The organism is Micromonospora sp. NPDC000121, assembly GCF_042899165.1.
Classification (GTDB): Bacteria; Actinomycetota; Actinomycetes; order Mycobacteriales; family Micromonosporaceae; genus Micromonospora.
In genome coordinates, this window is the sequence record NZ_JBIAZP010000003.1 from 115,344 (window position 1) to 173,014 (window position 57,671).

47 protein-coding genes and 2 pseudogenes (2 of these 49 cut by a window edge) are annotated in these 57,671 nt (G+C 72.2%); 26 read left to right on the plus strand and 23 right to left on the minus strand.

The features are described from left to right. Nucleotides 1–373, minus strand: the 5' end (the start) of a protein-coding gene (locus ACFY23_RS11095; RefSeq protein ID WP_350819743.1) for a hypothetical protein. Its footprint begins 848 nt before the window's first position; 373 of the gene's 1,221 nt are visible here — the first part of the coding sequence; its start codon is at nt 371–373; its stop codon lies off the left edge, out of view. An 81-nt stretch (nt 374–454) separates the two neighbouring features. On the opposite strand from ACFY23_RS11095, the gene ACFY23_RS11100 reads away from it, so the two are divergent. Genes ACFY23_RS11100 through ACFY23_RS11115 form a run of 4 tightly spaced genes read left to right on the plus strand, consistent with a single transcriptional unit; the run spans nt 455 to nt 3,985 of the window. Beyond that, nucleotides 455–1,627: a DegT/DnrJ/EryC1/StrS family aminotransferase gene (locus ACFY23_RS11100; RefSeq protein WP_350687233.1), complete on the plus strand. Its 1,173-nt coding sequence runs from the start codon at nt 455–457 to the stop codon at nt 1,625–1,627. Further along, nucleotides 1,624–2,520 carry a dihydrodipicolinate synthase family protein gene (locus ACFY23_RS11105; protein ID WP_350687235.1) on the plus strand — a complete coding sequence of 299 codons (897 nt, stop codon included), beginning with the start codon at nt 1,624–1,626 and terminating at the stop codon, nt 2,518–2,520. Before ACFY23_RS11100 ends, ACFY23_RS11105 begins: the two co-directional genes overlap by 4 nt. After that, complete coding sequence (locus ACFY23_RS11110; RefSeq protein ID WP_350819741.1) at nt 2,517–3,257, plus strand: hypothetical protein; 741 nt, start codon at nt 2,517–2,519, stop codon at nt 3,255–3,257. Before ACFY23_RS11105 ends, ACFY23_RS11110 begins: the two co-directional genes overlap by 4 nt. Continuing rightward, complete coding sequence (locus ACFY23_RS11115; protein WP_350684399.1) at nt 3,254–3,985, plus strand: amidohydrolase family protein; 732 nt, start codon at nt 3,254–3,256, stop codon at nt 3,983–3,985. The genes ACFY23_RS11110 and ACFY23_RS11115 overlap by 4 nt, the downstream gene beginning before the upstream one ends. A 42-nt stretch (nt 3,986–4,027) precedes the next feature. On the opposite strand, the gene ACFY23_RS11120 is transcribed toward ACFY23_RS11115, so the two are convergent. The 3 genes from ACFY23_RS11120 to ACFY23_RS11130 form a co-directional block, all read right to left on the minus strand. After that, nucleotides 4,028–6,232: an ATP-dependent RecD-like DNA helicase gene (locus ACFY23_RS11120; protein ID WP_350684400.1), complete on the minus strand. Its 2,205-nt coding sequence runs from the start codon at nt 6,230–6,232 to the stop codon at nt 4,028–4,030. Between the two features lie 100 nt (nt 6,233–6,332). Next, nucleotides 6,333–7,406 carry a CapA family protein gene (locus ACFY23_RS11125; protein ID WP_350684401.1) on the minus strand — a complete coding sequence of 358 codons (1,074 nt, stop codon included), beginning with the start codon at nt 7,404–7,406 and terminating at the stop codon, nt 6,333–6,335. A 139-nt stretch (nt 7,407–7,545) separates the two neighbouring features. Continuing rightward, the gene (locus ACFY23_RS11130) at nt 7,546–8,523 is read right to left on the minus strand and encodes a S41 family peptidase (RefSeq protein ID WP_350684402.1); all 978 of its coding nucleotides are present in this window, start codon (nt 8,521–8,523) and stop codon (nt 7,546–7,548) included. 86 nt (nt 8,524–8,609) lie between these two features. Here ACFY23_RS11130 and ACFY23_RS11135 point away from each other — a divergent pair, with 86 nt between their 5' ends. Then, nucleotides 8,610–9,032 (plus strand): HEAT repeat domain-containing protein, encoded by a 423-nt coding sequence (locus tag ACFY23_RS11135; protein ID WP_350819740.1) that lies wholly within the window; start codon nt 8,610–8,612, stop codon nt 9,030–9,032. A 39-nt stretch (nt 9,033–9,071) separates the two neighbouring features. Beyond that, nucleotides 9,072–9,740 carry a hypothetical protein gene (locus ACFY23_RS11140; protein ID WP_350684404.1) on the plus strand — a complete coding sequence of 223 codons (669 nt, stop codon included), beginning with the start codon at nt 9,072–9,074 and terminating at the stop codon, nt 9,738–9,740. Between the two features lie 172 nt (nt 9,741–9,912). Here the strand turns inward: ACFY23_RS11140 and ACFY23_RS11145 are convergent, their stop codons facing one another. After that, a complete protein-coding gene (locus tag ACFY23_RS11145; RefSeq protein ID WP_350684405.1) occupies nt 9,913–11,046 on the minus strand; it encodes a citrate synthase in 1,134 nt (377 codons plus the stop codon). Nucleotides 11,047–11,114: 68 nt separating this feature from the next. On the opposite strand from ACFY23_RS11145, the gene ACFY23_RS11150 reads away from it, so the two are divergent. Next, nucleotides 11,115–12,314, plus strand: a complete 1,200-nt coding sequence (locus ACFY23_RS11150; protein ID WP_350684406.1) for a citrate synthase — start codon at nt 11,115–11,117, stop codon at nt 12,312–12,314. A 161-nt stretch (nt 12,315–12,475) separates the two neighbouring features. Here the strand turns inward: ACFY23_RS11150 and ACFY23_RS11155 are convergent, their stop codons facing one another. Next, on the minus strand, nt 12,476–12,886 hold the full coding sequence (locus tag ACFY23_RS11155; protein WP_350684407.1) for a hypothetical protein: 411 nt from the start codon (nt 12,884–12,886) through the stop codon (nt 12,476–12,478). 98 nt (nt 12,887–12,984) lie between these two features. Between ACFY23_RS11155 and ACFY23_RS11160 the strand changes: the two genes are divergently transcribed. Continuing rightward, nucleotides 12,985–15,672 carry an AAA family ATPase gene (locus tag ACFY23_RS11160; protein ID WP_350684408.1) on the plus strand — a complete coding sequence of 896 codons (2,688 nt, stop codon included), beginning with the start codon at nt 12,985–12,987 and terminating at the stop codon, nt 15,670–15,672. A gap of 139 nt (nt 15,673–15,811) precedes the next feature. Here ACFY23_RS11160 and ACFY23_RS11165 read toward each other — a convergent pair whose 3' ends face one another. The 4 genes from ACFY23_RS11165 to ACFY23_RS11180 form a co-directional block, all read right to left on the minus strand. Next, nucleotides 15,812–16,645 carry a hypothetical protein gene (locus ACFY23_RS11165; RefSeq protein ID WP_350684409.1) on the minus strand — a complete coding sequence of 278 codons (834 nt, stop codon included), beginning with the start codon at nt 16,643–16,645 and terminating at the stop codon, nt 15,812–15,814. A 145-nt stretch (nt 16,646–16,790) separates the two neighbouring features. Beyond that, on the minus strand, nt 16,791–17,960 hold the full coding sequence (locus ACFY23_RS11170) for an acetylxylan esterase (RefSeq protein ID WP_350684410.1): 1,170 nt from the start codon (nt 17,958–17,960) through the stop codon (nt 16,791–16,793). A 65-nt stretch (nt 17,961–18,025) separates the two neighbouring features. Beyond that, the gene (locus ACFY23_RS11175) at nt 18,026–19,846 is read right to left on the minus strand and encodes a hypothetical protein (protein ID WP_350684411.1); all 1,821 of its coding nucleotides are present in this window, start codon (nt 19,844–19,846) and stop codon (nt 18,026–18,028) included. Nucleotides 19,847–20,257: 411 nt separating this feature from the next. After that, nucleotides 20,258–21,466, minus strand: a complete 1,209-nt coding sequence (locus ACFY23_RS11180; protein ID WP_350684412.1) for an SGNH/GDSL hydrolase family protein — start codon at nt 21,464–21,466, stop codon at nt 20,258–20,260. A 531-nt stretch (nt 21,467–21,997) separates the two neighbouring features. Here ACFY23_RS11180 and ACFY23_RS11185 point away from each other — a divergent pair. Further along, entirely contained in the window at nt 21,998–25,516 is a 3,519-nt protein-coding gene (locus ACFY23_RS11185) for a S8 family serine peptidase (protein WP_387038396.1), read from the plus strand. Nucleotides 25,517–25,638: 122 nt separating this feature from the next. On the opposite strand, the gene ACFY23_RS11190 is transcribed toward ACFY23_RS11185, so the two are convergent. The 3 genes from ACFY23_RS11190 to ACFY23_RS11200 all read right to left on the minus strand — a co-directional run bounded on the left by ACFY23_RS11190 (nt 25,639) and on the right by ACFY23_RS11200 (nt 29,017). Next, nucleotides 25,639–26,382 (minus strand): N-acetyltransferase, encoded by a 744-nt coding sequence (locus ACFY23_RS11190; RefSeq protein WP_350678906.1) that lies wholly within the window; start codon nt 26,380–26,382, stop codon nt 25,639–25,641. Nucleotides 26,383–26,391: 9 nt separating this feature from the next. Then, the gene (locus ACFY23_RS11195; protein ID WP_350819446.1) at nt 26,392–27,057 is read right to left on the minus strand and encodes a DUF998 domain-containing protein; all 666 of its coding nucleotides are present in this window, start codon (nt 27,055–27,057) and stop codon (nt 26,392–26,394) included. A 136-nt stretch (nt 27,058–27,193) separates the two neighbouring features. After that, nucleotides 27,194–29,017, minus strand: coding sequence for an AMP-dependent synthetase/ligase (locus ACFY23_RS11200; RefSeq protein WP_350678910.1), 1,824 nt, complete (start codon nt 29,015–29,017; stop codon nt 27,194–27,196). 574 nt (nt 29,018–29,591) lie between these two features. On the opposite strand from ACFY23_RS11200, the gene ACFY23_RS11205 reads away from it, so the two are divergent. Beyond that, nucleotides 29,592–30,035 (plus strand): hypothetical protein, encoded by a 444-nt coding sequence (locus tag ACFY23_RS11205; RefSeq protein WP_350678912.1) that lies wholly within the window; start codon nt 29,592–29,594, stop codon nt 30,033–30,035. Between the two features lie 97 nt (nt 30,036–30,132). On the opposite strand, the gene ACFY23_RS11210 is transcribed toward ACFY23_RS11205, so the two are convergent. Next, nucleotides 30,133–30,741: an SUKH-4 family immunity protein gene (locus ACFY23_RS11210; RefSeq protein ID WP_350678914.1), complete on the minus strand. Its 609-nt coding sequence runs from the start codon at nt 30,739–30,741 to the stop codon at nt 30,133–30,135. Between the two features lie 426 nt (nt 30,742–31,167). On the opposite strand from ACFY23_RS11210, the gene ACFY23_RS11215 reads away from it, so the two are divergent. Beyond that, nucleotides 31,168–32,415, plus strand: a complete 1,248-nt coding sequence (locus tag ACFY23_RS11215; protein ID WP_350678916.1) for a M14 family zinc carboxypeptidase — start codon at nt 31,168–31,170, stop codon at nt 32,413–32,415. Here ACFY23_RS11215 and ACFY23_RS11220 read toward each other — a convergent pair. The 5 genes and pseudogenes from ACFY23_RS11220 to ACFY23_RS11240 form a co-directional block, all read right to left on the minus strand. Then, nucleotides 32,317–33,297: a hypothetical protein gene (locus ACFY23_RS11220; RefSeq protein WP_350678918.1), complete on the minus strand. Its 981-nt coding sequence runs from the start codon at nt 33,295–33,297 to the stop codon at nt 32,317–32,319. The genes ACFY23_RS11215 and ACFY23_RS11220 overlap by 99 nt on opposite strands. A gap of 18 nt (nt 33,298–33,315) precedes the next feature. After that, a complete protein-coding gene (locus tag ACFY23_RS11225; RefSeq protein WP_350678920.1) occupies nt 33,316–33,951 on the minus strand; it encodes a hypothetical protein in 636 nt (211 codons plus the stop codon). A gap of 154 nt (nt 33,952–34,105) precedes the next feature. Next, nucleotides 34,106–35,368: an FAD-dependent oxidoreductase gene (locus tag ACFY23_RS11230; protein WP_350678922.1), complete on the minus strand. Its 1,263-nt coding sequence runs from the start codon at nt 35,366–35,368 to the stop codon at nt 34,106–34,108. 150 nt (nt 35,369–35,518) lie between these two features. Further along, nucleotides 35,519–35,944, minus strand: a pseudogene (locus ACFY23_RS11235) (RNA-guided endonuclease InsQ/TnpB family protein). Beyond that, a pseudogene (locus ACFY23_RS11240) lies at nt 35,923–36,039 on the minus strand (hypothetical protein); the annotation flags it as partial. The pseudogenes ACFY23_RS11240 and ACFY23_RS11235, both read right to left, overlap by 22 nt. Nucleotides 36,040–36,054: 15 nt before the next feature. On the opposite strand from ACFY23_RS11240, the gene ACFY23_RS11245 reads away from it, so the two are divergent. From ACFY23_RS11245 to ACFY23_RS11270, 6 genes are all read left to right on the plus strand, one after another. Next, complete coding sequence (locus tag ACFY23_RS11245) at nt 36,055–37,632, plus strand: helix-turn-helix domain-containing protein (protein ID WP_350678924.1); 1,578 nt, start codon at nt 36,055–36,057, stop codon at nt 37,630–37,632. A 364-nt stretch (nt 37,633–37,996) separates the two neighbouring features. Further along, nucleotides 37,997–39,580 (plus strand): DHA2 family efflux MFS transporter permease subunit, encoded by a 1,584-nt coding sequence (locus ACFY23_RS11250; RefSeq protein WP_350678926.1) that lies wholly within the window; start codon nt 37,997–37,999, stop codon nt 39,578–39,580. Nucleotides 39,581–39,643: 63 nt separating this feature from the next. Continuing rightward, nucleotides 39,644–39,958 (plus strand): GNAT family N-acetyltransferase, encoded by a 315-nt coding sequence (locus ACFY23_RS11255; protein ID WP_350678928.1) that lies wholly within the window; start codon nt 39,644–39,646, stop codon nt 39,956–39,958. A gap of 212 nt (nt 39,959–40,170) precedes the next feature. Then, complete coding sequence (locus ACFY23_RS11260) at nt 40,171–41,268, plus strand: PQQ-dependent sugar dehydrogenase (RefSeq protein WP_350678930.1); 1,098 nt, start codon at nt 40,171–40,173, stop codon at nt 41,266–41,268. Nucleotides 41,269–41,471: 203 nt separating this feature from the next. After that, nucleotides 41,472–42,848: an FAD-dependent monooxygenase gene (locus ACFY23_RS11265; protein ID WP_350678932.1), complete on the plus strand. Its 1,377-nt coding sequence runs from the start codon at nt 41,472–41,474 to the stop codon at nt 42,846–42,848. A gap of 281 nt (nt 42,849–43,129) precedes the next feature. Then, nucleotides 43,130–44,374 (plus strand): PQQ-binding-like beta-propeller repeat protein, encoded by a 1,245-nt coding sequence (locus ACFY23_RS11270; protein ID WP_350678934.1) that lies wholly within the window; start codon nt 43,130–43,132, stop codon nt 44,372–44,374. A 245-nt stretch (nt 44,375–44,619) separates the two neighbouring features. On the opposite strand, the gene ACFY23_RS11275 is transcribed toward ACFY23_RS11270, so the two are convergent. Beyond that, a complete protein-coding gene (locus tag ACFY23_RS11275; protein WP_350678936.1) occupies nt 44,620–46,101 on the minus strand; it encodes an SMI1/KNR4 family protein in 1,482 nt (493 codons plus the stop codon). 420 nt (nt 46,102–46,521) lie between these two features. Here ACFY23_RS11275 and ACFY23_RS11280 point away from each other — a divergent pair, with 420 nt between their 5' ends. Beyond that, on the plus strand, nt 46,522–47,745 hold the full coding sequence (locus ACFY23_RS11280; protein WP_387038483.1) for a multidrug effflux MFS transporter: 1,224 nt from the start codon (nt 46,522–46,524) through the stop codon (nt 47,743–47,745). Between the two features lie 52 nt (nt 47,746–47,797). Here ACFY23_RS11280 and ACFY23_RS11285 read toward each other — a convergent pair whose 3' ends face one another. Both ACFY23_RS11285 and ACFY23_RS11290 read right to left on the minus strand, forming a co-directional pair. Beyond that, nucleotides 47,798–48,007 carry a hypothetical protein gene (locus ACFY23_RS11285; RefSeq protein WP_350678940.1) on the minus strand — a complete coding sequence of 70 codons (210 nt, stop codon included), beginning with the start codon at nt 48,005–48,007 and terminating at the stop codon, nt 47,798–47,800. Between the two features lie 31 nt (nt 48,008–48,038). After that, entirely contained in the window at nt 48,039–48,884 is an 846-nt protein-coding gene (locus tag ACFY23_RS11290; protein WP_350678942.1) for an amidohydrolase family protein, read from the minus strand. 113 nt (nt 48,885–48,997) lie between these two features. Here ACFY23_RS11290 and ACFY23_RS11295 point away from each other — a divergent pair, with 113 nt between their 5' ends. Genes ACFY23_RS11295 through ACFY23_RS11320 form a run of 6 tightly spaced genes read left to right on the plus strand, consistent with a single transcriptional unit; the run spans nt 48,998 to nt 54,775 of the window. Continuing rightward, the gene (locus ACFY23_RS11295) at nt 48,998–50,218 is read left to right on the plus strand and encodes a M20 family metallopeptidase (protein WP_350678944.1); all 1,221 of its coding nucleotides are present in this window, start codon (nt 48,998–49,000) and stop codon (nt 50,216–50,218) included. Then, nucleotides 50,215–51,216, plus strand: coding sequence for a Gfo/Idh/MocA family oxidoreductase (locus ACFY23_RS11300; protein WP_350678946.1), 1,002 nt, complete (start codon nt 50,215–50,217; stop codon nt 51,214–51,216). Before ACFY23_RS11295 ends, ACFY23_RS11300 begins: the two co-directional genes overlap by 4 nt. A 15-nt stretch (nt 51,217–51,231) precedes the next feature. Continuing rightward, entirely contained in the window at nt 51,232–52,527 is a 1,296-nt protein-coding gene (locus ACFY23_RS11305; protein WP_350678948.1) for an extracellular solute-binding protein, read from the plus strand. 60 nt (nt 52,528–52,587) lie between these two features. Then, complete coding sequence (locus tag ACFY23_RS11310; protein WP_350678950.1) at nt 52,588–53,547, plus strand: sugar ABC transporter permease; 960 nt, start codon at nt 52,588–52,590, stop codon at nt 53,545–53,547. Continuing rightward, entirely contained in the window at nt 53,544–54,377 is an 834-nt protein-coding gene (locus tag ACFY23_RS11315; RefSeq protein WP_350678952.1) for a carbohydrate ABC transporter permease, read from the plus strand. The genes ACFY23_RS11310 and ACFY23_RS11315 overlap by 4 nt, the downstream gene beginning before the upstream one ends. A gap of 8 nt (nt 54,378–54,385) precedes the next feature. Beyond that, on the plus strand, nt 54,386–54,775 hold the full coding sequence (locus ACFY23_RS11320; RefSeq protein ID WP_350678954.1) for an L-rhamnose mutarotase: 390 nt from the start codon (nt 54,386–54,388) through the stop codon (nt 54,773–54,775). A 62-nt stretch (nt 54,776–54,837) separates the two neighbouring features. Here the strand turns inward: ACFY23_RS11320 and ACFY23_RS11325 are convergent, their stop codons facing one another. Continuing rightward, nucleotides 54,838–55,968, minus strand: a complete 1,131-nt coding sequence (locus ACFY23_RS11325; protein ID WP_350678956.1) for a mandelate racemase/muconate lactonizing enzyme family protein — start codon at nt 55,966–55,968, stop codon at nt 54,838–54,840. Nucleotides 55,969–56,098: 130 nt separating this feature from the next. On the opposite strand from ACFY23_RS11325, the gene ACFY23_RS11330 reads away from it, so the two are divergent. Both ACFY23_RS11330 and ACFY23_RS11335 read left to right on the plus strand, forming a co-directional pair. Then, the gene (locus tag ACFY23_RS11330) at nt 56,099–57,034 is read left to right on the plus strand and encodes a thiamine pyrophosphate-dependent dehydrogenase E1 component subunit alpha (protein ID WP_350679006.1); all 936 of its coding nucleotides are present in this window, start codon (nt 56,099–56,101) and stop codon (nt 57,032–57,034) included. Continuing rightward, nucleotides 57,027–57,671, plus strand: the 5' portion of a protein-coding gene (locus ACFY23_RS11335) for a transketolase C-terminal domain-containing protein (protein WP_350678958.1). The gene runs 336 nt beyond the window's last position; 645 of the gene's 981 nt are visible here — the first part of the coding sequence; the start codon lies at nt 57,027–57,029; its stop codon lies off the right edge, out of view. The genes ACFY23_RS11330 and ACFY23_RS11335 overlap by 8 nt, the downstream gene beginning before the upstream one ends.

The following is a 57,671-nucleotide window of genomic DNA, read 5'->3' on the forward strand; positions in this document are numbered from 1 at the left end:
GGTCCACCGGCAGGTCGGCCTCGCCGAAGGTGCCGGCGACGTCGGCGCCGGTGACGGTGTCGATCGACATGCGGGTGACGTCGCGGCCGTCGCGCAGCAGCCGCACGGCGGCCTGGAGCAGGGTCGCGCCCGTGTAGTCGACGAAGACCGCCGGCCGGTGCAGCAGGTTCGCCTCCCGGGCGAGGGTGTACGGCACGACGCCGGTGAACAGCCACGCCTCGACCTGGCCGGCGTGCGCCTCCACGATCGCCGGTGCCTGCGACTCGTGGTCGTAGTGCAGCCGCCTGGCGGTGACGCCGGGCTGCTCCTCGCAGGTGGCGGCCACGTCGTCGACCAGGTCGTGCGGACCGACGACCCCGATCTCAATGGTCACCGCTGCCTCCTGTCAGGGTTGCATTGTTCGCGACACAACATTACGGTCAGGTCCGGTATTACTAAAGCCCTTGGAGGGTGCGTGTCGTTCCCCAGCATGGCCGACGCCAGCGGCCGGACGATCGGTGCGGAGGAGCTGGCCGCCGTCAATCGGGTGCTCCAGTCCGGCATGCTCAGCTCGGTCTGGGGCACGGAGGTCCGCGCCCTGGAGCGCGAGATGGCCGACCTCCACGGAGTGTCGCACGCCGTGGCCGCCAGCTCGGGGACGGCCGCCCTGCACCTCGCCGTCGCGGCCGTCGCGCCGGACCCGGGCGACGAGATCATCACGTCTCCGATCAGCGACTTCGGCACGGTCGCGCCCATTCTTGCGCAGAACGCCGTGCCCGTGTTCGCCGACGTCGATCCGTACACCGGCAATCTCGACCCGGCGGCGGTCGCCGCCGCGATCGGGCCGCGCACCCGGGCGATCCTCGGGGTGCACCTGTTCGGCGCGGCCGCCGACCTGCGCGCGGTCGCCGACTCCGCCGGCGTGCCGCTGATCGAGGACTGCGCCCAGGCGTGGCTCACCCGCTACCCGGACGGCACCCTCGCCGGCACCGCCGGCGCGATCGGCTGCTTCAGCCTCCAGCAGTGGAAGCACATCACCTGCGGCGACGGCGGCCTGACCGTCACCGACGACCCCGTGCTGGCCCGCCGGATGCGGCTCTTCGCCGACAAGGGCTGGCCGCGCGACGAGGCCCGCCGGCACGTCGGCCTCGGCCTGAACTACCGGATGACCGAACTGGCCGGCGCCGTCGCCCGCGCCCAGTTGGCGAAGCTGCCCGGGGTGCTGGCCGACCGGCGGCGCACCGCCCGCCGGCTGGCCGCCGCGCTGGCCGACCTGCCCGGCGTGCGCCTGCCGGCGGACCTCGACGCGCACGCCTGGTGGCTGTTCCCCATCGTGCTCGACCCGCCGCTGACCAACCACGAGGTGGCCGGAAAGCTCGCCGCCGCCGGCATCCCCGCCCGCGCCGGCTACCTCGAGCAGCCGCTGCACTGCGCCCCGGCGCTGACCGAGGCCCCCGTCTACGGCACCTCCCGCTTCCCGCTGACCGTGCCGCCGGCCGACCGGCTGCCGGCCTACGGGCCCGGCGCGTTCCCGGTCGCCGAGCGGCTCATCGCGGAGACCCTGCTGGTGATCGACTGGAACGAGCGGTACACCGACGCACACGTCGACGAGATCGCGCGGGCGGTCCGGGCTGCGGTGACCCCGTGATCGCGCCGGCCGCCGCCGCGCTGCGCGACCGGCTGCGCTGGCGACTCGTCGCCGCCACCGCCACCCCGATGGACGCCGACCGGACGGTCGACGCCGGGGTGCTCGACCGCTACCTGCGCGGCGTGGTCGCCGACGGCGCGGACGCCCTCGCCGTCTGCGCCCACACCGGCCGCGGCCCCCACCTCGACCCGGCGACCCGGGACCTGGTCGTGCGCCACGCCGTGGACACCGGGGTGCCGGTGGTCGTCGGCGTGGGCGGCCGGCCGGGGGAGCACACCGACGACGTCGCCGCGCAGGCCGCCCGGGCCGCCGACCTCGGCGCCGCCGGCGTCCTGGTCTTCCCCGTCGACGGCGACGCGGTCGCCCACCACGACGCCATCTGGCAGGCCGCCGGCCTGCCGATGCTCGCCTTCGACCTCTACACCCGGCCGTACTCCGCGTCGCGGCTGGCCGCCCTGCTGGAGCACCCGGGCGTCGCCGGGGTGAAGGTGGCCCGGCTGCACGACGCGCTCGCCTGCCAGGCCGCCCTGGCCGCCGCGCACCGGGCCGACCGGCTGGCGGTCACCGGAGAGGACCGGATGTTCGGGCCGTCGCTGATGTGGGGCGCGCAGGCCGCCCTGGTCGGCCTCGCCGCCGCCGCCGTGCCGGTCACCGCCGCCGTGCTGCGGGCGTACGCCGACGGCAAGCACGACGACTTCGTCGCGGCCTCCGCCCGGCTCGACCGGCTCGCCGAGGTCACCTTCACCGACCCGATGGAGGGGTACGTGCTCCGCATGCTCCAGATCGCCGCCGACGAGGGGCGGATCCCCGCCTCCCACGCGGTCGACCCGTACGCCCCGGCGCTGCCGGACGGCGACCGGGACCTCGTGCTCGCGGTGGCGAGGCAGCGGTGAGCGGCAACCCCTTCGTCGCGGCCGACCTGCCGCCGGTCACCTTCGACGTCGACGTCCTCGTCGGCCGCTACGCCGACCGGCCGGGCCCCTCCGGCGACCCCCGGGACGTCGCGGCCACCCTCGGCGCGAACGGCGTCGCGCGGGCGGCCGTGGCCAGCCTCCGGGCGGCGCTGTTCGACGTGGCCAGCGGTAACGACGAGGCCGCCGCCCTGGCCGGGCCCACCGTGCTGCCGGTCGGCGCGCTCGACCTGCGCGACCCGCTCGGCGCCGAACGGGAGGTCGTCCGGCTCGCCGAGCGCGGCTTCCGGGCGGTGCGGCTCTTCCCCGACGAGCAGCGCGTCGAGCCGGACTTCCCGTCCGTGCGGCACGTGGCCCGCCGGGCCGCCGAGGCCGGCCTGGTCATCCTGACCGGCGGGGACGTCCGCCGCTTCTGGCGCCCGCTGCGCGGCGCCACCGTGGTCTTCCTGGACACGCACTTCTACCACCTGGGCGACTTCGTGGTGGCCGCCCGCGACGAGCCCGGCTTCCACACCTCCACCCGGCTGCTCAACTCGCCCGACGCGCTGGAGACCGTCGCCGCCCACGTCGGCGTCGACCGCCTGCTCTACGGCTCCCGCACCCCGTTCTACGAACCGGTCGTGCCGCGACTGCGGCTGGCCCGCGGCGGCCTCGGGCCGGCCGAGATCGCCGCCGTGGCGGGCGGCAACGCCCGCCGGATCCTGGAGGGCCAGGAATGATCATCGACGTGCACGCCCACTGGGGACCCTGGTTCTTCAGCATGGACGTCGGGGCGGTCGCCACCAACCTCGCCGTGATGGACCGCTACGGCATCGACCTCGCCGTCGTCTCCGCCACCGAGGCGGTCATCTACGACGTCGCCGCCGGCAACCGCGCGATGGCCCGGGTCCTGGAGACCAACGACCGCCTGCTCGGCTACCTGACGATCAACCCGCGCCGCCTCGACGACGCCGAACGGGACCTGCGCGAACTGCTCCCCACCGGCCGGTTCGTCGGCGTGAAGATCCACACCGACTACACTGCCTCCCCGGCGGACTCCCCGCAGGCCCGCGCGGCGCTGGAACTCGTCGCCGCCCACGACCTGCCCGCCCTCGTGCACACCTGGGACGCGACGCCGCTCGACCTGGCCCAGGCCGTCGCGGACATCCCCGGGCTGCGCGCCATCGCCGGACACATGGGCGCCAACGGCTGGCGGCACGCCATCGAGGCGGCCAACTCGGTCGACCGGCTCTGGCTGGAGCCGTGCTTCTCGCACACCGAGGCGGGCCGGTTCGCCGCCGTGGCGGCGGCGGTCGACCCGCGGCGGCTGCTCTTCGGCACCGACGCCACGCTCATCGACCCCGCCGCGGCCTTCGGGGCGGTGCTCGCCGCCGACCTCGACCCGGAACTGGCCGAGCGGGTCGCCTGGCGCAACGCCGCCGAGCTGTTCCGCCTCGACGTGTCCTGAGCCCCGTTCCGGCCGGTCGTACCGGCCGACCGACGCAGGTGCTCAGGCGAGGCGGTGGTCGAGAGCGGTGTGGCGACGCCCGGCGCCGACGGTGCGGACGGCGGCGGCGAGGGCACGGCGGGAGCCGACGAGGACGACGAGCTGCTTGGCGCGGGTGACGGCGGTGTAGAGCAGGTTGCGTTGCAGCATCATCCACGCGCTGGTGGTCAGGGGAATCACGACGGCCGGGTACTCGGAGCCCTGCGAGCGGTGGATGGTCATGGCGTACGCGTGGGCCAGCTCGTCGAGTTCGTCGAAGTCGTAGTCGATGCTCTCGTCCTCCTCGGTGCGTACGGCCAGGGTCTGCTCCTCGGGGGTCAGGGCGGTGACGATGCCGACGGTGCCGTTGAAGACGCCGGCCTGGCCCTTGTCGTAGTTGTTGCGGATCTGGGTGACCTTGTCGCCGACGCGGAACACCCGCCCGCCCACGCGGCGCTCGGGTTGCCCGTCGCGGGCGGGGGTGAGGCGCTGCTGGAGCAGCGTGTTCAGCGCCGCGGCGCCGGCGGGGCCGCGGTGCATGGGGGTGAGGACCTGCACGTCGCGGCGCGGATCGAGGCCGAAGCGGGCGGGCACGCGGGTGCAGGCGACGTCGACGGTCAGGGCGGCGGCGGCCTCGGTGTCGTCGCAGGCGAACAGGAAGAAGTCGCGGAGCCCCTGGAGCAGGGGCGGCTTGCCGGCGTTGATCCGGTGGGCGTTGGTGACGACCCCGGACTCGGCGGCCTGGCGGAAGATCTGCGTCAGCCGGACCCGGGGGATGGCCGGGGCGGCGAGCAGGTCGCGCAGGACCTCGCCGGCGCCGACGGAGGGGAGTTGGTCGACGTCGCCGACGAGGAGCAGGTGTGCGCCGGGCGGGACGGCCTTGACGAGCTTGTTCGCCAGGACCAGGTCGAGCATGGACGCCTCGTCGACGACGAGGAGGTCCACGTCGAGCGGATTGTCCCGGTCGTGGCTGGCCTCCCCGCCGGGGCGTAGCTGCAGCAGCCGGTGCACGGTGGCGGCGGGGTGACCGGTCAGCTCCGACAGTCGCTTCGCGGCGCGGCCGGTCGGCGCGACGAGGGTGACCTTGGCCTTCTTGGCGGTGGCGAGTTCGACGACGGAGCGGACCGTGAAGCTCTTGCCGCAGCCGGGCCCGCCGGTCAGCACGGCGACCTTGGCGGTGAGGGCGAGCCGGACCGCCTGCTCCTGCTCCGGGGCGAGGTCGGTGCCCGTGCGGGCCTTCAACCAGGCCAGCGCCCTGCCCCAGTCGACGCCGGCGAAGTGGGGCAGCCGGTCCGCGCGGTGGTGCAGCAGCCGCAGCAGCGACCCGGCCAGGGACTGCTCGGCGCGGTGCAACGGCACCAGGTACACCGCCGACGTCCGCTCGCCGTCCGGCCCGGGCAGGGTCTCGCGGACCACCCCCTCCTCGCCGACGAGTTCGTCGAGGCAGGCGGTGACGAGGTCGGCGGGCACGTCGAGGATCTTGGTGGCGTCGGCGACCAACCGCCGGTCGGGCAGGTAGCAGTGCCCGTCGTCGGTGGCCTCGGAGAGGGTGTGCTGCAGGCCGGCCTTGACCCGCTGGGGGCTGTCGTGCGGGATCCCGACCGCCTGGGCGATCGTGTCGGCGGTCTTGAACCCGATGCCCCACACGTCGGCCGCCAGCCGGTACGGCTCGTTCTTCACCACGGTGATGGCGGCGTCGCCGTACTGCTTGAATATCCGTACGGCCAGCGAGGTGGACACCCCGACGCCCTGGAGGAAGACCATCACCTCCTTGATCGCCTTCTGCTCCTCCCACGCCGCGGTGATCCTGGCGGTGCGTTTCGGTCCCAGGCCGGGCACCTCGACCAGCCGGGCGGGTTCGGTCTCGATGACCTGGAGGGTGTCGAGGCCGAAGTGCGCGACGATCCGTTCGGCGAACACCGGGCCGATGCCCTTGACCAGTCCGGACCCGAGGTAGCGCCGGATGCCCTGGATCGTGGCCGGCAGAACGGTGGTGTAGGAGTGGACCTCGAACTGCCGGCCGTACTGCGGGTGCGACGACCAGCGGCCGGACAGGCGCAGGCTCTCGCCGGGCTGGGCACCCAGCAGCGCCCCGACCACGGTGAGCAGGTCGCTGCTGCGGTCGGTGGACACCCGGGCGACGGTGTAGCCGGTCTCCTCGTTGACGTAGGTCAACCGCTCGAGCACCGCGTCCAGCACGGCCGACGGCGGGGCAGTGGGGGCAGGCACCCGCCTATCCTGCCCTCCGCCGACACGGCGGTGCGATCGGCCCGACCGGGTCGCGGCGGCGGGCTGGCCTCGCCGGCCGGAGCCGCCCCGCCGGCGCGCGCTACCCGGTGGGGGTCGCGGCGAGTTCGGTGCAGCCGCGCAGGTCCGCGTACTCCCGGAGGATGCGCGCCGCGTCGTCCCCGCGGGCGAGCTGGGGTTGGCCGGTGCGGCGGGAGATCAGCGCCGGCACCAGCTCCGTCCCCACGATGTCCGGCCCGCGCAGGGTGACCCGCAGGATGCCCGTGTCATTGCTGTACGCGTCGTCGCGCCACCACACGAAGTTGCCCAGCCCGTACTGGACGAACGTCCTGTCGATCCAGCCGTCACCGAGCAGCAGGTGCGCGTGGGTGCCGACGACGAGGGAGGCGCCCGCCCGGGCCATCTCGCCGGCGAACGCGCGCGCGTCGGCGGGTGGACAGGCGTCGCCCTCCGTGCCCCAGTGGACGTACACGACGACCACGTCGGCACGCTGGCGCGCGGCGCGTACGGCGGCGACCGCCCGGGTCAGGTCCCTCGTCATCGCGATACCGGCCCGGTCGTCGGTGGCTCTCCACCGCGACCACAGTTCGTCGACCTGGCTGAAGGCGAGGAAGGCGATCCGCGTGCCGCCGATCCGGGTCGTCCACGGCGCGTACGCCGCCGCCGCGTCGGCGCCCGCCCCGACGGTCGGCACCCCGGCGGCCCTCGCCGCCTCCACGGTGTCGGTCAGTCCGACCCGTCCATAGTCCAGCGTGTGGTTGTTCGCGATCGACACGACGTCGACGCCGGCCGCCTTCACCGCGTCGTACGCGCTCGACGGAGCCCGGAAAAGGAACTGCTTCGGCTCCGGGGTGCCGCGCGTGGTGACCGCGGTCTCCAGGTTGACCATCGTCAGGTCGGCGGCGGACAGCGCCGACGAGATCGACGCGAACGCGGTCGCCGGATCCTCCAGCAGCCCCGCCGTCCGGCCGGCGAAGTGCACGTCGCCCGCGAAGGCCAACGTGATCTCGGTCGGCCCGGCCCGCGACGGGGACGTCGTCGCCGCCGCGGCGGAGGGAGCCGGCTCACCGGCCGGCGGCGTGGGCGCCTCCGGGCATCCGGTCAGCGCCACGGTCAGGGTCGCCGCCAGCGCGACGAGGGATCGTGCCCGTCTCACCCCAGGCAGCGTACGGCGCAGCGCCTGTCGCGGCGCTGACTTGACGAAGTTGCCCAACGCCGGGTCCGTGATCACGGACGGCGATCACGGACTCAGACGGCAGGGGCGGCGCCCGGGAGCTGCCGGAGAATCGGGAGGCTCAGTGAAGCTCCAGCTCGGCCAGTGCCCGCTCGGCTTCGACCCGTACCGCCACCTGGTGCTCGCTGTCGGCGTGAACCGTGGCGGCCAGCACGTGACGCAGCGCCTCCCGGTACGCGATGTCCCGCGCGTGTTCCGCATCGCACGACTGGTCCGGCTTCACGCCAGTGCCTTCCCAATTCGTGCCGGTCACGGGATTGATCGAGCGGGCGCACGGCACGCGAACGTCGACATGCGGACTCACCTGGTAGGTGTCCGACGGGTGCGCCCCGCCGCGAGTGGTCTCGCCGATCAGCGTCGCCCGACCCTGCGCCTGCAGGTTGTAGCAGATCTCCTCACCGGCGGAGAACGTCTGCGCACTGGTCAGCACGAGGACCGGCCGGTCGAGGTAACGCGGAGCGGGAAGGTGCGGCAGCGTCCAGAACTGGCGAGTGCGCCGGGTAGTGCCGTCGTAGATGTCGTTGAGGTGCACCGGCTTGTCAGGCAGGAAGTAACTGCAGAACAGGGCCACCGAATCCGGCGTCCCGCCACTGTTGCGGCGCATATCCAAGATCAGCGCGTGCGTGTGCGCGACGAGTTGCATCGCCGCCGCGTACGCCGACGCGGTCCAGGCCGGATCGCCCACGCCGCGCATCTCAACCAGCCCGACGTTACCCGCGAGGCGCTCGACCCTGTGGATGCCCTCGGCATTGAGCCGGTACCGCTCCCGCCGCGCCTCCACCTCACCGGCGTCGTCGTCAGCCCGGTCCCAGGCGGGCCGGGCCCGCTCGTGCCAGATCAGACGCAGGTGGCGATCGGGGCAAACCGATTGAAGATCGTCGGTGAGCGTGGTGCACAACTGCGGACCCGAGAGGCTGTCGTACCGACCGTCGTCGAGGTGCCGCCGCACGACCGTTGCCATCTCGGCGGCTCGTTCGGGGAAGACGTAGTGGGCAGTGATCCGGTCCAAGGCCCCGGTAACCGTGTCTGCGTTGCTCATCGGCGGGCAAGCTACCGGCCAGCAGTGAAGAGCTGCAACGGATTTTCCATCGACGTCACGCCTCAGCCACCGACGGGTACCGAACCGTGAGCGATGTGGACGGTTCCCAGCCCGCCGTGCGGTTAGATGCCCCGGTGGGCGGTGACTACGAGCGCGAGCGTGCCCGAACCATGCGGACGACGGGCGGGACGTTCGGCCGCGCCATGCACCTGATGAGGAGCCGCGATCCGCAGGCGGCGGAGGACGGATTCGCGCTGGTGCGGGACATGGCGGGCCAGCACGTCGACGACCTGATGGACGCGTTCGGCCGCGAGACCGACCACGGCGTGCGGTGTTGGCTGCTGGAACTGATCGGGGACGCGCGTTCGCCTCGGGCGCTCGACCTGCTGGCCACGCAACTGCTGAGCGACGACGAGTCCTTCAGATTCTGGGCGGAACGGGGCCTGCGCCTGCTGGACACCAGAGAGGCCCGACGGCTGCTGTGGCAGCGGGGAGGTCCGGATCGCTGATGTACGACACCCGTCGGTTGCCCGAGTGTGTGATCCGTGATGACTGACAGAGCGCGGCTGGGCGCCGTGGCACTCCTGGCGATCTCCGCCGTGGTCGGGGTCACTGCGACGCTGTCCACCCTCGGGTTCGTGAGCGAGTCCGGCAGCACGAGCGGATCCTGGACCAGGGGAGTGGTGGACGGTCTCGAGCACGCCGCCGTCCCGCTGCTGCTGGCCGGTGCCCTGGCCGCGGCCGCTGTCGGGCTGGCCCGGCGTTCCGCGCTCGTACGGGTTCTGGCGGTGGCCGCGGCTCTCCTCAGCGTGGGCGGCGTGCTGGTTGCCGGGGCGAGAGGCGCCGTTGCCAGGTACGACCAACTGGCGCGGCTGCCATCCTGTCACCGCGCGCAGATGGCCGGCTCGCCGGTGGAGCCGGTGGCCCAGGCGGTGCAGGCGGCCTTCGCCGACATCGAGCATCCCTGGCGCTTCTCCGGTGCCGGGAGCACCGGCATGTACGGTTGCGGCACGACTCTGCTGAACGTCTCGTTCGAGCGGGCGGCGGCGCACTACCGTGCCGAGCTTCCCGCCGTCGGCTGGGCCGTCACTCACGACGACTCCTGGCTGACGGCTCACCGGGACGGGCTGGTGTTCGTCCTGAGCGAGTCCCCGTGTGGCAACGTGGCGATCACGATCAAACCTGCGGAGGCCATCATGTCCCCTGAGGTCTGCTGACCTGTGGAGGTTTCCCACACCAGCACGACGGAACGGGCACAAGGCGAACCGACCTCGCCGCCTGACTGGGCGCGGGTGGTCGACATCGGTTCCGCTCCCGCCGCCCGGTGAGCTCACCCGGCGGCGGGGCCGACCTGCCGGCGACCCCGCCCCGGCATGATCTACCGACCCTCTACGGCACCGGCTGCGGCGGGGGAGGGCCCACGTAGCGCGAGTCCGGTCGGATGATCTTCGAGTCCTCGGCCTGTTCCAGCACGTTCGCGCACCACCCGATGACCCGGCTGGTGGCGAAGGTGGGCGTGAACATCTCCCGGGGCAGCCCGCACAGGTGCATGACGACGCCCGCGTAGTACTCGACGTTGGTGTGCAGTTCCCGGCCGGGCTTCAGCTCCGCCAGCAACGACAGGACCCGCTCCTCGACGGCCACGGCGAAGTCGACCAGCTCCCCGCCGAGGTCCTGGGCGATCCCCTTGAGCATGCGGGACCGCGGGTCCTCCGTGCGGTAGATCGGGTGCCCGAAGCCCATGATCCGCTCGCCGTTCAGGATGCGCGCGCGCAGCCACGCGTCGGCCCGGTCGACGGAGCCGATGGCGTCGAGGGTGTCCAGGGCGCGGCTGGGGGCGCCCCCGTGCAGGGGGCCGGAGAGCGCGCCGAGGGCGCCGCCGACGCAGGCGTAGAGGTCGGCGCCGGTCGAGGCGATGACGCGGGCGGTGAAGGTCGACGCGTTGAAGCCGTGGTCGACGGTCGCGATCAGGTAGCGCTCGATCGCCCGGGCCTGACGTTCGGAAGGCTCCTCGCCGGTGATCATGTACAGGTAGTTCGCCGCGTGGGACAGGTCGTCGCGCGAATCGATTGGCTGTAGACCCGCGCGCAGCCGGTACAACGCCGCCAGCAGGCTGGGCGTCAGTGCGCAGAGCGCCATGGCCTGCGCCCGACGCTCAGCGGGCGACGTGTCGTACAGCGGGCGGGCCCCGGCGGCGAGGCCGGCGACGGCCAGCGCGGCGCGCAGGCCGCCCATCGGGTCCGCCGACGCCGACGCCGAGGCGATGTCGGGCAGCGCGGCGGCGACCGTGGGTGGGATGTGGCGCAACGGCGCGATCTCCTCGTGCAGCGCCTTGGGCTCGGCGGGCAGGGCGCCGTCGATGAGCAGCGCCCAGACGTCCTCCAGCGTCCGGCGCTCGGCGAGGTCGATGGCGGAGTACTGCCGGTAGTGGTAGAAGCCCTCGATGCCGCGGACGTGGCCGACCGTGGTGTCGGTGACCACGACGCCGGCGAGCCCGCGGGGAACGGTGATGGTGTCAGCCATGCGGGCAGCGTCACGCCGGCGGCGGGAGCCAGTCAACATTGATCCAGTCAACATGAGACCATGACCACATGGCCGAGGAGCAGCTGCTGACGACCGCCGAGGTGGCGCACCGCCTGCGCATCAAGCCGGAGACGATCTACGCGTACGTCAGCCGGGGGCTGCTCACCAGGGTCAAGGTTCCCGGCGAGCGGATCAGCCGCTTCCGGCTGGCCGACGTCGAGCGGCTGGCCGCCCGCACCCAGGCGACCCGGCCGGAACGCGATGCCGCGCCGGCGATGCGGACCGCCACCACGTTGATCGCGTACGGTCGGCTGCACTACCGGGGACTGGATGTCGCGAAGCTCGCGCCGGTGACGCCGTTCGAGGAGGTCGCCCGGTGGCTCTGGACGGGCGAGCGCCACGCCGAGCCCTTCGTGGCGCCCGTCGAGACCCTCGAGACGGCCCGACGGGCGAGCAGTCACCTGCCCGCCCGGGCCCGGCTCTTCGACCGGCTGCCGGTGATCGTCGCCGTCGCGGCCGCGATGGACCCGCTGCGCTTCGACCTGGCGCCCGCCACCGTGACGGCGCTCGCGCCCGCGCTGCTGTCCACCATGGTCGACGCGCTGCCCCTCGCGGGCGAGGCCCCCGCCGACGACGCCCTGGCGGCCCGCCTGTGGCCCCGGCTGACCGGCGCGCCGGCTACCGCGGTGGGGCTCCGGTCGCTGAACGCCGCACTCGTCCTGCTCGCCGACCACGACCTGGCCGCGTCGACCATCGCCGTACGCGTGGCCGCGTCGACCCGGGCGAACCCCTACGCGGCGGTGCTGGCGGGCCTCGGCGCGCTCGACGGGCCGATGCACGGCGCCGTCGGCAGCAGCGTCCACCGGATGATCGAGGTGGCGCTGCGCGACGGGGCGCCGACCGCGATCGCCGAGTGGCTGCGGACCGGCACGCTGCCCGGGTTCGGGCATTCGCTGTACCCGGACGGCGACCCGCGCGGAGCCGCCCTGCTAGATCTCGTCGCAGAGCTGCCGACCGGGGGCGAGCTGCGGCGGGCCGTCGACGACCTGATCGCCACGGCGTCGCGGCGGGGCGCCCTGCCCAACGTCGATCTCGCCGTCGCCACGTTGGCGCACGCGACCGGCATGGGGCCGGGCGCGGCGGAGGTGATCTTCGCGGTCGCCCGGACGGCGGGCTGGATCGCGCACGTCGTCGAGGAGTACGCCCAGCCGAGCAACCGGTTCCGCTGGAACAGCGGCTACACGGGGCCGCCACCGGAGTCGGCGTGAACTCCGACGCGCGGCAGCATCCTGGGCCACTGCCCGTCGCGGAGGGCATGGCACCCATCCACTCTGACGCCGGCAGGGGTGGCCGCCCGGCGGGTGGCCACCCCTGCGCAAGACCGATTCCAGTGGTCCCGGTCGTGGTTCGGGACGATCCGAATGGTCGCTCAGACGGCTCTGCGTAGACCGGCGAACTGCAGGACGGTGAAGCCGGCGACCACGACCGCCTGCGCGATCACCAGCGCGGTACCCAGGCCGGTCAGCGGGAACCAACCGGCGACGAGCACCAGCACGCTCGCCGCCACCCAGGCGACGTTGACCGTCATCACCACACCCACAGCGGCCCTGCTCACCGCGGGCCGGGAGGCGAGAACCAACAGGGCGGACGCGAAGGCCACCAGGAATACCCCCGCCGGGTAGAGGAAGCCGGCGGGAAGCCCGAACATCTCCCCGAAGATCGCGGCGGCGACGACGTACACGACGCCGTTGGCGCCGGAGCCGATCGCGTCCTGCTTGAGGGCGAAGCGGAGCAGCGTGGTGTCGGCGACGGTCCGGGCGGGGCTGGTGACGGTGGTCATGGCGGAGGTCCGTTCGTAGTCGTGACGTGCTTGCGGGCACGACGCTACGGAGATCCGCCCCGAGCCGAATCAGTCATCGTGACGGTAGGTTCCTGACCGTGCTGCACGGACGAGCCGGGGAACAGGCGGACATCGAACGGCTGCTGGCGGAGGCCAGAACCGGCAAGAGTGGGGTGCTGGTCATCCGCGGCCCGGCGGGAATCGGCAAGTCGGCGCTCCTGGAGCATGCCGCCCGGCGGGCGGAGGGCATGCGGGTGTTGCGCGGCGTCGGTGTCCAGTCCGAGGCCATGTTGCCCTTCGCCGCACTTCACCTGCTCCTGCGTGCCGGGCTCGACCGGATCCCGGCACTGCCCGACGCGCAGCGCGCCGCGCTCAGCGGTGCCCTCGGGTTGGGTGACCCCGCCCCGGAGAACCGGTTCCTGGTCGGGTTGGCCACCCTGAGCCTCCTCGCCGACCTCGCCGGAGATGGCGCGCTGCTCTGCCTCGTCGACGACGCACAGTGGTTCGATCAGGCATCCGCCGACGCGCTGCTGTTCGCCGCCCGCCGCCTCGAGGCCGAAGGCGTCGTCATGATCTTCGCCGCCCGCGCGGGATTTCCTGCCGTGGGCCTGCCTGAGCTTCTCCTGGGCGGGCTGGACGACGCGGCCGCTGCCGCCCTGCTTCCCACCGACCTTCCGCCGCAGGTGCGGGAGCGCCTCATCGACGAGTCCGGCGGCAACCCCTTGGCGCTCCTCGAACTGCCCGCCGCGCTCACCGCCGAACAGCGCGCGGGACGACTGCCGCCGGTGGGTGCGATGCCGGTCGTCGACCGGGTCCAGGACGCGTTCCACGCACGGATAGCCGCCCTCTCCGAGCCGGCGCGAACCGCGCTGGTGATCGCGGCGGCGGACGGCTCGGGTGAGCTTGACACCCTGGTGGGTGCGGGTGCCTCCCTCGACGGCCTTGAGGAGGCCGAGCGGAGCCGGCTGATCGAGATCAGGGGCACGAACGTGGGATTCCGTCATCCCCTGATCAGGGCAGCCGCCTACCAGAGCACGCCGGTCACCCGGCGCCTCGCCGTACATCGAGCCCTCGCCGCCGCCCTCACCCGCTCGGCCGCCGTCGACGCGGCCGACCGGCGGACGTGGCACCTGGCCGCCGCCACTCTCGGCCCTGACGAGGACGTCGCCCGGGAGCTGGAGAAAGCGGCGGAACGGGCCCGTACGCGTGGCGGCCACGCCGCGATCGCGACCGCCTACGAGCGGGCCGCCGAACTCACCGCCGACCCGGTGCGACGATCCGAACGGCTGGCCGCCGCCGCGCTGGCCGCCAGTGACGCGGGTCTGATGGGTCGCGCTGCCGCGCTCGCCGACAGGGCGACCCCTGATGTGGACGACCCGGACATGATCGCCGCGCTGGTCCAGGTGCGCGCGCATCGGGAGTTCGAGTTGGGCACACCGCTCGCGGCGGGCCGGATCATCCTGGACAACGTCCCCCGCGTGGCCGCCCGCTCCACCGAGCGGGCCACCTGGTTGCTGGTGGAGGCCATCCGCTGCGCCTGGTTCGCCAGTGACACCCGGCTGGCGGAGGAGGCCGCGGTGAGCCTCCGCGCGCTCCCCGAGATCGGGTCATCGCTGGTCGGTGCGGCACTCGGGCTGACCCGCCTGATGAGTGGTGACATCGGCGGCGGGATCACTCTCATGGGCGAGGCCGTCGAGGCACATGCGCGTGCGGGGCTGGGGGTTCCGGGACTGACCTTCACCGCCGCTGTCTGCCTTCCGCTGGGCCGCGCCGCCCTCTGTGAGGAGATCACCGGCCGCGTCGTGGCGGACTGCCAGAAGAACGGGATGATCGGCTGGCTCGCCTTCGCGCTCCAGGACCACGGACTCGCGCAGGGGTGGCTCGGCCGGTACGGCGAGGCCATGACGTCCCTCAACGCGGGGCTGCGGCTGGCGACGGATCTGGGCCACGAGCCTCGGGTCAGCCACCTCACGTGTTCGCTCGCCTGGGTGCTCGCGCAGCAGGGGAACGTCGAAGAGTGCCGCACGAAGGCCGAGGAGGGCATAGCGGGAGCCGGTGAGCAGGGACTGGTCCTCGCGGCGGACATCGGACGCTGGGCACTCGGCTTGCTGGAGCTCGGCCTGGGTCGTCCGGCCGCCGCCCTGCGGCAGTTGGCGGCCATCCCCTCGGTAGGGATCGCCCTACTCAGCGCCCCGGACCAGGTGGAGGCAGCCGTCCGCAGCGGCGAACCCGAGCGGGCGAAGGAGCCGCTCGCCCGGTGCCTTGCCTGGGCCCGGCATGTCCGCCAGCCGTCGTCGGACGCGATCGCCCTGCGGTGCCGCGCCCTCGTCGAGGAGAACGAGGCACACTTCGCGTACGCCGTGCGGCTTCACCAACAGGACGCTCAGCCGTACCAGCAGGCGAGGACACAACTCGCCTACGGCGAGTGGCTGCGGCGGGCACGGCGGCGGGCGGACGCCCGCACGCAACTGCGCGACGCGCTGGACACCTTCGACCGGCTCGGCGCGCAGCTGTGGGCCGAGCGGGCTCGCGCGGAGCTGCGCGCGACGGGGGACGTGCCGGCGGCGCCGCGCAAGGCCGACGACCCGCTCAGCGTGCTGACTGCCCAAGAACGCCACGTCGTACGGCTGGCAGCCACCGGCGCCTCCAACCGTGACATCGCCGCCCGGCTCTTCCTCAGCCCGCGGACCGTCAGCTACCACCTCTACAAGGCATTTCCCAAGCTGGGTATCACCTCCCGAACCCAACTGGCCTCCATCGCCGGGTCGTCGTCCGCGCTCGGCTGAGGTCCTGGCGATCAAGGCCGTCCCCGGCGTCGTCCAACACGCCGGCCGGTGGGCGACGGGAGCCACGGCGCCGGTGGCCATGTGAGACGGCGCTGCCCGGCCGGAGAGGATCACCGGCCGGGCAGCATTCAGGCTCGGGTCAGTTGCCGGTGGACAGGTCCTTCAGGCCCTGCAGCATCTCGGCGAAGTCGGCGGTCTCCGCGGGAGGCGGGGTCTCGATGTTCACCGCCTTGCCGTAGTCGGTGTAGTCGACCGTCATGTCGCCCATCTTGCCCATGTCCAGGCTCGCCCGGCGCGGCCGGTACTGCTCGTCGACCCAGAGGTCGATCGTGAGCTCCTTGACGCCCTGCTTGGCGTACTGCTGCTCGACGGTCGACCGCAACTTGGCGTCGAGCTGCTCGAGGTAGGTCGCCACCGGAGCGGTGACGGTGTAGTGGACCGTGGCCGCCCCGTTCACCGTCTCCTCGCCGACGACCTTGACACCCTCGGTGGCGAGCAGCGTCTTGACCTGCTTGGTCGGGTCGATGTCCTCGAACTGCTTGCTGAAGTCCATCCCCGCCTGCTCGCCGGCCGCGGCCATGTCCAGCTTCATCCAGCGCTTCCCGCCGATGCTCGCACGGTCCTTCGCCGGGATCTCGACGTAGACCACGCTGCCGATCATCCGGACGATGGTCGGGGTGCCATCCGGACCCGCCGTCGTCATCTCGGCCTTGACCGGGTCCCCCAGATCGACCACGCCCTGCACCGAGATCTTCTCGCCGCCCGCCGTGCCCTGCATCGTCACGCTCACCGAGTCGCTCTTGTCGGTGGCGTCGATCGTCTTCTGCAGCGAGCCCTTGAGATCACTGGCGAGCAGCTCCAGCACGCTGGGCTGCTGCGGCGCGTCCGAGACAGGCTTCGAGCCGCAGGCGGTCATCGCGACCGCCGTGAGCGCGGAGACCGCCAGAACGGCGGTCTTCTTCCAAAGTGACACGTGACAGCTCTTTCCCCCGAAGGATTCTGGGGGATCTCCCCAGATAGACCGACGACACGCTATCTCAAGCCGTCGACTCGCGAGGGGACGCCTCCCCGACCGCGGGTGACCGCATGGGGCACCAGTCTGTGCCCGGTGCCGGCCGTCAGACGTCTGGCCCGTCGTCGTCGAGGTGCTGCCCGAAGAAGCGCCGCCGCGCCGCGACGAGTTCCTCGTACTCGGTCTGGCTGTCGGGGTGCGGAAAGTGCCCGGCGGTCAGCACGTGTAGCTCGCGCGGCCCGGCCAGGCCGTTGTGCACGGCGAACTGGCCCGGCGGCGGCACGGCGGGGTCGAAGAGGGCGGGCGCGACCAGTGTCGGGGTGCGCAGCCTCGTCGCGGCCGTGGCGGCGTCGAAGTACCGCAGGACGTGCGTCACCTCGGGGTGTTCACGGTGGTGTGCGCGGACGGACTCGCCGCTGCCCACACAGGGGAGGGTGAGCCGCAGCGGGTGGTTGCCGAAGGTGGGCACGGTCAACTGGGCTGCGGCGAAGCGGTCGTCCCAGGGGAGGGCCAGGGCGCCGAGGCCGCCGCCGAAGCTCTCGCCGACATAGCCCAGGCGTGGGCCGGCTGGCAGGTCGAGGCCCGGCACCAGCTCCAGCAGCGCTGACGCCGCGCACCACAGGTCGGCAACGCAGTCTCCGATGACGTACCGGTCGCGCGAGTCGATGCCGTGCAGCACGTGCGCGTCGGCGTGGTCGGGTACGCCCGGCAGCAGGCCGCGCGCGCCCATGCCGCGTACGCAGGGAAGGATCGCCGCCGACCGGGGCAGCGGCAGCGGCACCGAGGCGCCGGCCTCCTGACGGCCGCCGTACCCGTGCCCGATGACGAACCCGTGCTCGACGCCGCTGACGGTCGCAGGCGACCCCGCCGACCCGGCAGGCAGCACGAGCCACCCGCCGATCCGGACGTCGCCCACGGACGAGTAGGTCACTCCGAAGATCTGGACGCCGTCGCGCTCCTCCTCAAGAGGCCCGAGGGTGGGTTCCGTCGCGACCCGCCGCGCGGCGTCGTATCGAGACTGCCAGAACGCGTCGAAGTCGGCGGGTGCGGCCGGCGCCGGGATGCGGAGCAACTGGTCGAGGCGGTGACCGTAGCTCGGGTCGAAGGGGAAGTCGTGCTCGAAGGAGACGGCGGCGCGTCGGCGGGCGTCGGGATGCCGGACGCCGTCCGGTCCGTGCGGTGGCGCCGGATCGACGGTCTGGCGTTCGTGCCGCAACTGCGTGTCTCCGTTCCGAGGCGCGACCTTCTCGTCGCGGTGCGGTCGGGCTTCGGTCATACGCCACCGCGCCGCCTACCGGGTCGTGCCCGGTAGGCGGCGCGGCCTGCGTGCTCCGGTCCGGACTACTTCTTGGGCAGCGGGAACCGGGCCAGGTCCATGCCGTGCATGCCCCAGGTCGACTTGCCGTCCGGGGTGAAGTGGAACGCCGGGTTGTTGTACCAGCCGCGCGGCACGTTGTCGTACAGCGTGGTCACCGTGCCGCCCGGGACGGTCGGCAGCTCGCTGATGTCGTTGGTCCAGTGCACCCAGGAGAACACCCGGCCGTCGACCCCGTTGAACTGCCCGTACCCGCCGAGGTCGCCCTCCATCACGATGGTGCGGGTGTGCAGGTCGTAGGCGAACCAGGCGCCGCGCGGGCGCCGGCCCATGGCGTAGAGCAGGTTGCCCACCACGTGCAGGCTCTCGTACGACAGCCAGTCCGGCTTGATCTCCTCGCGCCACAGCAGCGTACGGGTGACGATGTCCACGGCCGCCACCTGCGCGACCTTGCGGATCGGGCCGCTGGTGCCCTCGCCGTAGGTGTCGCCGGCGATGTAGGCGGTGGTGCCCTGCACCACCACGTCCATGACGCTCTGCTCGGGCAGGAACTCGCGGTGCGAGTCGAAGGTGTTGGTGGCCAGGTCGATGAAGGTCAGCGCGCCGGTGTGCTTGGTGGTCTGCGGGCTGGACGCCACGATGAGCTGGTTGCGCGGCTGGTCCACGTAGATGCGCTTGGTCCGCAGCTGCTCGTTGCCGAGCAGGCCCAGCACACTGATCTCGTAGTTGTCCGGGTCGACCGCCACGATCTGCGTGCTCGGGTACAGGCCCGCGTAGACCACGCCGGCCTTGCCCTCGGCCATCGTCTTGACCTCGCCGTTGATGTCGAACCGGTCGCTGGTGCCGGCCTCGGTGCGGTGCACCGTCATCGCGTAGTGGCCGCCGACCCAGATCGTGCCCCGGGTGTGCCGCATCATCGACTGGATGGTCTCCGGGTAGCCGAAGCCGCGGGTGGCGGTCTGCCACACGCTGGCCGTGCCGCCCGGCGTCGTCTTCCACAGGTGTCCCAGCCCGCTGACGCCGAGCAGCGCGCCGCCGGGCAGCGGGGTGAGGAGCTGGTTCTCCACGTTGGCGAGGGGCTGCCCGACCTTCACCAGGCCGTCGGCGGTGACCTCGTACAGGTTGGTGGTGAGGCGGGTCAGCGCGTACACCTTGCCGTCGCTGCCGACGGTGACCTGGTCGACGTAGCGGTCCTCGGCGGGGATGTCCCGGGAGACCCGGTTGGAGCCGTCGCGGTTGAAGGAGATCAGCTGCCGGCCGCTGGCGACGTAGATGACGCCGTTGGAGACGGTCATGTCGAGGATGCCGACCGGCGAGGCGCTGAGGTGCGGGGTCAGGTTGGTGGGCGTGCCGCCGGCCTTCGGCCAGGCGAGCAGCGTGCCGGGCGCGGCCGACCCGCCGTAGACGTACTCGTCGTCGACCGCCACGGCCGCCGCGTACTGGGAGGTCGAGATGCGGCCGTACGTCTCGATGGTCGCGTCGGCCAGGCGGATCCGCTTGACGGTGCAGTCCGGGTACGTGCCGATGTAGAGGTGCTCGCCGTGCACGACCATGTCGTAGTACCAGGTGGTGCTGCCTCCGGCGCGGGCCCAGGCCACCAGCTCCTTGGTCTGCGGGTCGAACCGGTAGACGTACGCGCTGCCGGCGGGGCCGATGTAGACGTACCGGCCGTCGGCGGCGAGCTTCTGCCCGCCGTTGCTCGGGATGGTGAGGTCGTCGATGCTGCGCATCTCGCCGGTGTTGACGTCGAACTCGCCCAGCCGCATCTTCCCCTCGGGGGTGTTGAAGCGGGAGGTGATGAAGACGCTGTCGCCGATGACGGCGGCGCCCCGGACGGCGGCGGTCAAAGACGCAGGACCGAAACTCGTGGGCGTGAGCTCCTGGTCGTCCTGCGCCATGGCCGGGCCGGCCACCGCCCCGTGGCCAACTGCCAGTGCGGCGCCAGTAAGGGCACTACTCGCGAGGAGTGAACGACGGCTGAGGGGCATGGTGGCTCCGATCGTCTAGGTCATTACGGCCCGGACCTTAATCTCGGCGTAAAGGGTCGTCAAGGATCCGTTCGGGCCATCCGGCGGTAGGCTGCCGACCGGGGGCGACAACCCGGCACAACCAGCTCGAATCTCTGTGGTGCCCGACCGGGCCACCCACAGTCGCGCCGCCAGGATCGTCGACGTGCTCCCACGGCGCACGTCGTTGACCTGACGCGGCGAGAAGCCGCGCCCACCCCGCGGTCAGGCGGTCCTCGGCCGGGGTGGGCGTCACCGCGCCACCGCCAGGATGGGCTGCAGGACCCGCTGGTAGGCGTCGCAGTAGCGGACCATTCCAAGGTCGCTGGGGTGTGATCCGTCCACCTCGCCCTCGCCGTCGTCGCCGACCAGGTTGTCGCCTTCGAGATAGAACAGGTGCTTGACGCCGGAGGTGCGCAGGTTCATGTACGCGGCGTGTAGCGCAGCCCGGCTGCCGGCGTGCCGCTGCCGGGACGACTCGACGAAAGTGGCATTCGCGTAGGTCCGGTCCTCGACGAGCAGGATCGGGGTGTCAGGTCGTGCGTCGCGGAGCAGGCGCACGAGCGGCTCGGTACGCTCTGCAACCATGGTGGGAGTCATGTTGGGAAGACAGTCGATCACGTAAACCGACGCGTCGATTTCGGTCAGCAGTTCGCCGACTGGCAGATCCATCGTGCCGTTGCCGGAGAAGCCGAGATTGATCGTCGGGCAGTCGAAGCGCCGGCCGAGGATCGCGGTGATCGACATGCCTGGGCGTGACGAAACCCCGCCCTGCATGATGGAGGTTCCGTAGAAGACCGCAGGCCGTTCGGTGCGTGGTTGCACTCCTTGGAAGGAGGCCCCCGGATCCACACCGATCTGGAGAGACTCGACGCCGTTGTAGAGCGGAAGGTAGGCGGTGTAGAGCCGGCGGCCAGGGTCGACCCCGCTCACGAGACGCTGCTCCACAAGCTGCGTCGCCGGTTTTGTCCCAGCGAGCCAGCGGTCGACGCCTGAGCTGGTTCGCCCGTAGATATCCAAGCCGCTCATCCCGGTCGCGGGCATGTGGAACATGTCCAGTGCCGAGGAGTCCAGGCGGTAGCGGGCGTGGAAAACAGTCGAGTCAGTCTCGAATCGGGTCAACATCCCGGCGGAGTCGCGGCTCAGATTCCACACCGCCGAACGGACCACTGATTTGGCTCTGGCGGGAAGGCGATCATAGAAACGCTCCGTGTCCTGCCAACCCTTGCCCTCCACGCCCCATTGGGCGACGTCGTACCAGGCTACTCCGTCCTCGATAATGGGAGTTACATCAATTCTGGTGAGTGTTGTTTGGCGGGAGGCTGTTCGAGTCCGAGTGGCGGCTGCTGGGGCAGCGTGACCGTAGGCCGGCTGGTTGAGTGCGGCGGGGGCGACCAGAGCCGCGCCTCCGACCCCAGTCAGATGGAAAAGCCGCCTTCGGGTGATCGATGGTTGCTCCATCCTGGCTCCTCTGTGGCTGTTGTGCCTGTAGGTACCGGTTACGGCACGCTAGGCCGGCACTCTCGGCGAGTGAAGGGTATGGATGCCATCAGGGCGATGAGCGGGCGGTGGCGGGCGGCAAGCGGCGCCTTGCCGAAGTCGAGTGGTAGGCGACGCGCGCCGAGCAACCACGCCGGCGGGATCGTCGCTGTCCCGCCCTCCGCTGTTCGATCTCCGCACGGTCGACCTCGACGAGGTGCTCGCGCTGGCGGGCACTGCGCTGGCCGCTGCCCCCGCGCGGCCGTGGCCCGACCGACTGGAGCCTTGCTCGGCACCTGACTTCGCCGTACTGGCGTATCTCCGCCATGGCACCCATAAGTCACTGTGATCGCTTGATCACGTCGCGTCGTTCATCGATACTTCGAGATGGCTCGATTGAAGAGGCCGCTGGCACGGGCGGTGAGCCGTACCCCTTCCCGCACCCCCACAGCGGGCGACTCCCGCCGTACCCGAGGAGGAGACCTCGTGGCAAGACAAAGAAGACCGCTACACGTGGCCATCGCGGCCCTGGCCTCACTCGCGCTGTTACCGCTCGCCGGCGGCACCGCACTCGCCCAGCCGGTCACGGACGACACCGCGGTCGAGCGGAAGGCGGAGTCCGCACTGCTCGGGCAGCTCCAGAAGGAGGAGAAGGTCAGCTTCTGGATCGAGTTCGACCGCGATGCCGACCTGCAGGCGGCGACGAAGGCCCGGACGAAGACCGAGAAGGCCGCGGCCGTGCTGGCGGCGAAGCGGCAGCAGGCCGCGACGTCCCAGGCCAACGTGGTGAAGCTGCTGGAGTCGGCGGGAGCCGACTACACCTCCTTCTGGATCGACAACTCCCTCCGGGCTGTCGGCGGAGCGGAGCTTGTCGGCAAGCTGGCTGAGCTGCCCGAGGTCGCCCAGATCACGGCGGACGACGAGATCAGGATCGACGAGCCGATCGCGGGCGAGACCGAGCCCACCGTCGACGCGATCGAGTGGAACATCGACCGGATCAGCGCTCCCCGGGTCTGGAACGAGCTCGGGGTGCGCGGTGAGGGCATCGTGGTCGCCAACATCGACAGCGGCGTCCAGTACGACCACCCGGCGGTCAAGAACCAGTACCGCGGCCTGAACGGCGACGGCACCTACAACCACAACTACAACTGGTTCGACCCGGCCGACGTGTGCTCCGGCGCAGTGCCGTGCGACAACAACGGCCACGGCACCCACACCATGGGCACGATGGTCGGCGACGACGGCGGCACCAACAAGGTCGGCGTCGCGCCCGGCGCCACGTGGATCGCCGCCAAGGGCTGTGAATCCAGCTCCTGCAGCCGCGCCTCGCTGCTCGCCTCCGGGCAGTGGATCGTCGCGCCCACCGACCTCACCGGCGCCAACCCGCGCCCCGACCTAGCGCCCGACGTGGTGAACAACTCCTGGGGTTCGTCCGTCTTCGACCCCTGGTACCAGGACACGGTCGCCGCCTGGCGGGCTGCCGGAATCTTCCCGGCGTTCTCCAACGGCAACTCCGGACCGGGCTGCAACACCAGCGGTACGCCGGGTACGTACGTGAGCAGCTACAGCTCCGGCGCGTTCGACATCAACAACACGATCGCGAGCTTCTCCTCCCGGGGCACCGGCGAGAACGGGACGGTCAAGCCCAACCTCGCGGCGCCGGGCGTCAACGTGCGTTCCAGCTGGATGAACGGCGGGTACAACTCGATCTCGGGCACGTCGATGGCCTCCCCGCACACCGCGGCCACGGTCGCGCTGATGTGGTCGGCGTCCCCCGCGATGCAGGGCGACGTGGCGCAGACGGAGGCGTTGCTCGACCAGACCGCCGTCGACGTGGACAACACCATCTGTGGCGGCACCGCGGCCGACAACAACGTCTTCGGTGAGGGTCGACTCGACGCGTTCGCGGCGGTCTCCGCCACGCCGCGCGGTGCGACCGGAGCGCTGAACGGCACGGTCACCTCGGGTGGCGCGGCCGTCGCCGGGGCGAAGGTGCTCGTGGACGGACCGATCGACCGCACCCTCAACACCGCGGCCGACGGCACGTTCGCGCTGCCCGTGCTTTCCGTCGGCGACTACACGCTCACCGTCACCAAGTTCGGTTACCTCTCGGGCACCGGCGCCGTCACGATCGCCGAGGGGCAGACCACCACCCGGAACTTCACGCTGGAGCAAGCGCCGTCGGCAAGGGTCTCGGGAACGGTCACGTCCCACGCCGGCCCCGCCGCGGGCGCGGTGATCACCGTGACGGACACCCCGGTCACCGCCACCGCGGACGCCCAGGGCCACTACGAGGTGACCCTGCCGCTCGGCGCGTACGACCTGGCCGCCACGTCCACGTCCGCATGTGCCACCGCGGGTGCCGCGCACGTCGAGCTGGCCGCCGACACGACGGTGGACATCGCCCTGCCGGACCGCCTCGACACCTTCGGATACGCGTGCGCGGCCGGCAGCGGCGACGACTTCGTCACGGGCACGAACAAGCTCCAGCTCCCCGACGGGGACAACGACTCCGTCGCGGTCACCCTGCCCTTCCCGGTCGCGCTGTATGGCCGGACCTACACGTCCGGTTGGATCACCACCAACGGCGTGGTCACCTTCGCCTCCAGCTCGACCTCGAGCAGCAACAACACGATCCCCCGCACGACCACACCCAATGCGGCGCTCTACCCGTTCTGGGACGACCTGAAGGTGCCCCCGGCCACCGCGGGCATCTACACCGGCGTCATCGGCACCACGCCGCACCGCTCGTTCGTCATCGAGTGGCGGAACGTCGTGCACGACCTGGAGGAGGACAAGGCGTTCTCCTTCGCCGCGGTCATCGGCGAGGACGGCAAGATCTCCTACCGCTACAAGGACACCGTCGGCGTCGGCCTCCAGTCGGGCTCCAGCGCCACCATCGGCGTGGAGAACGCCACGGGCACCGACGCGTTCCAGTACTCCTACAACACGGCCGGCGCGCTCTCCGACGGCTTCAGCGTCGACTTCCGCACCACCAGGACCGGTGTGGTGCTGGGCAGGGTGCTCGACGCCAACGACGGCGAGGGCGTCGCCGGGGCCACGGTCACCGTGGGCACGGGTGACACGGCGGTCACCATCACCACGGGGGCGGACGGCTCGTACCTGGCCCAGGCACCGACCGGTGCCACCACGGTGACGTTGTCCGCCCCGGCGTACCAGCCCATCGAGCAGGCGGTGACGCTCGAGCCGGGCGGCGTCGTGGCGGTGTCCGAGGCGCTCAAGACCGGCAAGGTGACGGTCGCCGAGGAGGCGTACGAGATCGTCGTCCCCGCCGGCGAGCAGCGCGCCCGCGCCTTCGAGTTGGCCAACTCGGGTTTCCCGACGGCGTACACCGTCGCCGAGGACGCCCCGTGGCTGGTGGTCAGCCTGACCGGCGGCGACCTGGCCACGGGCGCGAAGGCCACCGGCACGCTCTCCGTGGACACGGCCGGGTACGCGCCCGGCGAGGTGCTCACCGCCACCGTGCAGGTGACGTCGCAGAGCGGGCGGGCCCCCGTGCTCACCGTGCCGGTGAAGGTCGTCGTGCCGCGCTACCAGGCGGCGCTCGACGCGGGTGCCTCCGGCGACGGCGTCGTGGACAAGCTCGGCGACACCTGGCAGCAGGACCAGAAGTACACGGCGGGCTCCTTCGGCTACCAGGGCACGTCGAGCACCAAGTCCACGACTCGGGCCATCAGCGGCACCGATGACCCGGCGCTGTTCCAGAACGCGCGGGAGGGCATGTACGAATACCGGTTCGACAACGTACCCAACGGCGTCTACACGGTGGAGCTGGGCTTCGCCGAGGTGTCGAGCAGCAAGCCGGGCCAGCGGGTCTTCGACGTCCTCGCCGAGGGCAACGAGGTGCTGCCGTCTCTCGACATCGCGTACGAGGCCGGCGCCTACGCGGCGGTCACCCGGACCTACACGGTCACCGTGACCGACGGTGTGCTCAATGTACGGTTCGTGGCGAGCAGCGGTAAGCCGCTGGTCAACGCCATCCGGGTCACCGAACGGCCCGACAGGGCCTGACGGACCGACCAGCAGGGGGCTCGTCCCGCCGTCCGGCGGGGCGGGCCCCCTGCCCGACATCTCAGCCCGGCACCGCACAGCCCCACCGGCCGGCTCGACCGGCGGGAGGCCGTGCGCGGTGGCTACAGGCGGTGCCGGACCCAGACGTTGGGCTCGACGTAGACGGCGTGGTCGTGCGCCACGTCGCAGTGCACGGGCACGAGGGCTCCCGGCACGTGGACCGGTCCGCTGGTATCGAACGGCAGGCCCGTCCACCGGCGCCAGTCGGCGAGCGTCCCCGTGATCGTCATCGAGCGGGGAGCGACGCGTTCGATGCGGCCACCCGCGCGTACGTGCACCCGCAGCCACGGGTCGACCGGCAGGCCGTCCTCGCGGACCTGCGCCGCGTACGCCGTCATCGGCAGGTCGGGCTGGGTGTGCTTGCCGCTCGGGCGGACCGGCGCGACCAGCGTGTCGTAGCCGCGCTTCGCGACGGCCTCCCGCATGGCGGCGAGCATCAGGGCCGACAGGCCGTTGCCCCGCCGGTCAGGCCGGATGCAGATCTCCAGCGCCGAGACGATGTTCGGGGTGGCGCCGGTGAGACGGTTGATCGTGGCGCGCTGGATCACGCGGCCCCAGCCGCCGTCGGGCAGCTCCGCCTCCGTCCAGCGCAGCGGCACGGCGTACGCCCGGGCGACGGCGCGTCCGGGCTCGGCGGAGTCGACGGCGGCGAACACGAACTCGGGATACAGGTCGTGGGCGACGTTGTAGTACACGCCGCCCATCGGATCCCAGAGCATGAACTCCGGCCACGCCCCGTCGAAGCCGTCGTCGAGCAGCGGTGCCAGGTCCGGGCGGTCCGCCAGGGTCACGATCTCCAAAGCCACGGCGGAACCCTAGAGGGTCGGGACCGTGCGGTGCACCTCGAATTCGGCGGGGGGCGGCTGTGATTCGCGGAACATCGCCTCGCCCTTGACCAGCCACGCGGCACCGAAGGCGACCACCGCAACCGCCTCGCACCAGAACAGCGGCTTGAGCGTGTCGCGGACGGGATCGGGCAGCGCGTTGCTCGCCACGGCGAGCGCGATGGCCGCGATGATGATGCCGCCGCAGGCGTAGTAGATGCCGTTGCGGGCCCGCGTCCGCCCTGTCGGGGGGACCGTCCGGTCCGTCTGGGGAAACAGGAAGATGCAGAAGACGGCCAGCAGCACGAACAGGGCCGCGGCCGAGACCTGGTGCAGCCGTCCGATCGTGACGTCGGTGGGTGTGAGCGTTCCCCTCGGCGCGCCGGTCGCGGCGGGGAACACCGCCACCGCGATCGCCAGCACCCCGGCGATCGAACTCAGCACGTCGTCCAACCTGCGGTAGCGGTAGCAGACGAGGAAGACGCCGATGGCGCACATTCCACCGACGAAGACGTCCCGCATGTCGGTGTGGTAGAAGGCGCTGATCGAGTCGAGCAGGGTGAAGGTGCCGGTGAGCAGCGCGTTGCCGACGGTCAGCACGATCGGCAGCGCGATGCCGACCGTGCCGATGCCGAGGCGGAGGCGGCGGATAGTCACGGCATCCTGTGGCGGCTTGACGGGCGCGGACATGACGCCTCCCAACTGCGGCAACGGTGCCGGCCGGGGGAGCCGGGCCGGCAGTGCTGTTGCAAGCAGTGGAATCCGTACGACGCTCCGTGTCAATGAGCCTGGGTCAGTGGTCGCGGTAGAGCGCGTCGATGTCGGCGGCGTAGCGCTCCTGCACCACCGCGCGCCGCACCTTCAACGTGGGGGTGAGTTCACCGTCGGTCTCGGTGAGGTCGCGCGGAAGGACGCGGAACTTCTTGACCTGCTCCGCCCGGGACACCGTGCGGTTGGCCCGGTCGATCGCGTTCTGGAGCGCCGCGCGCAGCGCCGGGGAGTCCCGCAGGTCCGACACGGAGGCGTCGGGGCGACCGTGCGCGGCCCGCCACCCCGGCCACGCCTGCGGGTCGATGGTGACCAACGCGACGAGGTAGGGCCGTCCGTCGCCGATCACCACGCACTGGCTGACCAGCGGATCCGCGCGGACCTGATCCTCGATCGGGGCGGGGGCGACGTTCTTGCCCGACGCCGTGACGATGATGTCCTTCTTCCGCCCGGTGACCCGCAGGTAGCCGTCCTCGTCGAGGGTGCCGAGGTCGCCGGTGCGCAGCCACCCGTCGGTGAACGTCTCGCGGGTGGCGTCCGCGTTGTTCCAGTACCCGGGGAAAATCACGCCGCCCCGGGCCAGGATCTCTCCATCGTCGGCGATCGCGATCTCGACTCCGGGCAGCGGACGACCCACCGTGCCGATCCGCATCGCCTCCGGCGTGTTGGCCGTCAGGGCGGGCGAGGTCTCGGTCAGCCCGTACCCCTCGAGCACCGTCAGGCGGGAGCCGCGGAAGAAGTGCGCGAGCCGTTCCGCCAGCGGTGCCCCGCCGACGATCGCCACCTCGCAGCGTCCACCCAGCGCCGCCCGCAGCTTGCGGTAGACCAGCACGTCGCACACCAGATGCGCCAGCCGCAGCACGGTCCCCGGTCCGCCGGGGGTGTCCAGCGCGTGGCTGTACCGCACCGCCACCTGGTCGGCGATCGTCAACAGCCAGCCCCGGTGCTCCTCGGCCGCCTTCCGCCTCGCCCGGTCGTAGATCTTCTCGAACACCCGCGGCACGGCCAGGACGAACGTCGGACGGTACCGGCGCAGCTGGTTCAGTACGCCGCCGATGTCGGCGCTGTGCACCATGGTGGCGCGCGTGCGCACGACGCCGACCTGGATCATCCGCGCGAAGGCGTGGGCCAGGGGCAGGAACAGCACCGTCGACGCCGCCGGATGGAACACCTTCGGCAGGACCGCGGTCGCGTTGCCGACGTCCAGGGCGATGTTGCCGTGCGTCAGGACGCACCCCTTCGGGCGTCCGGTCGTGCCGCTGGTGTACACGATCGTGGCGATGTCGCCTGCCGACACGCCCCGGCGGCGGGCCTCCACCTGCCCGACGTCGACGGCGCGGCCGGCCCCGACCAGTCTGATCAGGTCGCCCGCGTCGATCTGCCAGACGTGCGCCAGCGCCGGCAGGGAGTCACGCAGACCGTCCAGCATCGCGGCGTGCTCGACCGTCTCCACCACGCACGCGACCGCGCCCGAGTCGGAGAGGATCCAGGCCAACTGGTCCGCGCTCGACGTGTCGTACACGGGAACCGTCACCGCGCCGACGGACCACAGCGCGTAGTCCACCAGGGTCCACTCGTACCGGGTACGGCTCATCAGCCCCACCCGGTCGCCCGGCTGGACACCCGCGGCCAGCAGACCCCGGGCCACCGCCTGCACGTCGTCGCGGAACTGTCGGCAGGTCACGGTGGCCGCGCCACGCCCGGACCCGCGAGTCGGCCAGGACCGGGGGTCGGGGTCCGGCCGGACGAACTGCGTCTGGTCCGGATCTCGTTCGGCGTTGTGCCACACCGCCTCGGCCAGGCCGAGTTCGACGTCGGCGACGACCGGCGCAACCGCCATCTCCCGCACGCTCGCCCACCTACCCTCAGTCAGGTCGCTGAGAGTTCAATGATGAGGCGTCCACCGGCGTCCGGTCGCGCGAACGGCGAAACCGGGCCTCCTGGCTCCGAGGCGTGGTAGCCGGGCGTCCCGGCGTTGAGGAAGGCTGCCTGCCACCCCGCCCGGGGCGACGGCCGGCTCGGCATGGTGGCCTCCGCCGCAGGTGGTGGCCGATCCGCAGGCGGCCGGTCTATGGTGACGCCGTGATCGTCTGCGGCCCGTCGTGGCAGCCCCGCTCGTCGGTGCTGCGGGCCGCCTCTGCGCACTCGCGCCCCGTCCGCGCGGCAGCGGCGCCGGCGACCGGCACGCGTACCCACCTCGTCGGAGGCACGACCGTGCGTCACCTCGTCCTGTCGGTGGTCGCCCGCGTCCGCCGGGGCGCCGTCGCGCCGATCGTCGCGCCGCCGACCCGGCGGGCGCCTGGCCAGCGCCGCCCGCCGCCACACGGCCGACATCCACATGTCCGGCACCGGCGGGCGGAGCGCATCGGCGCTCCGCCCTTTCTTTTCGTCTCGGCCAGGAAGGAACCCCGATCGTGTACGTCGTGAGCAGGCAGGACGAGTTGGGTGTGCTGCGGATGGTCCTTGAGGAGCAGTACGAGCGGCACAGCACCCAGTTGGCGCTGCTGGACCGGCAGGCCCGCCAGATGCGCGCCGACGGCGCCGACGTCGAGGCCGCTTCCGCGTTGACCGCCGCCACCCGGCGGGCCCTCGGCGACATCGCCCGGGCACTGCACTACCTGGAACAGGGCCACTACGGCACCTGCGAAGGGTGCCACGGTGACATCCCCATCGAGGAGTTGGCGCACCTGCCGTCCGCCCGGTACTGCACCACCTGCCGGCCCGAACCCCGCCAGCGGGCCACGCAGGGCACACGCGCCGTGCCCACCGCCGCCCGCGCCGGCGGCGCACCGCTCGACGGCAAGTGGCCGAAGGCCGGGGCGCCGTCCTGGCGCCCGGTCCCCGGCCGTGACGGTAGTCGCGCTTGAAATGGCCGACCGGCGGGTCGATGAGGAGACCGGTCCGCAGGAAGGCGGCCTGCCCGCCGCGCGGACCGCGCGGTGCGTGGGCGACATCGGCCGGCGATCACCCGTAGAGCGAGCGGCCTCCCGGGCTGTTGGCCGTGAAGTGTCGGCCCATGGCGATCTCCTCGCTGACCACCGACCAGACGGTCTCGTCGTCCTGGAAGGGGAGCGGGTCAAGGCTGCTCGTCTCCTGACGGATCCGCTCGACCTCGCGCTCCAGGAGCTCGAAGCCGGCTTCCTCGTCGCCGCTGAAGGTGAACTCGTCGAGCAGGCGCTGGAACCGGTGGGTGACCTGGACGAGGGAGGAGACGTCCGTGTGGAGTTCCTGCGCGGTCTCCCCGTCGGCGTCGAAGGCGTACACCTTGCCGGAACCGGGGTCGAGGGCGAGGTGGGCGTTGAGCAGCCAGCCGATGACGGGCCATTCGCCCGCGTCCGCCGGGGCGTCCTCGAAGTCCTCGACGTCGACGACGTCCTGGGCGAGGGGCAACCGGCCGGAGCCCTCGTCGGGCACACGCAGCCGGAGCGTCCCGGTGGGGACACCGACGGTCTGCAGGAGGCCGGCGCCCTCGGTGTCCGCGGCGGCGGGCGGGAAGACGGTGGCGGGCAGGGTCGCGAGCCGGTCCTCGCCGAAGATGTCGACGAGTTCGCTGCGGGTGACATCGAAGAGCACTGCCGGAACTCCGAACTCGGCGGCGGCACGGCCGCCGCGGGACTGTCAGTGGACGGAAGCGGTCACCACAACAGCGTTGCGGATCGAGGCGCTTCCGGCGACTCCGATTCCGCCTCGCCTCTCACCCGCCGCCGGCTCAGGCAGGCACGCCGCACGTTCGTGACGGCGATGCGCGACGCGGGTGTCAGCCTACGCGACGTGCAGATGAGCACGGGCCACTCGGTTTCCATCCCTCCGCACCGGATGGCAGGACGCCCACCTCGGCCGGAACCCGCATTTGCATCGAGAAAGTCCAGCTCTTCTATTGCGCCCGGCCATCCGGGCAGGTCAAGATCACCCAAAGCAAGAGGTGGTCCGCGCTCCGAGCGTCACCAGCGCTCTTCTGCGCCTCGCTCGGTGGTCGCCGGATCCACGAGAGGAGTACGCGTGCAGGTTCACACACAGTCGACGATCCTCCGCTCCCGCAGGGCCCTTGCCGCCGCCGTGACGGCCGCGCTGGCCGGCTCGATCCTCACCGCTCCGGCGGTCTCCGCTGCCGCTCCCGAGGGGCCGGGACAGGGCAGCTGCAAGATCGCCGAGGACCCGTCCTGGTCGGGCTGGAGCAACCACGAGCAGGTCGGCGACCAGTTGGCGCAGATCGAGCGCACCAGCGGCGGCCGAGTGGACGTCGAGGTGGTCGGGCACTCGCCGGAGGGCCGGGAGCTGTTCACGGCCCGGGTCGGCACCGGCGACAAGGTGCTGCTGGTCACCAGCGCGATCCACGGCAACGAGCGGACCGGCACCGAGGCGCTGCTCGGGATCCTCAAGCGCCTCGGCAGTGCCGGCGACGCGCAGACCCGACAGGTCCTCAACGAGGTCACCCTCGTCGCCATGCCGATGGTCAACCCCGACGGCGGCGAACTCAACCGGCGCATGAACGTGCGGTCCTGGGACGAGACGGTCGCGGAGTTCCCGCAGCTGACCGGAGCTCCGCGCGCCTGGTACCACCGGCTCAACGGAGACGGCATCAACCTGCCCGGCTACGACCTGAACCGTGACTTCAACCCCGACCTCGACTACGTGCCGCGCGCCGCCGACCTGCCGGGCCGCGACACCGACGCCGGGTTCTTCCTGTCCCCCGAGTCGCGGGCCATCCGCGACGTCTACGTCGGCCTGCGCGAGGAGAAGGGCGCCGTCGACGCGTACATCGACCTGCACCACATGGGGCCGTGCGACCGGCTCACCGGCGGTGAGCAGGACGGCAACCTCATCTCCGTCTCGCTCGACTACCCGCCGCTGGGCGCGCAGGACGGCGCCGCGTACAAGGCGGCGTGGCCGGCGCTGGACCAGGACAAGTCCCGCCGCTACGCCCTCACCGTCGCCAACGGCATGACCGCGAAGTACGGCAACCAGTCGAAGCTCGCCGCCATCGGCCGGTACTACCACCCGGACACCCGGGAGTACGCGGGCCAGGGCCGCTCGGCGTTCGCCCTCAACGGCACCGGCACGGTGCTGTTCGAGGTGCGCGGCCAGCAGGACGACCTGGGCCAGAAGCAGCACGGCATGCTCGTGGAGAGCGTGCAGACCGGCGTGGAGTCACTGCTCAACGGCCTCGCCGACGGCACCGTCGACCGGGTCGACGGTGACGACTTCTTCGACCTGCCCGACTACGGCTGGGACACCACGAACGACTGACGATCCTCGACGGCTGGCGGCCCCCGGGGCAGGACCTCCGGGGGCCGCTGGCTGGCGACGGGAAGTAAGCGCGGTGCGGAGGTGGGCTGCGGCCTCGGGCAGGGACCAGCCGAGCGCCGCCTCGATCGGTTCCGACCCGAGGATCTGGTCGAGGAGCTGCCAGCCGAGCCAGTACCCGCACCGTCCGGGCAACTCGCCGGGACGGTCGACCGCGCCGCTGAACCACCGTCCGGAGACGTCGGTGCGGTCCAACTCCTGCAGCGCCCGACGCCGCAGCGTGGCCGCCATTCCCGCGCAACGGTCGATCCATGCCTTGGCGTCGGCCCTGAACCAGAGGTGCCCGCTCGGTGAGACCCCAGGCAACAACCGGGCTGTGGCGTGTACCGCGAGCCCTTCGCGGAAGAGGTCAGCGTCGACGCGGTCGAACGGCCAGTCGTGCGCGGAGCGGCGCATGTGCAGCAGATGGACCAGCTCGTGGAGGGCGAGCACGACATCGAAGGGCGGCTCCGGCATGTGTTCCACCCCGAGGAACAGGGTCGGTTCGTCCCGTACCGACCCTACCCAGCCGTTTGCCTGGCCGAGGCCCACCATGACGACGGCCTGGATCGGACGGTCGATGCCGACCTGTTCGGTGAGCAGTGTCGCAGCCTCCTGAACGGCGGCTTTCGCCCGTTGGGCCGCGGCACGCAGCTCGGCCCGCCGTGCGACCAGGCCGGGCAGCCGGTCCGGGGCCGCTCGGGGGTCGACCCAGGGTTCGACGGCTGCGAAGATCTCCGCGTTGGGCTCAACGACCTCGCGGCGCCAACGGTCGACGAGGCCGTCCACGTGCCCCCGGCCGGCAAAGCTGTCGAAGGCGGCCACCAGGTCCAGAACGTCCATCATGGCGTTGATGATGCCGTCTCATTGATGGCCGCCGCTCTCCGGCTCAGACGCGACCTCCACGAACCGAGCGACCCGCAGCAGGTCCAGCGCCCGGAAGTAGGCCGGGCCATCGTCGCTCCACACGCCGGGGCGGAGGTGCTCGTTGAGCGCATCTGCGGCAGTGGCGAGGAGCCGCCGCTGATCCGGCGTCAACCGTCCTCCCGCCGCCAGACAGGCACTGACGCAGGAATCCAGCCGCACCACGATCGGGTCGGGCGACGGCAGCAGGGCGGGCCGGCGTTCGCGTTGCCAGAACCGGAGCGCGTGCAGCGCCGCGCGCCGAGGCGCGCCGTACCAGTAACCGCGCACGTGGTGCGGATTCGGATCGTCCGGGTGCGGGCTGCGCTGGCCACGGCGCTTGGCCGAGCTGCGGGCGGTGGCGTAGCGGCGAAACTCGGCCCGCCTGGCGAGCCTGCTGGCGACGAGGGCATCGAGCGCGCGGAGCAGGGCCGCCTCGTCCTGTTGGAACGGTCCGGCCTGTTCCTCGAGGAAGCTCAGTGTGGCGTGGAAGCCGATCGGCCGATACAGCTGCACGCAGGAACGCAGCGCCGACACCCGGTGCCGATGGGGCAGAACGGGGTCGCGGACATGGCGGGCGTGGGCGCTGAAGCTCATCCAGGCGAGGTTAGCCGGGAAGGCTCGCCGGCCCGACGACCGTGGATCCTGGTCGACGGGCCGGCGACGGTGGCCGGTGCACCCCACCTGGCTGCCCGACCCGGCGTTCTACCGGCATGTCAGAGCCGAGCTGGCCTGCCTTCCGGAGTGCCCGTCAGCGCAGCGGGTCGAAGGGGCGCAGCTCCACGGGCTGGCCGCCGCCGGTGATCTGCTCGGCGAGCAGTTCGCCGGTGAGCGGGCCGAGGGTGATGCCCCACATGCCGTGGCCGCCGGCGGCGAAGACGCGCGGCGAGCGGGTCCGGCCGATCAGGGGCAGCCCGTCGGGGGTGCAGGGCCGAGAGCCCACCCACTCGTCGGCGCGGGCGTCGAGGTCGGCGCCCCGCAACAGCGGTCGTGCGGCCTCGGCGATGGCGGAGATGCGGCGACGGTCCAGCGGCGCCTCGGCGCGGCGGAACTCCATCATCCCGGCGACGCGCAGCCGGTCCCCCAGGGGCGTGCAGGCGACGCGCTGCGCGGGGAAGTAGACCGGGCCGGCCGGCATGTGCTCGATCGCGACGCTGAAGCTGTACCCGCGGCCGGCCTGCACGACGGTCCGGACGCCGAAGCGCCGGCCCAGCTCGCCGAGCCAGGTGCCGGTCGCCAACACCACCGCGTCGTAGCGTTCGTCCGTGCCGCCGGAGGTGACCACCCGGACGCCCGTGCCCTCGTCGCGGACGTCCACGACGTCGGCGCCGGCGACGATCGACGCGCCGCGGGCGCGCACGGAGTCGGCGAGGGCGTGCACGTACTGCCCGGGGTTGATGTACCGCTGGTCGTGCAGGCGGATGGCGGCGCCGACGTTGTCCGACAGCGACGGCTCCACCTCGCGCGCCTCGGCCCCGGTCAGGACGTCGAACTCGATCGCCTGGCCGGCGGAGTGGATGTGCGCCAGCTCGTCCAGCAGGACCGACCGCTCGGCCTCGGTCCGGTACGCGGCCATGAACGACTTCGCCTCGTGCGTCATCGCCCCGACCCCGCCGGCCGCCAGCGCGTCGAACGACTCCAGCGCACGCCGGTTCATCGGGATGAAGGCCCGCATCGCGGTGCGCCACTTCGACGGGGTGCTGTGCCGGGCGAAGCCGGTCAGGAACCGCAGGAGCCGCGCGTCCGCGCGCGGCGGCACGTAGACCGGCGACGACGGGCTCAGGACAGCGCGCAGCCCGTAGCGCAGCACCGCCGGCTCCGGCAGGGGAGTGGTGATGCCGGGGGTGAGCCAGCCGGCGTTGCCCCACGACGCGCCCGCCGCCACGCCCGTACGGTCGAGCACGGTGACCTGGACCCCCCGCTCCTGCAGGAACCAGGCGGTGGCCAGCCCGACCATCCCCGCGCCGACGACGGCGACGCGCTGGGGGGCGGGGGCGGACTCGATGGGGGACATCCGTTTCTCTCCTTCAGGGCAGCCGGGATCGCGCCCATCCTGTCCCCGACCCACGCGTACGTCATTGTTCTGTCAGGCCAAGGATCGTCCCGACGGTTGGCCGGAGCGAACAATGCCGGGGCACAATCTGGTCTTGACATCCTCCCCCGCCTAAGGGCGGGGGATTCCGACCCTCGCGGGTTGGGTTTCCTGGTTCATCGCAGACCGCACGGAAGGTTGCCCTTCGTGTCTGACGTCCGCTCCGCAGGCGTTTTGCGTCTCGGCCAGCCCGGCCGCGACGGCGATGTTCTTGGCGGCGTTGACGTCCCGGTCGTGCCGGGTGCCGCAACTCGGACATGTTCAGTGGCGTGTGCCGAGGGAGAGCTGGGCGAGCAGGTGCCCGCACGCCGAGCAGGTTTTCGACGACGGGTACCAGCGGTCCACGACGGTGAGGGTGCGGCCGTCGCGGTGGGCCTTGTAGGCGAGCAGGGTACGGAACTCGGCCCAGCCGGTACGCGAGATCGCTTTGGCCAGGGACCGGTTGCGGACCAGCGGTTCAGCACCGCCGCCTGCTCCGGCGTCGGGTACGCCCGACACCTGTACGCCGTCCGCACAGAACCAGCCCTACCAGAAAGGACAGACATGGCTGACAACGCGTCCGCCAATCCTCCCCGCTCTGAGGGACGAGGCATCCTGGCGGTGATCCGGTGATCACCGTGGCTGGCGTGGTGGACGCGGTCGGCGCCGCGTTGCTCAAGGTCGTCGTCCCCGCCGACGAGGCCGAGGTCCGCGACGTGACCCTCGCCGAGGTCGACGACGCCACGAGCGGCCAGAGCGGCGACCTCGTGCTCGGCCCGGGCATCGGCACACCGGACCAGGCGCTCGCCGTCGTCGCGCGCTACGCGGAGGCGGGGGCCGCCGGCCTCGTGCTCAAGCCTCCGCTGGCCGCGCACCCCGCCGTCACGGCGGCCGCCGCCGAGCGGCGGTTGACCCTGGTCGAGCTGCAGAGCCACGGTTCGTGGGCCCAGCTCGTCTGGCTGCTGCGCGGGGTGATCGACCGGGCCGTCGCGCCCGGCCCGGCCGACAGCGGGGAGACCGGGGTGTACGACGCGCTGTTCGCCCTCGCCGACGCGACCGCCGCCGTCGTCGACGCGCCGGTGACGATCGAGGACGCCCAGTCCCGGGTGCTGGCGTACTCGTCACGTCAGGACCGCGCCGACCCTGCGCGCGTCTCGACGATCGTCGGGCGGCGCGCCCCCGGCGACGTGGTCGCGCACTTCCGGTCCCGTGGCGTCTTCCGCAAGCTGGCGACGGGCAGCGAGTTGATCTTCGTGCCGCAGGGGCCCGACGGGACGCTGCCCCGGCTCATCATCCCGATCCGGGCCGGGGGCGAGCTGCTCGGCTCGATCTGGGCCGTCGTCGAGGGGCCGGTGCCCGCCGCGCGGCTGCGCGATCTCCAGGGCGCGGCGTCCGTGCTGGCGCTGCACCTGCTCCGCCTGCGGGTGCAGGCCGACGTCGCCCGCCGGGTGTCGGCCGACCGGCTCCGGGCCGCCCTACGGGCGCCCGGCCGGATGGGCCGGGAGGAGCTGGCGCTTCCCGAGGGCCCGTGGCGCGTCGTGGCGCTCGGCGCGCATGGCGGTACGGGGGAGACGGTGGACAACCTGGCCATGTGGGAGTCGATCACCCGCCGCCACGGGTGGCGCCAGCCGCTGATCGCGGACGTCGGCGACGTCCTGTTCGCCGTCCTGGTCGACGGCGGCGAGTCGCCCGGGTCCCGGCGCTGGATGGAGCGGCTGATCCGCGACATCGCCGTGCACGACCCGGGGCTGTACGCCGCGTCCGGGGGCGTCGCCAGGAACCTGACGGACCTGCCGCGCTCCCGGGCCGAGGCGGCGGAGCTGCTCGCGCTGCACGGCTCGGCCCGACAGCGGGGCCCGGTGCTGCGGTTCGAGGACCAGTGGGCGGAGGTGGTCGTGCACCGGGTGGTCCGCGCCGTGCCGAGCGCCGACCTGCTGGTCGGCGGCCCGCTGCCCGACCTCGTCGCCCATGATCGGCAGCACGGCACCGACTACGTCGCCACGATCGCGGCCTGGCTGGAGCAGCAGGGCGACCCGAAGAGGGCCGCCCGGCAGTTGCACGTGCACCCCAACACGCTCCGGTACCGCATGCGCCGCCTCGCCGAGGTCGTCGCCGTCGATCTGGAGTCGCCGCGCACGCGGCTGGCGTTGCAGATCCAGCTCGCGGCGCTGGGTCACGCGCCAGGCGCGCCCCACCCGACGACGTAGCGGCCCGCACCAGCCGCGCCCCCGCCGACGGCGTAGCGCCCGCGCCGACGGCACGGCCGAAAACGCCGTGCCGTCGCCCCCGCCGGATGGCCGGGCGGGGCGCCGTTACGGCTCGCTCACGGCCTCCCACCGCGCCGAATGGGCTGCGCGGCACGCTTTCAACGTCCTGGACTGGGCCTTTCGGCGCGACTTGTGCGGAGTGAGGTCGACCTCGACGGCCGGAAATCGGGAAGCCAATTGTCACTGCCGGTCGTTAGTCTGCCCGCGGACATCGCTGCGTACGTGACAGCGCGCGCCGGGCGGTACCCACCGGATCGGCGCCTGGCCAGCTCCCGCTGGCCCCAACGGGGATTCAGGAGACTTTGTGACACAGCAATCCATCGCGACCTCAGACAAACTCGACGGCGCGGTCCTCAAGGTGGCAGGGGTCGTCGTCCTCGGCGCGATCATGTCGATCCTCGACGTGACGGTCGTCAGCGTCGCCCTGCCGACCTTCCAGCGCGAATTCGACGCGACCTACGCCCAGGTCGCCTGGACGATGACCGCCTACACGCTCGCGTTGGCCACCGTGATCCCGCTCAGCGGCTGGGCCGCCGACCGGTTCGGCACCAAACGCCTCTACATGGTCGCGCTGGCCCTGTTCACGATCGGGTCCGTGCTGTGCGCCACGGCCGACACGATCGGGCAGCTGATCGGCTACCGCGTGCTGCAGGGCCTCGGCGGCGGCATGCTCATGCCGATCGGCATGACGATCATGACCCGGGCGGCCGGACCCCACCGGATCGGCCGGCTGATGGCCGTGCTCGGCATCCCGATGCTGCTCGGCCCCATCGGAGGCCCGATCCTCGGCGGCTGGTTGATCGACACGGCGAGCTGGCACTGGATCTTCCTGATCAACCTGCCGATCGGCGCCGTCGCGCTCGTCTACGCCGCGCTGGCGCTGCCGAAGGACGCCCCCGAGCCGTCCGAGTCGTTCGACTTCGTCGGCATGCTGATGCTCTCGCCAGGCCTCGCCCTGTTCCTCTACGGCGTCTCCACGCTGCCCGAGGCCGGCACCTTCGCCGACACCGAGGTGTGGGCGCCCATGCTGGTCGGCGGAGCGCTCGTCGTCGCGTTCGTCCTCTACTCCTTCAAGCCCCGGCACCCCCTGCTCGACCTGCGGCTGTTCGCCAACCGCAACCTGACCATCGCGTCGGTGACCATGTTCGTGTTCATCATCGCGTTCATGGGCGCCGGCATTCTGTTCCCGAGCTACTTCCTGCTGGTCCGCGGCGAGTCGACGCTGGCCGCCGGCCTGCTGATAGCGCCGCAGGGCATCGGCGCGATGATGACGATGCCGATCGCCGGGATGCTGGCCGACCGGGTGCCCGTCGGTCGCACCGTGCCGTTCGCGCTGGTGCTCATCGCCGCCGGGTTCTTCACCTTCACCCAGCTCGACGCGGACACGTCGTACTGGTTGCTCTGCGGGTCGCTGTTCGTCATGGGCCTCGGCATGGGCGGCACCATGATGCCGATCATGACCTCGGCGCTGAAGACCCTGAACGCCCAGGAGGTCGCCCGCGGTTCCACGCTGGTCAACATCCTCCAGCAGATCGGCGGATCCGTCGGCGCCGCGGTGATGTCGGTGATCCTCACCAACGAGCTGAACGGCTCGCGACCGATCCCCGGCATGACCGACCCGAGTGGCGAGCCGGTCACCGAAGCCGACGTTGCCACCGCCGTCCAGCAGCAGCCGGAGCTGGCCCAGCAGTTCCCCGTCGACCCGTCGCTCATCGACCGGGGCCTCGACTTCGCCGCCGGCGCGTTCGCGAACACGTTCTGGATCGGGTTCGCGCTGGTGGTGGCCACGTTCATTCCGGCCGCGTTCCTGCCCCGTCGGCGCGAGCCGTCGCACCTGCTCGACGACCAGCAGGGGGAGTCGGAGAAGGTTCCCGTCATGCTCCACTGATGCGCCGGGCGGGCCGTCGGGCACACCCCGGCGGCCCCGCCCGGTCCGTGGACTGCTGCGTGGTTGGATGGCGGGATGCAGTTCACCGTGACAGACGCGCCGGAGCGGGAGCGCTTCGAGGCGCGGGACGACACCGGCGCGCTGGCCGGTGTCGTCACCTACCAGCTGACGGGCAGCATCATCGCCTACACCCACACCAAGGTCGACCCGGAGTTCGAAGGCCAGGGAGTGGGATCGACCCTGGCCCGCGCGGTGATGGACGACGCCCGCGCCCGAGGCCGGACAGTGGTGCCCATCTGCCCGTTCCTCAGCGGATGGCTCGAAAAGCACCCCGAGTACGACGACATCGTGGTCCGGTCGACGCGCAAGGTGAAATAGCCGGAAGTGGTGACCGCGGCCCGTCGAGCGAGGCCGCGGGCTCGGGTCGGTTCCGGTGTGTCGCCTGACGGCTGCCGACGAGGCGTTTCCGGGGCGGGTCACGCGGTGACGGTTCCGAGACGGCGGGACGAGGACAGTGGTCCCGCGCCCGTCTGGCCCAGGCGGGCGACGCCGGAGTCGGCCGGCGTGTGTCGAGGACCCCGGGGTACGCCATGAGAAGACGCAGTGTTGTCGCCGGTATCGCCCTCGCCGTCTGCGTCAGCGTCGCCGGGCCGCCCGCCACGGCGACCGCTCACGGGCCCGCCGGTGAGCGCGGATCCGGCTGGCGCGGATTCGACTTCACCCGACCGGAGACCGTCGCCACCGGCCTCGAAGCGCCCTGGGGGCTGGACTTCCTGCCCGACGGCAGCGCGCTCGTCGCCGAGCGGAACAGCGGGCGGGTCCTGCGGGTACGCCGTGGGTCGGCCCCGCAGCAGGTCGCGCAGATCTCGGGGGTCGCCGCGACGGGCGAGGCCGGGCTGCTCGGGTTGGCCGTCTCGCCCCGCTACCGCACCGACGGTTACGTGTACGCGTACTTCACCTCCAGCGTCGACAACCGGATCGTCCGCTTCCGGCTCACCGCGCCGCAGGTCCAGCAGCCGATCCTCACCGGGCTCGCCCGGGCGGGCGCGCACAACGGCGGGCGCATCGCGTTCGGCCCCGACGGGATGCTCTACGCGGGCGTCGGCGATGCCGGACAGCCGGCCACCGCCCAGAACCTGTCGCACCGCAACGGGAAGATCCTGCGGATGCGGCCGGACGGCACCGTGCCGTGGAGCAATCCGACCGCCGGATCCCTGGTCTACAGCCTCGGCCACCGCAATGTGCAGGGCCTGGCCTGGGACTGGCGGGGCCAGCTCCACGCGACCGAGTTCGGTGCGAGCCGCCGGGACGAGGTCAACCGCATCACGCCCGGCGGCAACTACGGCTGGCCGGTGGTGGAGGGGGTGGCCGGCGACGCGCGTTTCCGCGACCCGATCGTGACGTGGACGCCCGCCGAGGCGTCGCCCAGCGGCGCGGTGATCGTGGGCAGGACGCTCTACGTCGCCGCCCTGCGCGGCGCCCGGCTGTGGGTCGTACCGCTCGACGGGGCCGGCGGCGCGGGCACGCCCACCGCGCAGCTCGTGGGCGCCTACGGCCGGCTGCGCACCGTCGCGTACGCACCGGACGGCTCCCTGTGGGTCACGACCAGCAACCGTGACGGCCGGGGCGTTCCCGCGGTGAACGACGACCGGATCCTGCGGTTCCCGCCGCGCTCCTGGTGGCGGTGACGCCCGCGCCTGACCCGGGCGCGCGGTGGCCATGGTCGGGGCGGCACACCGAGGACTCCCGGTGCGGACCTGCCCGGGCGGCGCCCGGTGCCTGTGGGACGATCGACGGGCGTCATGTCGACCGGTCCGTCCCGTGAGGCCGCTGCGCGCAGGCCGCTCGGCGGGGGTGTGCGCGGCACCTCTCGTATTCCTTGGAGAGCACGATGCCCCTCTCCCCGGCCAAGATCTTCGCCGCGTTGAACGCCGTGCGACCACCCGCCCGGCAGTCTCCGGTCCTGGGGAGGGCCGTCGTGGTCGGCGGCAGCGTCGCCGGGTTGCTGGCCGCCCGGGTGTTGTCCGACCACGCGGAGAGCGTCGTCGTCGTCGACCGGGACGACCTGCATCTGACCGGCGGTCGGCGGGGCGTGCCGCAGGGGACGCAGCTGCACGCGCTGCTGCCCGGTGGCTTCCTCCAGCTCGAACGCCTGTTTCCCGGCTTCCGCGAACAAGCGCTGGCCGAAGGGGCGATCGAGGCTCCCCCCGGGACCAGACGGGCCTACCTCGACGGTCGGCTGAAGGTGGTCGTACCCGACGACGCCGACAGCCTGGCGGGCACCCGACCGCTGCTGGAGAACCTGATCCGCCAGCGGGTGCTGCGACTGCCCAACGTCAAGACGGTCGTCGCCCGGGCCACGGGTCTCGTGCTCGACGGTGGCGCGGTCACCGGCGTCCGCTGCGACGTCGGCGGGGCGCCCGGCGTCGAGAGCGGTGACTTCGTGGTGGACGCCATGGGGCGTTCGAGCAGGCTGTCCGAGTGGCTGGAGCAGGCCGGCTGGGACCGCCCGGTGACGCGGCGGATGACCGTGAACCTGAACTACGCGACGGCCCTGTTCCGACGCCGGGAGACGGACCCCGACCTCACGGTTGTCATGGCGTTGCACACTCCGGGGACGTCGCCGGACGTGGCCGGTGCCGCGGTCTTCGCCGTCGAGGACGGCCGGTGGATGGCGATGATGGCCGGCTACGGCGACAGCCGCCCGGGCAGCACCGCCGAGGATTTCGTGCGGCGACTGCGGAACCAGTTCCCACCGGAGTTCGGCGCCGTCGCCGGGAACGAGATGCTCGGCGACGTCGTGACCTACCGCCATGCCGACAGCCGGCGGCGGGAGTTCCACGCGCTCAAGCGGTTCCCGGCCCGGCTGGTGAGCGTCGGCGATGCGGTCGCGTCGTTCAACCCGGTCTACGGCCAGGGGATGACGGCGGCGGCCCTGCACGCGGCCTGTCTGTCGGTGTACCTGCGCTCACGGCCGGATCTGGGCCTGCCCGCGCGCCGGTTCTTCGACTGGCAGAAGGTCGTGGTCGACGCCGCGTGGTCGACGTCCACCTCCGCCGACCTGGCCCTGCCGCACGTCGACGGGCCCTACCCGCGCGGCCACCGGTTCTCCAGTTGGATCAGCCGGCAGATCGTCACGGCGACCGTCACGGACGTGGCTGTCGCGCGGCGGTTCAACGAGGTCGTCTCCATGCGCGCGCATCCGAGGTCGCTGGCCACCCCCGGCCTGGTGCTGGCCGCCCTGCGCGCCAACCGCCGGGTGCCCTGACCGCACCCACCGCCGGATGCCCCACGCCCACCGCCGGGTGCCCTGACCGCGCCACCGGCAGGTAGCCCGGCCGCACCTCCCCACCGTTCCGGCTCGGCGCGGGGTGCGGGCGGGTCCTACGGTGGGGCCTTCGCCGCCGACCGAGGGAGAGACCGTTGTCACCGTCGTACCGCCCGCTCCGATGGAGCCTCGCCGGAGCGGGCCTGAGCCTGGCCCTCGGGCTCGCCGCCTGCGCCGGGCCTCGGGCGGAGCCGCCGGATCGGCCCGCACCGCAGGTCGAGGTGAGCCAGGAGACCCTACGGGGCAAGGGCGGTCGACCGGGGCAGGAGGGCCCGGACCCGGTCTGGTCGGTGTCGGTCGACCGCCTCGGCCAGCAGTTGGCGCAGACCGGCCAGGTGATCGTCGTGCCCGACGAGCGGGAACTCCGGGCGGTGGACCGGTCCACGGGGCAGGAACGGTGGCGCCATCCGTTCCCGACGAGCTACCAGTACGCGGTCGCCGACGGTCTGATCGTCGCCAGCGCCAGCAACGGAGGGCCGCTGGAAGTGCTCGACGCGGCCACCGGCGCCACCCGCTGGCGGGCCGAGGACACCCAGGACGTCATCGTCCAGCAGCAGGTCGTCTACAACAGGGAGTGTGTGGGCACAGGGCAGTCGGCGAAGTGTGTGGTCATCGCCCGGGACGTTCGGGACGGCCGCCAGCTCTGGAAACTGCCCGCCGATCGGTTCGCCCGGGTGACCGACGTGGCGCTCGGTGCGCGTATGCCGTACGCCCCGCCCACCGGGCGGTACGTCGCGGTGCGGCTGAGCGCGTCTGCCGGCACCTATACGGCAGTCACGACCACCACCGGCAAGGCTGGGGCCGGGCGGTTGCCGAGCCGGGCCTGGTACGGCTTCGTCGCGGGCGACCTGCTGGTGACCACCGACAACGATCCGCCCCGGGGTGATCGGCAGTGCACCGTCAGCATCGCCACCGTCAACGCGGCAACCGGTGCCAGAGGTTGGTCCGGCGAGGTCTTCAGCGGGCGAAACGCGGACGGCGAGTGCGTCAGGCGGTTGACGCACCATCGAAGCGGGCTGGTCCTGATCGGGGCCGGCACCAGGCTCGTCGCGGTCAGCGCGACCGGCCGGCCGCAGGTGGTCGACCTGCGCAACGGCAGGGCGGAGTGGGAGGGTGCCACCTCCGGCGTGCCGATCGACGGGGACGACCGGTCGGTGCTGGTGCGGCGCAACGCCGACGAGGGTGAGCTGGAACTGCTCGACATGGCCACCGGCGCCTCGCGGTGGACCGCGCCGGATCCGGGGCTCTCCGGAGGGTCGGCGAGTTGGCGGTCGACCGTGACCGGACGGCTCGTTGCGGTCAGCGGCGCGACGGACGACCAGCCGTTCGTGATCGTCTACGACGTGCCGACCGGCCGCCAGCTCGGCCGCTACCCCGGTTGGCTCGCTGGTGCCGGGGACGACTGGGTCGCGGTGAGCCATTCCGGGGGATCGGAAGGAATCACCCTGGACCTGCACCGATTCTGAACCGGCCCGCCCGACCGGCCGCGTTCGCTCAAGCGGCAGGCCGTGTCACCGTCGTAACGTCTCACCTGAGCGTCCCGGCAGGATCGTGGGCGTTCAGCTGCCGGTCGGCGTGGTCGAGCAAGGGGAAGAGGCTGTGCGGCAGCCGCTGGGGCGCCGGACGCGTCAGCGGCTGCGGATCATGATCGTCTATTTGACGTTTGCGCGACGGCCCCCCGCAGCGCCGCCAACTTGTCGAAGCGGTGCTACTACGGCGCCTCGATCGTCCAGTCCAGGTGGCCGCCGGTCTCGACGACCGGGCGGTAACGCCGCATGTAGGGATCGCCAGTCTCCAACGACCTCGCCACACCCTCCAAGAGCTCCGCGATCGACGCGGGCCAACCGTCGAAGCCGGTGCCCTCCTCGGGATAGAACTCACCCACCCTGCCATGCCCGCCGGGACGCACGTCGACCAGCAGACAGCCGCCGTCGCCCGCCGTCGCGAACGGCACGAAAGCCCGGTGCCACCAGTCATCATCCATTGGTCCGCCCGCCAGGACGGAACACGTCACCTCCCAGTCGCCCACTATCTCGTCGAGTGGCAGCGGTCGGAAGAACGGTGGCAGATCAAAGCCGTCAAGGGCCGCGACCCCGTCATGCCGCCGCAGCGACGCCACCAGATCAGCCGGGAAGGCGACCGACATCCTTGCCTGTAGCGCGGCGATCCGCTCCGGTGGCGCGGGCGGCCGCAGCGAAGCCCTCGTGCGGGGCGCGTGCGTCGCCAGCCATTTCTCGATGCGTTTCCAGGCGGCGTTGACCCGGGCGGTGGTTGCCGCGTCGGGCTCGGTGGCGACCACGGTCCCGGCATTTTGCGGGCAGACCGAGGCGGCCGAAGGCCGGGACGGCACGCCCGCATGGCCCGTGCTGGGTACAACGCGCCCGGACGGCACCGGCCGGCGTTCGGAAGCCACCGGACCCGGGTCGATGGACCCGATCGCGTCGTCGACGCTTCTGCCCGCCGGTCTCAGGTTGGTGACGGCGCAGAGCAGCAGCACCAGCAGGAGAAAAACCGCGACCAGGGCGATCAGCAGCCGCTTGCCGATGACCGTCGAGCGTGGCGCTTCTTCATCGCGCCCCGCCGCCGGCACCGCGTCATCGGGCCCCTCGGCCGCGGCAGGCCGGGAGGGCGCGTCCTGGGCAGCCGCCGCCGTACCGCCGGTCGCCTCCAGCAACGGGGCGAGCCAGCCTGCCGCCTCCGCGCGAAACCGCTGAGGCTGGTCAGCGGCGCCGTCGGGAATCCGGCCGGCCAGCCTGACCGGCAATCCTGAGAGGTCGTCGCCGTCGCCGTCGCCGATGGCGATGACGGAGGCGGGGAGGCCACGGCTGGCGAGCGCATCGAGCGCGAGCGTAGTGTGATTGACCGAGTCCGCTCCAGAGTCGGTCACCACGACGACCGGTGCCTGCAGCGCCCAGGCCAGGTCTGCGAGGGTCCAGCCATCGCGACCCAGTGGAACGAGGAGGCCGTGGGCTGCGCTCACCAGGACCAGGTCATGGTTCCGCGCCAAGGCTCGGGTGATCCCGACGAGGTCGTCGGGCCGTAACGCGCCCGCCCCACCGGCGTGCACCTCGACGTACGTTGCGAGGCTTTCCCTCAGCAGTTGGGAGGGGGCGCTGCCGTCATGTTTGCGTTCGGCGACATGAAGCACCGCCACCCGCGCCTTCGACGTCGCGGAAATGGCCGCCGCGGCCACCTCCCAGCTCGCATTCGTCGAGGTAGCGGCAACTATCCACGCACCAGCGCCCGGCCAGGACAAGGACCCTCCCCATGATCACGTCGAGCCTACCGGCCCGCCCTCCGTGGTGGAGCCCGCCCAACCGATCAAGATCTCGTGGCTTGGCCGCCACCACGGCCCCAAGCCCTTCAGTACGTCGGACGGATACGTCGCCGCGTTGGACCTACGACGTGACCGACCGGGCGGGGAACGCCTGCGGTGTGATCTCCGTTGCCTCCCGGCCCGCGGGGGAATGAGATCGCCGGATGGGGATTTGGAGCCAGTTATGACTTCTGCACAGTCCCCACGGCCGCGGGCCGACCGGTCGGAGACGATCCGATGACCTCCACCGTCGAGGCTCCCGCCGCCACCGTGGCCGCGGTGACTCCGGGTGACCTGATGAACACCCGGCAACGCCTGCGGCTCGTCCTCGTGCTCGGGTCGCTGATCGCGGTGGGTCCGCTGACCATCGACATGTACCTGCCCGCGCTGCCCGCGCTCGTCACGGACTTCCAGACCACGTCGGCGGCGGTCCAGCTCACCCTCACCGGCACGCTGGCGGGCCTCGCCGTCGGCCAGTTGCTGATCGGCCCGCTGTCGGACGCCGTCGGGCGGCGCGTGCCGCTGATCGCCGGTATCGCGCTGCACATCGTGGCGTCGGTGCTCTGCGTTTTCGCCCCGAACATCGCGGTGCTCGGCGTGTTGCGGGTGGTGCAGGGCCTGGGTGTGGCGGCGGCCTCGGTGGTCGCGATGGCCGTGGTCCGCGACCTGTTCAGCGGCGCGGCGTTCGCCACGTTGCTCTCCCGGTTGCTGCTGGTCATGGGGGCGGCCCCCATCCTCGCCCCGACCCTCGGTGGCGGGCTGCTGCGCTGGACGGACTGGCGTGGCATCTTCATCGCCCTGGCCGCCCTCGGGGCGGTCCTCGTCGTGGTCGCCGCGCTCGGGCTGCGCGAGACGCTGCCGGCGGAGCGGCGCCGGCGCGGTGGCGTGGTCGCGACGGCCGCCCTGTACGGCTCCCTGCTGCGCGACCGCACGTTCGTGGGCCTCGTGCTGGTCGCCGGGCTGGCCATGGCGGCGTTGTTCGCCTACGTGTCCGGGTCGTCGTTCGTCCTGCAGGAGCAGTACGGGCTGGACGAGCAGCAGTTCGGGCTGGCCTTCGGCGCGGGCGCGGTCGGGCTGATCGCGGCGACCCAGTTCAACGTACGGCTGCTGCGCCGTTATTCGCCGCAGCGGATCCTGGTCGTCGCCCTGGCGGTGGGGACCGGGGCCGGACTGGCGCTGCTCGCCGTCGCCGCAACCGGGTTCGGCGGGCTGCCGAGCCTGCTGGTGTCGTTGTGGGTGGTGCTCGCCGCGGCGGGCCTGGCGATGCCGAACGCGCCGGCCCTGGCCCTGTCCCGGCACGGGGAAGCGGCCGGCACGGCCTCGGCGCTGCTCGGCGCGGTGCAGTTCGGCGTCGGCGCGCTGGCCGCGCCGCTGGTGGGCGTGCTGGGCACGGGCGCGGTCGCCATGGCCCTCGTCGTCGCGGGTGGCATGGTGGCGGCGACGGCCGTCCTGCTCCTGGTGGTGCGGCCGTCCCGGCTCGCCGCGCTCGAGCCGGCGGCGGTGGCCGTGGCGGCGCACTGAGGAAACGGGCTCCCGTGACCGTGCGGGGCGGCCGCCCCGCCGCCCGGCACGGTCACGGACCCTTCAGACCGCCGTCCCGCAGCACCGCGTCGGTCCGGTCGAGCAGCGACGAGAGGGCGTCACTGGCCCTGGCGATGCTGTCGCTCGATGCCATGAAGAGCTCGCCGTCCTCCTCGTCCAGCGAGCGTTCGCACTCCTGACTGCCCTTTCCCGCTTGCTCGATGAACCTGTGCCAGAGCGCCTGACCCTGAGCGTCGGGCACGCATCAGGGCTCACCGATGAGCCGGCACCCGTCATGTCCCCGTGGCGGCGCGCCGGTCCAGGGCACGCAGGAGGTTGGCGCCGAGGACGTCGTCGCGTTCGGCGGCGGAGAGTTCGTCGAGACCGGCCGGGTGCAGGGTCTGCGCGAACGACACGTGATCGAGGCTGGGTGGGAAGTCCGAACCCCAGTACAGCCGCCGGGTGCCGAAGTCCGTCACGAGCAGCTCGACGAACGGTCGTGCCGCGTCGTGCGGGTAGCCGTGGGAGGGCTCGCTGACGGCGTACAGCCCGGAGATCTTGACGCCGACGTGGGGTAGCCGCGCCAGGTGGGTGAGGGGCGTGAGGATCTCCCGCGCCTCGTCGCCGGTGGGGACCACGGGCTGCGCGCCGGGCAGCCCCAGGTGGCTGAACAGGATCGTGCACCCGTCGAGGGCGGCGAGGGCCGGGCCGAGCCGGTCGGTCGCGGCGGGTGTGGCGTTCAGGCTGAGCAGCGCGGCGGCGTTGTTCAACGCCGCGGTGTGGCGTGCCAGCCAGTCGGTGAAGCGGTCCGCCGAGGTCGGGTCCGGCAGGTAGGCGGCGATGCCCACGAAGCCCGCCGACCACCAGCGGTCGAGCGATTCCTCGTCGGCTGGCCCATCTGCTGGGACGTAGGCGACCGGCGCGATCCAGTCGTGCGCGGCGGCGAGGGCGGCCAGATGGCGGTTGTTCCCGGCGAAGCCCGCCTCGCCTTCGTAACCGATCACCAGCGCCCGGCTGATGTCGTGTTCGCGTCGTAGGCCTTGGTAGACGGCCAGTTCGTCGCCGCCGGCGGGGGAGCGGCCGTAGCGGCCGGGGTAGCCGGCGGCGAACAGGTGCAGGTGGGCGTCGGCACGTTGCATGCTTCGGACCCTAACTCAAATTTCGCCTGGCCATTGACGCGGAGACACCCCTGACTTAGGTTCTTGTCTCAATTAGGTCCGGATTACGTTGGCGCGAGCGAGGAGTGAGCCGGGTGACGCTGCCAGGCGACGAGGTTGATGAGCTGGTACGGCTGCGGCGTCAGCTCCACCAGCACCCCGAGCTGCGGTTCACGGAGCGGCAGACCGCGGCTACTCTGGAGCACCGGCTTGGGCCGCTCGGCCGGATTCGCACCGGAATTGCCGGCACCGGCGTGGTCCTGGAGGTCGACGGTGGCGCCCCGGGCCCGACCGTCCTTCTTCGGGCCGATATGGACGCCTATCCCGTGCAGGACAGCAAGCAGGAGCCGTACGCCTCCCGCAACCCGGGCGTGTGTCACGCGTGCGGGCACGACGTGCACATGACCGTCGCCTACGGGGTCGCCGCCCGGCTTGCCGCGAACCCACCCGCCCGCGGCGCGGTGACCGTGCTGTTCCAGCCGGCCGAGGAGATCCCGTTCGGCGCCGAGTCGGGGGCCGCCGCGGTCCTGGCCGACGAGGCGTTCCGCGACCGCCGCTTCGACGCCGTGCTCGGACTGCACTGCTGGCCCGACCTGCCCGCGGGAGCGGTGGGGATCGACCGGGCGACCGCGATGGCGGCCAAGGACGCGTTCCGCGTCGAGGTGCTCGGCCGGGCCGCGCACGCCGCCACCCCGGCGTTGGGCCGGGACGCCATCCTCGGCCTGACCGCCATGGTGTCCACGTTGCACGCCGCCGTCTCCCGGTCCCGCAACCCCGACGAACTGGTCGCCTTCAACATCGGCACGATCGCCGGGGGAGCGAGCCAGAGCCAGGTCGCCGAGCGGGCCGAGGCGACCGGGACGCTGCGCACCCACGACCCCGCCGTCCGGGAGCGGCTGAAGGAGGTCATCGAACGCGTCGCCCGCCAGCAGGCCGCCGCGCTCGATCTCGGCGTACGGTTCGCCTGGGCCAACGAGATGCCGCCGGTGCGCAACGCCCCGGAGGTGGTGGCTCTCGCGCACGCCGAACTGCCCGGGCACGTCGACGTCGTCGACCTGCCGGTACCGCCCCTGACCACGGACGACTTCGCCCTGCTGGGCGCGCTCGGCCCGAGCCTGTACGTCAAGCTCGGGGTCACCGGCGAACGCGGTGGCGCGCCGCTGCACTCCGGCGCGTTCGACGTCGACGAGCGGTGCCTCGCGACGGGGGTCGCCGCCCTGGAGCGACTCACCCGGGCGGTCCTCGACGGTCGGCTGGCGGCGGACGCACCGGCGCCGGGCGCCGCGGCGGCGCCGGCCGAGAGGGTGAACCGGTGAGCGCCGGGCCGCGGGTGGCCGTGGTCGGGGCGGGCGCGTTCGGCGCCCGGCACGTCGCCGCGTACCGGTCGCTCGGTGTCCGGGTGGACGCGCTGGTCGACCCGGACGCCGCCACCCGGGAGCGGGTCGCCGCCGAGCACGGCATCCCGCGTACGTTCGATTCCGTCGCGGCCCTGCTCGCGCAGGCGCCGCCGGATGCCGCCTCCGTGTGCGTGCCCGGGCCGGCGCACCGCGCCGTCGCGGTCGCGCTGATCGCCGCCGGGGTTCCCGTGCTGGTCGAGAAGCCGCTGGCCGCGACGGTCGCCGACGCCACCGCGATCGTCGAGGCCGCCGAGGCGCACGGGGTGCTCTGCCAGCCGGGGCACATCCTGCGGCACAGCCCCGCCCACCGGGCCCTGCACGACGCGGTCCGCGAGGGCCGCCTGGGCCGGGTGCTGGCCGTCTCCTCGCGCCGGGACCGCCCCCGTTCCCTGACCCGGCTCTTCCCGAACGACCATCCCGCACTGCTGACCGCGGTGCACGACATCGACCTGGCGCTGTGGTACGCGGCGGCGCCGGTGGTCGAGGTGCGCGCGGCGGCCCGGACCCGACCGGGGTCGGCGACGCCGGTCCTGGTGTGGGCGGAGCTTCGGCACGCCAACGACGTCGTGTCGTCGATCCGCAACAGCTATCTCCTGCCCGAACACACCCCCAACCACACCTCGGACCTGGTCGAGGTGTACGGCACCGACGGGGTCGGTCACGTCGACCTCGGACATCCCACGGTGCTGGTGCAGGCCGAGCCGACCGAGGCGCCGGACTGGCTGCTCTCCCCGGTCGACGGCGGCGGCGCGCTCGCCGCCGAACTTCGGCACTTCCTCCGCCAGGTCGACGGCAGCGACGCGTCCCCGGTCGTTCCCCTGGCCGACGGACTGCACGTGGTCCAGATCGCCGCCGCCGTGGTCGACAGCGCCGCCGCCGACGGCGCTGTCCGCCGAATCCCTCATCCCCCTCGCTGACAGGAGCTTCTGCCGATGAATCGACGTAGATTGGCCGGTCTCGTCGCCGCTGGCGTGGCCGCCGCCGCGCTGCTGACCGGTTGCGGTGGCGACGACGCCGCGGGCGGCCCGGTCACCCTGAAGGTGCTGACCTGGGAGCCTGGTGGCACCGAGTACTGGAAGCAGGTCAAGACCAGCTTCGAGGCCAGCCACCCGGACATCAAGCTCGAGATGCAGTCGGTGCCCTTCGACAAGTACCCCGAGGTGCAGGGCCCGTACATCACCTCGCAGTCCGGGCCGGACGTGATGGCCAACAACGCCGGCCTGGAGCTGTTCGACCGGCGCGGTGCGTACGTTCCGCTGGGCGACAAGGCCGCGGAGATCAACAAGGACCTGGTCACCTACAGCGGCGCCTGCGAGGGCTTCGACACCAGCAAGCCCTGCTACGGCGTGCCCTTCTCCTACCAGGGCAACGTCCTCTACTACAACAAGGACGTGCTGAAGGCCGCCGGGCTCGACCCGGAGCGGCCCCCGGCGACCTGGGACGAGTTCGGCGCGGCCTGCGACGCGGTCGCCAAGACCGGGAAGACCTGCCTGGCCCTGGGCCTGTCCGGCACCTTCCCGGCCTACTGGGACTTCCCCGAGATCGCCCGCAGCTACCTCAGCGAGGACGACATCCGCGGGTTGCTCGCGGGCACGCTGTCCTGGAAGGACCCGAAGCTGGTCTCGGTGCTGGAGAAGCTGGCCGAGATCACCACCAAGGGCTGGGCGAACAAGAACGCGCCGTCGATCACGATGCTCCCCGACGGGGCGGACATCTTCCAGCGCGGCGGCGCCGCCTTCGCCGGGACGATCATCTCCGACGCGGTGAACTGGGAGGCGTTCGGCAAGGCCCTCGGCGACGACAAGCTCGGCGTGACCCGCTGGCCGGCGGCCAACCCGACGGCGCCGCTGGCGCAGAAGTTCTCCGGCATCGAGGGCGCCGTCTACGGGGTGACCAAGTGGAGCGAGAAGAAGGACGCCGGCCTGGCCTTCATCACCTGGCTCGCCGGTAAGGAGAACGGCGAGCTGTGGGTCAAGCACGCCAAGGGCCAGCCGCTGAACAAGAACGTCGACAAGGCGCTGCTGCCCTCCTCGCCGGCCTTCCAGAAGATCCAGGAGCTGGTGGCGGATCCGACCCTGCACGCCGGCGTGATGCTCTCCGGCCCGGAGGCCGACGCGCTGGCCCGCGGCTGGCAGCAGGTCACCCTCGGCCAGCTCACCGTCGACAAGTGGGCCGAGCAGATGCAGCAGGCCCTGGAGCGCAGCCCGACGAAGAAGCAGAACAAGTAGTCGCACCGGGCGGGGTGGCCCCGGCCGCCCCGCCCGGCCCGCCCGGAGAGAGGAAACCCGATGACCATCTCCACCGCGCCGGTGTCGGAGCCGGTGGTCGCGGACCGCCCGCCCGAGCCCGCACGCCGTCCGGTCCGCGCCGCGCGGGTCCGGGAGTGGTGGCTGGGCGCCGCCCTGGTGCTGCCGGCGCTGGCCCTGGCCGTCACGTTCAAGTTCGTGCCCCTCGGCCGGGGCGTGGTCACCAGCCTCGAATCGTCGAGCGGCTTCGGTGACAGTTCGTTCGCCGGCGCGGACAACTACACCCGGATGCTCGACGACCCGGTGGTGCGCTCCAGTTTCCGCAACGCGCTGCTCGTGGTGGCGACGCTGCCGATCTGGGTGGTGCTGCCGCTGGTCCTGGCGGTGGTCATCCACCAGCGCGCCCCGGGCTGGAAGTTCTTCCGCGCCGTGTACTTCATCCCGTACACCATCGCGCCGATCGTCGTCGGCATCATGTTCCGGCAGATCCTCGCCCCGGACGGGCCGCTCAACGCCTTCCTGCGCTCGGTCGGGCTGGAGCCCCTGGCCATCGAGTGGCTCAACGGCCGCTACAGCGCCCTGTTCTCGCTGGTCGCGGTGGCCCTGTGGAGCCTGTTCGGCCTGGGCGTGATGACCTACCTCGCCGGCCTGGCCACCATCCCCGACGAGGTCCTCGAGGCCGCCTACCTCGACGGGGCGAACTTCTGGCGGCGACTGTTCTCGGTGGTCGTGCCGATGCTCCGGCCCACCGTCGCCTACTGGAGCGTGCTGTGCGCCTCCGGCGTGCTGATCTGGCTGTTCCCGCTGATCTACGCGCTGACCCAGGGCGGGCCGGGGGACGCCACCATGCTCCCCGAGTACCTGGTCTTCCTCACCACCTTCCAGTTCCTGGACCGGGGGTACGGCTCCGCCATCGGCATCGCCCTGTTCGTCTTCGTCGCCCTGCTGTCGATCCTCAGCGTGCGGCACATGTTCACAGAGGGGACGCGGAAGCCGCGATGAACCGACGTGCCACCGCCCGGCTGGGGCGTTACCTGTTGACCTTCGCGCTGGTGGTCGTCGCGGTCGCGGCGGTCTACCCGCTGCTGTTCACCATCGTCAGCTCGCTGAAGACGCAGACGGGCTTCGCGCGGGACCCGCTGGGCCTGCCCGCCGGGGTGACCCTGGAGAACTACCTCGAGGCGTTCCGCCGCATGGACATGCCGCGGCTGCTGCTGAACTCCCTGATCACCACCGCCGGTGGGCTGGTGCTGTCGGTGCTGGCCGCGCTGCTGGTCGCGTACGCGGTGACCAAGCTGCGTTTCCGGGGCGGCAAGCTGGTCTTCCTGCTGATCATCGTCACGCTGACCATCCCCAGCCAGGCGATCATCTACCCGCTGTACCAGACCGTGCTGGACCTGGGCATGTCCGGGCAGTACCAGGGCCTGATCCTGGCGTACGCGGCGTTCGGCCTGCCGCTGGGCACGTACCAGCTGGCCGGTTACTTCCAGCAGGTGCCCGACGAGCTGATCGAGGCGGCCAGGGTGGACGGGGCGGGCCACTTCACCATCCTGTTCCGCCTGCTGGCGCCGATCGCGACGCCGGCGCTGGCCGCGCTGGCCATCTTCAACTTCGTCTGGATGTGGAACGACCTGCTGCTGCCCCTGGTCATCATGGGCGGCTCGGACAGCAAGACATTGATGGTCGGCGTCTCCCTGCTCAGCGGCCAGTACGACGTGTCGGTGCCGCTGGTCAGCGCCGGTCTGATCGTTGCGCTGCTGCCGGTGCTGATCATCTATCTGGTCTTCCAGCGGCAGTTGGTGGCCGGCGCGCTGGCCGGCTCCGGCAAGTGAGCCCGCCGGTGGGGGCTCCCGGTGCGGGCGCGCCCGGGGCGGCCGGGCCGGGGGAGTCCGGGCCCGGGGTCCAGCTGTGCCACCTCTACCGGCTGCGCCCCGGGGCGGAGGAGGAGTACGAGCGCCGGCACGCCGAGATCTGGCCGGAGATGTCGGCGTTGCTCGACGACGCCGGCATCTACGACTACCACATCTACCGGCACGGGCTGCTGCTGATCTGCGTGCTGCGGACCCGGCACGGTTACCCGCAAGCCCGACGGGTCACCGGCGCGTCCGCCGTGCAGGCCCGCTGGACCCGGTCCCTGGCGCACCTGTTCGCCGAGATCGCCGACGCCGACGGCGAACCGCTGTGGGCGTACCCGGTCTTCCACCACGCGGGCCGTCCCGCGGGATGCTGAGCGCGGCGTCGCGCACCCCCGTGGCCCAGCGGACCGTTCCGCCGGGCCACGGGGGTGAGCACTCAGACCGCGTAGGCGACCGAGCCGTCGGCGCGCAGCGGGATGCGGGTCAACGGGCGGCCGGTCAGATCGAGCGGGGTGGCGTCGGTGAGGTCCAGCGTCACGCCCAGTCCCGGTTCCTGCGGCACCGGCAGGAAACCGCCCTGCCGCCGTACGCAGGCACGCGCGGGCCCGTCGGCGAGCTGGTCGTCCAGGGGCGAGTACTCCTGCACCACGAAGTTCGGGATGGCCGCGTCCAGGTGCACCGAGGCCATGGTCAGCAACGGGCCGAGGCAGTTGTGGCTCACCACGGCGGCGTGGTGGGCCTCGGCCAGTGCGGCGATCTTGCGGGCGTGGCTGATCCCGCCGGCCAGCCCCAGGTCGGGGCGGACGTACTGGGCGCCGCCCTGGGCGAGCAGCTCCTTGAACTCCCAGATGGTGTGCAGGCGTTCGCCGTTGGCCATCGGCACCCCCGCCGCGCGGCGGGCGACGTCGGCCTGGCTGCTGACGCTGTCGATCTGGATCGGGTCCTCCACCAGCAGCGGCAGGTGCCTGGCCAGCGCGGGCACGACCGCCTCGGCCTGCAGCGGCGTGAGCTTGCGGTGCAGCTCGATGAGCAGGTCCACGTCGGCGCCGACGGTGTCGCGGACCGCGGCGGTGGTGGCCTCGGTGGCGGCGACCAGCCGGGCCAGCGACAGGTCGGCGTAGTCGGCCGGCAGCGGGTCGAACTTGACCGCCGTGAAGCCGTCGGCCACGGCTGCCGCCGCCTGTGCGGCCAGCGCCTCCGCCCCGGTGCCGGGCAGCAGCAGGTGCAGTCGGATCCGGTCGCGCACCCGGCCGCCGAGCAGTTGCCAGACCGGAACCCCGAGGCGCTTGCCGAGCAGGTCCCACAGGGCCAGGTCGACCGCGGAGACGGCGGCGGAGAGCACCGAGCCCCGGAACGGTCCCATCCGGTAGAGGTGGTGCCAGTGGTGCTCGATCCGGGAGGGGTCGGCGCCGAGCAGGTGCGGGCGGAACGCCTCCACGACGGCGTGCACCGCGGTGGGGTAGCCCCAGCAGGCGGACTGGCCCACGCCGACCAGCCCGTCCGATGTGTGCACCTGGACGAAGTGCGCGTCGCCCAGCACCACCGACTCGACGGCGGTGATCTCCATACCTGCCTCCAAATAAGAGACCAATAACGGCCAGAAACTTGCTCCTGCACTCTTCCATAGCCTTACAGCGCTGGTCTAGGCTTCAAATCGAACGAGCCGGAATAAGGCTCTAACTACCACTGGGGGTGTGATGGGTCTGCCGGACGACTATCGGCTCATGGCCCGGATCCGCCGGTTCGAGGAGCGGCTGGCCGCCCTCAAGGACGACGGCGAGATCCCGGGCTCGATCCACCTGTGCAACGGCCAGGAGGCGATCCCGGTCGGCGCCTGCCGGCCGCTGCGCGACGGCGACCACGTGACCGCCACGTACCGCGGTCACGGCTGGGCCATCGCCCGAGGCGTGGACCTGGTGGGCCTCTTCGCCGAGATGATGGGACGCGACTCCGCCCTCTGCGGCGGCCGGGCCGCCTCGCCGTACCTGTCCGACCCGGGCCGGTGGTTCATCGGCGAGAACTCCATCGTCGGCGCGGGCGTGCCCGTCGCCGCCGGCGCGGCCCTCACCGCCCAGCGGACCGCGAGCGGCGCGGTGTCCGTGGTCAGCATCGGCGACGGCGCGATGAACCAGGGCAACGTCCACGAGGCACTCAACCTCGCCGCGGTGCTCGACCTGCCGCTGGTGCTGGTCGTGGAGAACAACGTCTACTCCGAGATGTCCCGCATCGAGGACATGGTGCGGGTCCGCCAGCTCGCCGAGCGGGCCGCCGGCTACGGCATCCCCGGCCGGGTGGTGGACGGCAACGACCCCGACGCCGTCGCCGAGGCGGTCACCGAGGCGGTCACCCGGGCCCGTGAGGGGTCCGGACCGTCCATCGTCGAGGCCATGACCGAACGGCTGGTCGGCCACTACAGCGGCGACGTGCAGCACTACCGGCCGGCGGGCGAGGTCGCCGCCGCCCGGGAACGCGAGCCGCTGGCCCGGATCCGGCAGGCCGCCGACGCCGCGCTCACCGCCCAGCTCGACGCGATCGACGCCGAGGTCGCCGCCGAGGTGGAGGCCGCCGTCACCGCCGCCCGTGCCGTGCCGTTCCCGGACCCGGCGACCGTCAAGGAGCACGTCCATGTCTGAGTCCCTGCGCTACATCCAGGCCGTCAACGCCGCGCTCACCTGGGCGCTGGACAGCCGGGAGGACACCGTCTACTTCGGCGAGGACGTCGCCCTGCCCGGCGGGCCGTTCGGCGCCACCAAGGGGCTGCACAAGCGGTTCGGCTCGGCGCGGATCTTCGACACCCCGATCTCCGAGACCGGGTTCCTCGGCATGGCCCTGGGGGCGGCGATGACCGGCCTGCGGCCGATCGCCGAGATCATGTACGCCGACTTCTCGTTCGTGGCGATGGACCAGTTCGTCAACCAGATCTCCACCATCCACTACTCCAGCAACGGCCGGTGGAAGGCGCCGCTGGTGATCCGGATGCAGCAGGGCTACTCGCCCGGCGCCTGCGCCCAGCACTCGCACTCACCCGAGGCGTACTTCGCGCACACCCCCGGGTTGCGGGTGGCGCTGCCGGCCACGCCCGACGACGCGTACCAGATGCTGCGCACCGCGGTCGTCAGTGACGACCCGGTGGTGGTCGCCGAGGCGCGCATGCTCTACCCGACGCGCGGTCCGGTCCGCACCGACGCCCCGGTCGAACCGGTCGGCGGCGCCCGCGTGGTCCGCCCCGGCACCGACGTCACCGTCGTCTCGTGGTCCCGGATGGTCTCG

Excerpts from the sequence above, each read along its gene's own strand:
- ACFY23_RS11115 (WP_350684399.1), top strand. The coding sequence starts at position 3,254 with ATGATCATCGACGTGCACGCCCACTGGGGACCCTGGTTCTTCAGCATG.
- ACFY23_RS11130 (WP_350684402.1), bottom strand. The coding sequence starts at position 8,523 with ATGAGCAACGCAGACACGGTTACCGGGGCCTTGGACCGGATCACTGCC.
- ACFY23_RS11140 (WP_350684404.1), top strand. The coding sequence starts at position 9,072 with ATGACTGACAGAGCGCGGCTGGGCGCCGTGGCACTCCTGGCGATCTCC.
- ACFY23_RS11145 (WP_350684405.1), bottom strand. The coding sequence starts at position 11,046 with ATGGCTGACACCATCACCGTTCCCCGCGGGCTCGCCGGCGTCGTGGTC.
- ACFY23_RS11150 (WP_350684406.1), top strand. The coding sequence starts at position 11,115 with ATGGCCGAGGAGCAGCTGCTGACGACCGCCGAGGTGGCGCACCGCCTG.
- ACFY23_RS11155 (WP_350684407.1), bottom strand. The coding sequence starts at position 12,886 with ATGACCACCGTCACCAGCCCCGCCCGGACCGTCGCCGACACCACGCTG.
- ACFY23_RS11170 (WP_350684410.1), bottom strand. The coding sequence starts at position 17,960 with ATGACCGAAGCCCGACCGCACCGCGACGAGAAGGTCGCGCCTCGGAAC.
- ACFY23_RS11180 (WP_350684412.1), bottom strand. The coding sequence starts at position 21,466 with ATGGAGCAACCATCGATCACCCGAAGGCGGCTTTTCCATCTGACTGGG.
- ACFY23_RS11220 (WP_350678918.1), bottom strand. The coding sequence starts at position 33,297 with ATGATGGACGTTCTGGACCTGGTGGCCGCCTTCGACAGCTTTGCCGGC.
- ACFY23_RS11225 (WP_350678920.1), bottom strand. The coding sequence starts at position 33,951 with ATGAGCTTCAGCGCCCACGCCCGCCATGTCCGCGACCCCGTTCTGCCC.
- ACFY23_RS11230 (WP_350678922.1), bottom strand. The coding sequence starts at position 35,368 with ATGTCCCCCATCGAGTCCGCCCCCGCCCCCCAGCGCGTCGCCGTCGTC.
- ACFY23_RS11260 (WP_350678930.1), top strand. The coding sequence starts at position 40,171 with ATGAGAAGACGCAGTGTTGTCGCCGGTATCGCCCTCGCCGTCTGCGTC.
- ACFY23_RS11265 (WP_350678932.1), top strand. The coding sequence starts at position 41,472 with ATGCCCCTCTCCCCGGCCAAGATCTTCGCCGCGTTGAACGCCGTGCGA.
- ACFY23_RS11280 (WP_387038483.1), top strand. The coding sequence starts at position 46,522 with ATGAACACCCGGCAACGCCTGCGGCTCGTCCTCGTGCTCGGGTCGCTG.
- ACFY23_RS11290 (WP_350678942.1), bottom strand. The coding sequence starts at position 48,884 with ATGCAACGTGCCGACGCCCACCTGCACCTGTTCGCCGCCGGCTACCCC.
- ACFY23_RS11305 (WP_350678948.1), top strand. The coding sequence starts at position 51,232 with ATGAATCGACGTAGATTGGCCGGTCTCGTCGCCGCTGGCGTGGCCGCC.
- ACFY23_RS11310 (WP_350678950.1), top strand. The coding sequence starts at position 52,588 with ATGACCATCTCCACCGCGCCGGTGTCGGAGCCGGTGGTCGCGGACCGC.
- ACFY23_RS11315 (WP_350678952.1), top strand. The coding sequence starts at position 53,544 with ATGAACCGACGTGCCACCGCCCGGCTGGGGCGTTACCTGTTGACCTTC.
- ACFY23_RS11325 (WP_350678956.1), bottom strand. The coding sequence starts at position 55,968 with ATGGAGATCACCGCCGTCGAGTCGGTGGTGCTGGGCGACGCGCACTTC.
- ACFY23_RS11330 (WP_350679006.1), top strand. The coding sequence starts at position 56,099 with ATGGGTCTGCCGGACGACTATCGGCTCATGGCCCGGATCCGCCGGTTC.